52 protein-coding genes and 2 other annotated features (1 of these 54 only partly in view) are annotated in these 43,595 nt (G+C 39.3%); all 52 genes read right to left on the reverse strand.

Annotated elements, in window-relative coordinates; genetic code table 11:
• Positions 1-136 carry the 5' end (the start) of an adenylate kinase gene (locus tag ACFOUV_RS17860; protein ID WP_379498139.1) on the reverse strand. The gene continues 509 nt to the left of window position 1, outside the view, so the window shows 136 of its 645 coding nt (coding positions 1-136); its start codon is at positions 134-136; its stop codon lies off the left edge, out of view.
• A gap of 33 nt (positions 137-169) precedes the next feature.
• Complete coding sequence (gene secY, locus ACFOUV_RS17865; RefSeq protein ID WP_379498140.1) at positions 170-1,462, reverse strand: preprotein translocase subunit SecY; 1,293 nt, start codon at positions 1,460-1,462, stop codon at positions 170-172.
• Positions 1,462-1,902, reverse strand: a complete 441-nt coding sequence (gene rplO, locus ACFOUV_RS17870) for a 50S ribosomal protein L15 (RefSeq protein WP_379498141.1) — start codon at positions 1,900-1,902, stop codon at positions 1,462-1,464. Before rplO ends, secY begins: the two co-directional genes overlap by 1 nt.
• Before the next feature lie 31 nt (positions 1,903-1,933).
• Complete coding sequence (gene rpmD / locus ACFOUV_RS17875; protein ID WP_379498142.1) at positions 1,934-2,116, reverse strand: 50S ribosomal protein L30; 183 nt, start codon at positions 2,114-2,116, stop codon at positions 1,934-1,936.
• A gap of 13 nt (positions 2,117-2,129) precedes the next feature.
• Positions 2,130-2,633, reverse strand: coding sequence for a 30S ribosomal protein S5 (gene rpsE / locus ACFOUV_RS17880; RefSeq protein WP_379498143.1), 504 nt, complete (start codon positions 2,631-2,633; stop codon positions 2,130-2,132).
• Between the two features lie 22 nt (positions 2,634-2,655).
• Positions 2,656-3,018: a 50S ribosomal protein L18 gene (gene rplR, locus ACFOUV_RS17885; RefSeq protein ID WP_379498144.1), complete on the reverse strand. Its 363-nt coding sequence runs from the start codon at positions 3,016-3,018 to the stop codon at positions 2,656-2,658.
• 32 nt (positions 3,019-3,050) lie between these two features.
• Positions 3,051-3,587 carry a 50S ribosomal protein L6 gene (gene rplF / locus ACFOUV_RS17890; RefSeq protein ID WP_379498145.1) on the reverse strand — a complete coding sequence of 179 codons (537 nt, stop codon included), beginning with the start codon at positions 3,585-3,587 and terminating at the stop codon, positions 3,051-3,053.
• 30 nt (positions 3,588-3,617) lie between these two features.
• Positions 3,618-4,016: a 30S ribosomal protein S8 gene (gene rpsH / locus ACFOUV_RS17895; RefSeq protein WP_379498146.1), complete on the reverse strand. Its 399-nt coding sequence runs from the start codon at positions 4,014-4,016 to the stop codon at positions 3,618-3,620.
• Between the two features lie 29 nt (positions 4,017-4,045).
• Positions 4,046-4,231 carry a 30S ribosomal protein S14 gene (gene rpsN, locus ACFOUV_RS17900; protein WP_379498147.1) on the reverse strand — a complete coding sequence of 62 codons (186 nt, stop codon included), beginning with the start codon at positions 4,229-4,231 and terminating at the stop codon, positions 4,046-4,048.
• A 29-nt stretch (positions 4,232-4,260) separates the two neighbouring features.
• Positions 4,261-4,800 (reverse strand): 50S ribosomal protein L5, encoded by a 540-nt coding sequence (gene rplE / locus ACFOUV_RS17905; protein WP_379498148.1) that lies wholly within the window; start codon positions 4,798-4,800, stop codon positions 4,261-4,263.
• A gap of 26 nt (positions 4,801-4,826) precedes the next feature.
• Positions 4,827-5,138 carry a 50S ribosomal protein L24 gene (gene rplX, locus ACFOUV_RS17910; protein WP_379498149.1) on the reverse strand — a complete coding sequence of 104 codons (312 nt, stop codon included), beginning with the start codon at positions 5,136-5,138 and terminating at the stop codon, positions 4,827-4,829.
• A 34-nt stretch (positions 5,139-5,172) separates the two neighbouring features.
• Entirely contained in the window at positions 5,173-5,541 is a 369-nt protein-coding gene (gene rplN / locus ACFOUV_RS17915; protein ID WP_036578659.1) for a 50S ribosomal protein L14, read from the reverse strand.
• Between the two features lie 43 nt (positions 5,542-5,584).
• Entirely contained in the window at positions 5,585-5,848 is a 264-nt protein-coding gene (rpsQ, locus tag ACFOUV_RS17920) for a 30S ribosomal protein S17 (RefSeq protein ID WP_379498150.1), read from the reverse strand.
• Between the two features lie 25 nt (positions 5,849-5,873).
• Positions 5,874-6,074 carry a 50S ribosomal protein L29 gene (gene rpmC, locus ACFOUV_RS17925; protein WP_379498151.1) on the reverse strand — a complete coding sequence of 67 codons (201 nt, stop codon included), beginning with the start codon at positions 6,072-6,074 and terminating at the stop codon, positions 5,874-5,876.
• A complete protein-coding gene (gene rplP / locus ACFOUV_RS17930; RefSeq protein ID WP_036578664.1) occupies positions 6,064-6,498 on the reverse strand; it encodes a 50S ribosomal protein L16 in 435 nt (144 codons plus the stop codon). Before rplP ends, rpmC begins: the two co-directional genes overlap by 11 nt.
• Positions 6,499-6,516: 18 nt before the next feature.
• Positions 6,517-7,158: a 30S ribosomal protein S3 gene (rpsC, locus tag ACFOUV_RS17935; protein WP_379498152.1), complete on the reverse strand. Its 642-nt coding sequence runs from the start codon at positions 7,156-7,158 to the stop codon at positions 6,517-6,519.
• Positions 7,159-7,161: 3 nt separating this feature from the next.
• Complete coding sequence (gene rplV / locus ACFOUV_RS17940; RefSeq protein ID WP_379498153.1) at positions 7,162-7,503, reverse strand: 50S ribosomal protein L22; 342 nt, start codon at positions 7,501-7,503, stop codon at positions 7,162-7,164.
• An 18-nt stretch (positions 7,504-7,521) separates the two neighbouring features.
• Entirely contained in the window at positions 7,522-7,800 is a 279-nt protein-coding gene (gene rpsS / locus ACFOUV_RS17945; protein WP_379498154.1) for a 30S ribosomal protein S19, read from the reverse strand.
• Between the two features lie 57 nt (positions 7,801-7,857).
• Complete coding sequence (rplB, locus tag ACFOUV_RS17950; protein WP_379498155.1) at positions 7,858-8,688, reverse strand: 50S ribosomal protein L2; 831 nt, start codon at positions 8,686-8,688, stop codon at positions 7,858-7,860.
• 29 nt (positions 8,689-8,717) lie between these two features.
• Positions 8,718-9,005: a 50S ribosomal protein L23 gene (gene rplW / locus ACFOUV_RS17955; protein WP_379498156.1), complete on the reverse strand. Its 288-nt coding sequence runs from the start codon at positions 9,003-9,005 to the stop codon at positions 8,718-8,720.
• Positions 9,005-9,628, reverse strand: a complete 624-nt coding sequence (gene rplD / locus ACFOUV_RS17960) for a 50S ribosomal protein L4 (protein ID WP_379498157.1) — start codon at positions 9,626-9,628, stop codon at positions 9,005-9,007. The genes rplW and rplD overlap by 1 nt, the downstream gene beginning before the upstream one ends.
• Before the next feature lie 26 nt (positions 9,629-9,654).
• Complete coding sequence (gene rplC / locus ACFOUV_RS17965) at positions 9,655-10,284, reverse strand: 50S ribosomal protein L3 (RefSeq protein WP_379498158.1); 630 nt, start codon at positions 10,282-10,284, stop codon at positions 9,655-9,657.
• Between the two features lie 30 nt (positions 10,285-10,314).
• Positions 10,315-10,623, reverse strand: coding sequence for a 30S ribosomal protein S10 (gene rpsJ / locus ACFOUV_RS17970; RefSeq protein WP_067729219.1), 309 nt, complete (start codon positions 10,621-10,623; stop codon positions 10,315-10,317).
• Between the two features lie 502 nt (positions 10,624-11,125).
• Positions 11,126-12,316, reverse strand: a complete 1,191-nt coding sequence (gene tuf, locus ACFOUV_RS17975) for an elongation factor Tu (RefSeq protein ID WP_379498159.1) — start codon at positions 12,314-12,316, stop codon at positions 11,126-11,128.
• Between the two features lie 126 nt (positions 12,317-12,442).
• Positions 12,443-14,521 (reverse strand): elongation factor G, encoded by a 2,079-nt coding sequence (gene fusA / locus ACFOUV_RS17980; protein ID WP_379498160.1) that lies wholly within the window; start codon positions 14,519-14,521, stop codon positions 12,443-12,445.
• A 42-nt stretch (positions 14,522-14,563) separates the two neighbouring features.
• Positions 14,564-15,034, reverse strand: a complete 471-nt coding sequence (gene rpsG, locus ACFOUV_RS17985; protein WP_379498161.1) for a 30S ribosomal protein S7 — start codon at positions 15,032-15,034, stop codon at positions 14,564-14,566.
• Between the two features lie 36 nt (positions 15,035-15,070).
• Positions 15,071-15,490 carry a 30S ribosomal protein S12 gene (gene rpsL, locus ACFOUV_RS17990; RefSeq protein ID WP_379498162.1) on the reverse strand — a complete coding sequence of 140 codons (420 nt, stop codon included), beginning with the start codon at positions 15,488-15,490 and terminating at the stop codon, positions 15,071-15,073.
• 146 nt (positions 15,491-15,636) lie between these two features.
• Positions 15,637-15,888, reverse strand: coding sequence for a ribosomal L7Ae/L30e/S12e/Gadd45 family protein (locus ACFOUV_RS17995; protein WP_379498163.1), 252 nt, complete (start codon positions 15,886-15,888; stop codon positions 15,637-15,639).
• A 206-nt stretch (positions 15,889-16,094) separates the two neighbouring features.
• A complete protein-coding gene (gene rpoC / locus ACFOUV_RS18000) occupies positions 16,095-19,703 on the reverse strand; it encodes a DNA-directed RNA polymerase subunit beta' (RefSeq protein ID WP_379498164.1) in 3,609 nt (1,202 codons plus the stop codon).
• A 126-nt stretch (positions 19,704-19,829) separates the two neighbouring features.
• Positions 19,830-23,366, reverse strand: a complete 3,537-nt coding sequence (gene rpoB / locus ACFOUV_RS18005; RefSeq protein WP_379498165.1) for a DNA-directed RNA polymerase subunit beta — start codon at positions 23,364-23,366, stop codon at positions 19,830-19,832.
• A gap of 447 nt (positions 23,367-23,813) precedes the next feature.
• Complete coding sequence (locus tag ACFOUV_RS18010) at positions 23,814-24,416, reverse strand: class I SAM-dependent methyltransferase (protein WP_379498166.1); 603 nt, start codon at positions 24,414-24,416, stop codon at positions 23,814-23,816.
• A gap of 288 nt (positions 24,417-24,704) precedes the next feature.
• Positions 24,705-25,067, reverse strand: a complete 363-nt coding sequence (gene rplL / locus ACFOUV_RS18015) for a 50S ribosomal protein L7/L12 (protein WP_379498167.1) — start codon at positions 25,065-25,067, stop codon at positions 24,705-24,707.
• Between the two features lie 56 nt (positions 25,068-25,123).
• Entirely contained in the window at positions 25,124-25,624 is a 501-nt protein-coding gene (rplJ, locus tag ACFOUV_RS18020; protein ID WP_379498168.1) for a 50S ribosomal protein L10, read from the reverse strand.
• Between the two features lie 63 nt (positions 25,625-25,687).
• Positions 25,688-25,838: a sequence feature (ribosomal protein L10 leader region), on the reverse strand.
• 45 nt (positions 25,839-25,883) lie between these two features.
• A complete protein-coding gene (rplA, locus tag ACFOUV_RS18025; RefSeq protein WP_379498169.1) occupies positions 25,884-26,579 on the reverse strand; it encodes a 50S ribosomal protein L1 in 696 nt (231 codons plus the stop codon).
• 246 nt (positions 26,580-26,825) lie between these two features.
• On the reverse strand, positions 26,826-27,251 hold the full coding sequence (rplK, locus tag ACFOUV_RS18030) for a 50S ribosomal protein L11 (RefSeq protein ID WP_067729195.1): 426 nt from the start codon (positions 27,249-27,251) through the stop codon (positions 26,826-26,828).
• Between the two features lie 159 nt (positions 27,252-27,410).
• On the reverse strand, positions 27,411-27,947 hold the full coding sequence (gene nusG / locus ACFOUV_RS18035; RefSeq protein ID WP_067729193.1) for a transcription termination/antitermination protein NusG: 537 nt from the start codon (positions 27,945-27,947) through the stop codon (positions 27,411-27,413).
• Positions 27,948-28,115: 168 nt separating this feature from the next.
• The gene (gene secE, locus ACFOUV_RS18040) at positions 28,116-28,289 is read right to left on the reverse strand and encodes a preprotein translocase subunit SecE (RefSeq protein WP_379498170.1); all 174 of its coding nucleotides are present in this window, start codon (positions 28,287-28,289) and stop codon (positions 28,116-28,118) included.
• Positions 28,290-28,362: 73 nt separating this feature from the next.
• Positions 28,363-28,512: a 50S ribosomal protein L33 gene (gene rpmG, locus ACFOUV_RS18045; protein WP_249872527.1), complete on the reverse strand. Its 150-nt coding sequence runs from the start codon at positions 28,510-28,512 to the stop codon at positions 28,363-28,365.
• A 116-nt stretch (positions 28,513-28,628) separates the two neighbouring features.
• Positions 28,629-29,264 (reverse strand): RNA polymerase sporulation sigma factor SigH, encoded by a 636-nt coding sequence (gene sigH, locus ACFOUV_RS18050; protein WP_379498186.1) that lies wholly within the window; start codon positions 29,262-29,264, stop codon positions 28,629-28,631.
• Between the two features lie 151 nt (positions 29,265-29,415).
• Complete coding sequence (locus ACFOUV_RS18055; protein WP_379498171.1) at positions 29,416-29,925, reverse strand: NYN domain-containing protein; 510 nt, start codon at positions 29,923-29,925, stop codon at positions 29,416-29,418.
• Positions 29,925-30,671 carry a 23S rRNA (guanosine(2251)-2'-O)-methyltransferase RlmB gene (rlmB, locus tag ACFOUV_RS18060; protein WP_379498172.1) on the reverse strand — a complete coding sequence of 249 codons (747 nt, stop codon included), beginning with the start codon at positions 30,669-30,671 and terminating at the stop codon, positions 29,925-29,927. The genes ACFOUV_RS18055 and rlmB overlap by 1 nt, the downstream gene beginning before the upstream one ends.
• Before the next feature lies 1 nt (position 30,672).
• Entirely contained in the window at positions 30,673-31,074 is a 402-nt protein-coding gene (locus ACFOUV_RS18065; RefSeq protein WP_379498173.1) for a Mini-ribonuclease 3, read from the reverse strand.
• Between the two features lie 2 nt (positions 31,075-31,076).
• Positions 31,077-32,477 (reverse strand): cysteine--tRNA ligase, encoded by a 1,401-nt coding sequence (gene cysS, locus ACFOUV_RS18070; RefSeq protein WP_379498174.1) that lies wholly within the window; start codon positions 32,475-32,477, stop codon positions 31,077-31,079.
• Positions 32,458-33,132, reverse strand: a complete 675-nt coding sequence (cysE, locus tag ACFOUV_RS18075; protein ID WP_379498175.1) for a serine O-acetyltransferase — start codon at positions 33,130-33,132, stop codon at positions 32,458-32,460. The genes cysS and cysE overlap by 20 nt, the downstream gene beginning before the upstream one ends.
• Before the next feature lie 64 nt (positions 33,133-33,196).
• Positions 33,197-33,412, reverse strand: a binding site (T-box leader).
• Between the two features lie 95 nt (positions 33,413-33,507).
• Entirely contained in the window at positions 33,508-34,977 is a 1,470-nt protein-coding gene (gene gltX / locus ACFOUV_RS18080; RefSeq protein ID WP_379498176.1) for a glutamate--tRNA ligase, read from the reverse strand.
• A 106-nt stretch (positions 34,978-35,083) separates the two neighbouring features.
• Positions 35,084-36,175 (reverse strand): PIN/TRAM domain-containing protein, encoded by a 1,092-nt coding sequence (locus tag ACFOUV_RS18085; RefSeq protein ID WP_379498177.1) that lies wholly within the window; start codon positions 36,173-36,175, stop codon positions 35,084-35,086.
• A gap of 128 nt (positions 36,176-36,303) precedes the next feature.
• Entirely contained in the window at positions 36,304-37,677 is a 1,374-nt protein-coding gene (gene radA, locus ACFOUV_RS18090) for a DNA repair protein RadA (RefSeq protein ID WP_379498178.1), read from the reverse strand.
• 233 nt (positions 37,678-37,910) lie between these two features.
• Complete coding sequence (gene clpC / locus ACFOUV_RS18095; RefSeq protein ID WP_379498179.1) at positions 37,911-40,340, reverse strand: ATP-dependent protease ATP-binding subunit ClpC; 2,430 nt, start codon at positions 40,338-40,340, stop codon at positions 37,911-37,913.
• Positions 40,341-40,353: 13 nt separating this feature from the next.
• A complete protein-coding gene (locus ACFOUV_RS18100) occupies positions 40,354-41,418 on the reverse strand; it encodes a protein arginine kinase (protein WP_379498180.1) in 1,065 nt (354 codons plus the stop codon).
• A complete protein-coding gene (locus ACFOUV_RS18105) occupies positions 41,415-41,963 on the reverse strand; it encodes a UvrB/UvrC motif-containing protein (RefSeq protein ID WP_379498181.1) in 549 nt (182 codons plus the stop codon). The genes ACFOUV_RS18100 and ACFOUV_RS18105 overlap by 4 nt, the downstream gene beginning before the upstream one ends.
• Positions 41,964-42,000: 37 nt before the next feature.
• A complete protein-coding gene (locus tag ACFOUV_RS18110; RefSeq protein ID WP_379498182.1) occupies positions 42,001-42,468 on the reverse strand; it encodes a CtsR family transcriptional regulator in 468 nt (155 codons plus the stop codon).
• A 197-nt stretch (positions 42,469-42,665) separates the two neighbouring features.
• A complete protein-coding gene (locus tag ACFOUV_RS18115; RefSeq protein WP_379498183.1) occupies positions 42,666-43,364 on the reverse strand; it encodes an MgtC/SapB family protein in 699 nt (232 codons plus the stop codon).
• Positions 43,365-43,595: the final 231 nt, after the last annotated feature.

Consider the following 43,595-nt stretch of genomic DNA (forward strand, 5'->3'; position numbering starts at 1 on the left):
CAAGGTCAGTACCCTCTTTGATAGCCAGTCGGAACATATCCCCTGTTGAAATATGTGGGATGTTATATTTTCTATTTATTTTCTCAGCCTGCGTACCTTTTCCAGCACCAGGTAACCCCATTAAAATTAAATTCAATATTTTTCCCTCGCTCTCATTGGCAGCAGGAAATTACTTAATAAATCCTTTGTAGTGACGCTTCACTAATTGACTCTCTAGTTGTTTCATTGTTTGTAATGCTACCCCTACAACGATTAGTAAACTTGTGCCACCTATTTGTACTGCTGTTGGCAGATTAGCAAGACCACCTAAAATCATAGGAAATACAGAAACTGCCGCTAGAAATAGTGCACCTACAAATGTTAAGCGATACATAACACGGGTCAGATATTTCTCTGTATTATTCCCAGGTCTTATACCAGGTATATATCCACCTTGTTTTTGCAAGTTTTCAGCCATCTGTTCAGGATTTACCTGAATGAATGTATAGAAATACGTGAAAGCAATAATTAATGCTACATATATTACCATACCAACCGGCTGCGTGTAATCAAATATATATGATATTGTCTGAGCAATTTGATTACCTTCAAAGAAACCAGCAATCGTTGTCGGTGCAATCATAAATGCAATCGCAAAGATTACAGGTATAACACCCGCAGCATTTACTTTTATAGGTAAATGTGTGGATTGACCACCTACTGGAGAACGATTAACTGTCTTTTTTGCATACTGGATTGGAATTTTCCTTAATGCCTGGTTTACAAAAATAACTCCAACTGTTACAGCAACAGCAACTAATACAATCAATAGAACGATAATGATATTTATGAACAACTCATCTCCAGGATTAACAAAATACTGAGTGTAAAGTTGACCAACACCATTAGGTACAGCAGCTACGATACCAGCAAAAATTAAAATAGAGATTCCGTTGCCGACACCATGTGCAGTGATTTGTTCCCCAACCCACATTAAGAATGCAGTTCCAGCTGTTAGTACAATAGCAATGATAAGAAATTTCATAAAGCTAGGATCAGCTATTAACAAGCCACCAGCCATCGCGTTGAATCCAACTGACATTGCAATTGCTTGAACAAAGGCAAGAACAATCGTTCCGTAGCGAGTAACCTGCGCAATTTTTTTACGACCCATTTCACCTTGTTTTTTCCATTCGGTAAATTTAGGTACAACATCCATTTGCAATAACTGCATAATGATGGATGCTGTAATGTACGGCATAATTCCCATCGCAAAGATCGAGAAGTTTTGAAGGGCTCCACCACCAAAGGTGTTCATAAACCCAAATACATTTTGCTGGTTCATAAAATCAATTGCTGCTTTATCAGTAAACGGTACAGGTATAAATGTACCTAGGCGAAATACAATTAACATTAATAATGTAAAAATTATCTTTCGTCTAATATCAGCTACGCGCATAAAATTGGAGATTGTACGAAACATTAAATCACCTCGGTTTGACCGCCCGCTGCCTCAATTGCTTCTTTAGCTGAAGTTGAGAACTTATGAGCTTTTACTTTTAACTTTTTCTCGATAGCGCCTTTACCAAGTATTTTAATACCGGCATTAAGTTTGCTTACGACACCATTTTCAAGTAATAGCTCAGGTGTAATTTCAGTGCCTTCTTCAAAGCGATTTAACGTATCTAAGTTTACGATTGAATATTCTTTGCGATTGATGTTTGTAAATCCGCGTTTAGGTAGACGTTGGAATAAAGGCATTTGTCCACCTTCAAAGCCCGGACGTACACCACCGCCTGAACGTGCTTTTTGTCCTTTGTGTCCACGGCCGGAAGTTTTTCCGTTACCAGAAGACGTACCACGTCCAACACGATTTCTCTCTTTACGAGTTCCTTCTGCTGCCTTCAATTCATGAAGTTTCATGCGAGCACCTCCTCTTTACGCTAATGTATAATTAAATTTCTTTAACTGTCAATAAGTGGGACACTTTATTTACCATACCACGAATGGCTGGAGTATCTTCACGTACAACGGATTGACGAATTTTCTTTAACCCTAATGCTTCTACAGTTCCTTTTTGAACTGCTGAACCACCAATGACACTGCGAGTGAGGGTTATTTCTAATTTTTTAGACATAGTGTTTCCCTCCTTATCCTAACAGTTCTTCTACAGACTTTCCACGTAATTTTGCTACGTCTTCAGCTGTTTTTAAGTTTGTTAAGCCATTTAATGTTGCACGGATCATATTAATTGGTGTGTTAGAACCAAGTGATTTTGTTAAGATATCACCTACACCAGCAAGTTCTAAAATAGCACGAACCGGGCCACCGGAGATAACTCCAGTACCTTCTGAAGCTGGCTTCATCAATACATTACCAGAACCGAAACGTCCATTAATTTGGTGAGGAATTGTAGTTCCAACGATTGGTACAGTAATCAAGTTTTTCTTCGCATCATCAACTGCTTTTTTAATTGCTTCAGGTACTTCTTGTGCTTTACCAGTACCGAAACCTACATGACCGTTTTTATCTCCAACAACTACTAGTGCTGCAAAACGGAAGCGACGTCCACCTTTTACTACTTTAGCTACTCGGTTGATCGTAACAACGCGTTCTTCCAAATCTAGTTTGTTAGCATCGATGTTAGTTTTCATACAATGGTTCCCTCCTTATCGATTAAAATTCAAGACCTGCCTCGCGGGCAGCATCTGCCAATGCTTGAATACGTCCATGATAAAGATATCCTCCACGGTCAAATACAACCGATTTGTAACCATTATCTTTAGCACGTTTAGCAATAGCTTCTCCAACTTGCTTAGCAGCTTCAATATTAGCACCACCGCTAATATTTAGCTCTTTGTCAGCAGTTGAAGCACTTGCTACAGTTACTCCATTAATATCATCTATCAATTGAGCATAAATATTTTTATTGGAACGAAATACGTTTAGACGCGGACGCTCGGCTGTACCAAAAAGGTTTTTACGAACACGGCCATGTCTCTTTTTACGAATAATATTTTTATCAGGTTTTGTGATCATCTAGGTCACTCCTTTCTGCTCCCTAACTAATCTTACTTAGCAGTTTTACCTTCTTTACGACGAACATGTTCATTAGTGTAACGAATACCTTTACCTTTGTAAGGTTCTGGTGGTCTGATTGCTCTAATGTTAGAAGCAATTGCTCCAACAAGTTCTTTATCAATACCTTTTATAATTAATTGCGTGTTTTTAGGAACATCAATTTCGATGCCATCAATTGGATCGATTTCAATTGGATGTGAATAACCAGCGTTAATCACAAGTTTGTTTCCTTGTTTTTGCGCACGATAACCAACACCAATAATTTCAAGTGATTTTTCGAAACCTTTACTTACGCCTTCTACCATGTTGTTAATTAGGCTACGAGTAGTTCCGTGTAAAGCACGATGATCTTTATGGTCACTTGGACGTTCAACTGTAAGCACGTTACCTTCAATATTAACTTTCATATCTTGGTGCAGTTCTCTAGTTAATTCACCTTTTGGTCCTTTAACAGTAACCGTAGTGCCATTAAGTTTAATTTCTACACCTTCTGGAATTTCAACCGGTTTAAGTCCTATACGAGACATTCCATGCACCTCCTTATTAAAAAATGTTAATTACCAAACATACGCTAGAACTTCGCCACCAACAGCTTGTGAACGTGCTTCTTTGTCAGATAACACACCTTTAGATGTTGATACGATAGCTATACCTAAACCATTAAGTACACGTGGTACTTCGTCTGCTTTAGCGTATACGCGCAATCCTGGTTTACTGATACGTTTGATACCTGTAATTACTCTGTCTTCAGTCGTGCTATATTTAAGGAAGATACGCAAAACACCTTGTTTGTTGTCTTCGACTAGTTCATAATCTTTAACAAAACCTTCACGTTTCAGGATATCAGCGATCTCTTTTTTCATGTTAGAAGCAGGAAGCTCTAATTTTTCATGTTTTACCATATTTGCATTACGAATGCGAGTAAGCATATCTGCGATTGGATCTGTCATAACCATTACTAATTACCTCCTTCCCGAATCGGGGTTTACCAGCTTGCTTTTTTGACACCAGGAATTTGACCTTTATAGGCAAGTTCACGGAAACAAATACGGCAAAGTTTAAATTTACGGATTACAGAATGCGGACGACCACAACGCTCACAGCGTGTGTATTCTTGTACTTTATATTTGTGAGTACGTTTTTGTTTCGCAATCATCGATTTTTTAGCCACAATTTTCCCTCCTTGTATTAGCTCTTAGCTTATTTTTGGAAAGGCATGCCTAGCTGAGCTAAAAGTTCACGAGCTTCTTCGTCAGTATTAGATGTTGTTACTATAACGATATCCATACCACGAACTTTGCTTACCTTATCATAGTTAATTTCTGGGAAAATCAGTTGTTCTTTAACACCTAATGTGTAGTTACCACGGCCATCAAAAGCTTTTTTGGAAATACCACGGAAATCACGTACACGTGGAAGTGATACATCAATCAACTTTTGAAGGAAGTCATACATACGCTCACCGCGAAGTGTTACTTTTGCCCCAATCGGCATTCCTTCACGAAGACGGAAACCAGCAATCGATTTCTTTGCACGAGTGATTAATGGTTTCTGACCAGAAATTAAAGAAAGTTCCTCAACAGCACTATCCAATGCTTTTGAATTTTGAACTGCATCACCAACACCCATGTTAATAACAATTTTATCTACTTTTGGTACTTGCATAACAGAATCATAATTGAATTTATTCATTAATGATGTTGAAATTTCATCTTGGTATTTTTGTTTTAATTGGTTCATAGTGGCGCCCTCCTTTCGTCGCTAAATTATTTATCTAATGCTTCACCGGATTTTTTAGCGATGCGGACTTTCTTTCCGTCTCGTACTTCATATCCAACACGAGTTGGCTCACCGGATTTTGGATCGATTGGCATTACATTAGAAACATGAATTGGAGCTTCCATGTTAAGAATTCCGCCTTGGGGATTCTCTTGAGAAGGTTTCGCATGCTTTTGAATCATATTGATTCCTTCTACAAGCACACGCTCTTTTTTCGGAAATGCTTCTAATATAGTGCCTGATTTACCGCGGTCTTTACCGGATAATACTTTTACTTTATCACCTTTTTTTACATGCATTCTTAACGCACCTCCTTGACAAGGTAATTCATTCTTATAATACTTCTGGAGCTAGAGATACGATTTTCATGAACTTAGCATCACGTAATTCTCGTGCAACTGGTCCGAAGATACGAGTTCCTCTTGGACTTTTATCATCACGGATAATTACGGCAGCATTTTCATCAAAACGGATGTATGATCCATCTTTACGGCGTGCACCAGATTTAGTACGTACGATTACTGCTTTAACAACTTCGCCTTTTTTGACAACGCCGCCTGGTGTTGCTTGTTTGACGGTGCAAACAATTACATCACCAATATTAGCAGTCTTACGTCCTGATCCACCCAATACTTTAATGGTCAATACTTCACGAGCACCAGAGTTATCTGCAACTTTTAAACGAGTTTCTTGTTGAATCATAACGCTGTGACCTCCCTTCGGATACCTTCCGAGCGAACTTTAATTATATAATTACCGCTTTTTCGGTTACTTCTAGTAAACGAAAACGCTTCGTAGCTGAAAGTGGACGAGTTTCCATAATGCTTACAACGTCCCCTGTTTTAGCAAGGTTGTTTTCATCATGTGCTTTGAATTTCTTAGAATATTTAACACGTTTGCCATATAGTTTATGGAATTTGTAAGTTTCAATTAAAACTGTAATTGTTTTATCCATTTTATCGGAAACAACACGACCTGTATATACTTTACGATTATTACGTTCAGTCATTGAGGCTAACCTCCTCTCTTTAGAATCAGTTATTTACGCTTAATTCACGTTGACGTACAACTGTTTTCATACGTGCGATTCCTTTACGTACTTCACGGATACGTGCAGTGTTTTCCAACTGACCAGTAGCAAGCTGGAAGCGTAAATTAAATAGTTCTTCTTTTAAACCTTTAACTTTTTGTTCAATTTCGGCAGTGGTTAGATCTCTGATTTCATTAGCCTTCATTGCTTTCACCACCAATTTCTTCACGTTTTACGAATTTAGTTTTAATCGGCAGTTTATGTGATGCAAGTCTTAATGCTTCACGAGCGACTTCTTCTGGAACACCTGCGATTTCAAACATAATTTTTCCTGGTTTAACTACTGCTACCCATCCTTCAGGAGCACCTTTACCGGAACCCATTCGAACTTCTAGAGGTTTTGCAGTATATGGCTTATCTGGGAAAATTTTAATCCAGACTTTACCGCCACGTTTCATGTAACGAGTCATTGCAATACGAGCTGCCTCAATTTGGCGGCTTGTAATCCAAGAAGCTTCTGTAGCTTGTAAACCGTATTCACCAAAAGCGACTGTAGTGCCACCTTTTGCTTGGCCTCTCATTTTACCACGATGTTGTCTACGATATTTAACACGTTTAGGCATTAACATAGTAATGAGCCCCCTCCCTTATTTGTTGGTTTTAGTTGGAAGGACTTCTCCACGATAGATCCACACTTTAACACCTAATTTACCATAAGTAGTATCAGCTTCTGCTGTACCATAGTCAATATCAGCACGTAATGTGTGTAGTGGTACTGTTCCTTCACTATAATGTTCCGCACGAGCGATATCTGCTCCACCAAGACGTCCGGAAACTTGAGTTTTAATTCCTTTAGCTCCCCCACGCATTGCACGTTGGATAGATTGCTTTTGAGCACGACGGAACGAAATACGATTTTCTAATTGACGAGCAATGTTGTCTGCAACCAACTTAGCGTTGAGATCCACTTTTTTGATTTCAACGATATTGATATGAACTCTCTTGCCTGTCAAGCTGTTTAATGATTTACGTAGAGCTTCAACTTCTGAGCCGCCTTTACCAATTACCATTCCTGGTTTCCCAGTGTGAATTGTAATGTTTACACGGTTTGCTGCACGTTCGATTTCGATAGAAGAAACAGCAGCTGTACTTAAGCGGTTTTCAAGATATTCTCTGATTTTAATATCTTCATGCAGTAAGTCTGCATAGTCTTTACCAGCATACCATTTAGACTCCCAGTCTTTAATGACACCTATGCGAAGACCTGTTGGATTCACTTTTTGACCCACTGACTATCCCTCCTTCTTTTCAGTTACCACAACTGTAATGTGGCTTGTGCGTTTGTTAATTTTACTTGCGCGTCCTTGTGCACGTGGACGGAAACGTTTCAATGTAGCACCTTCATTAACGAATGCTTCAGAAATCACTAGATTATCTGTATCCATTTCATAGTTATGTTCTGCATTTGCAACAGCAGAATTCAAAACTTTTTCTACGACTGGAGAAGCACCGCGTTGTGTATGGCGTAAAATGGCAATTGCCTCACCAACATTTTTTCCTCGAATTAGATCTACCACTAAACGAACTTTACGAGGAGCAATACGAACTGATTTCGCAACGGCTTTAGCTTGCATGCCTGATACCTCCTCTCATTAACGTTTTGTTTTCTTATCGTCACCAGCGTGTCCTCTATACGTACGAGTTGGTGCGAATTCACCTAATTTATGTCCGACCATATCTTCTGTAACATATACTGGAACGTGTTTGCGTCCATCATATACAGCTATTGTATGACCAATAAATGTTGGGAAAATTGTTGAGCGACGTGACCAAGTCTTAACAACCTGTTTCTTGTCATCTTCGTTCAATACATCAATTTTCTTTAATAGATGGTCATCTGCAAAAGGTCCTTTTTTCAAGCTACGACCCATGGATAAACCTCCTTCCGCAATTGAGAGACGGGTCTTACTTCCCGTCCATTAATCCGCTTATTTTTTACGTTTACGAACGATATATTTATCAGACGGTTTGTTACGTTTACGCGTTTTGTAACCAAGAGTTGGTTTACCCCATGGTGACATTGGTGATTTACGTCCGATTGGAGCACGACCTTCACCACCACCGTGTGGGTGATCATTAGGGTTCATTACAGAACCACGAACGGTTGGGCGGATACCCTTCCAGCGTGAACGACCAGCTTTACCAACGCGGATAAGTTCATGTTCAATGTTACCAACCTGACCGATTGTAGCACGGCAAGTAGTTAGGATTAAACGAACTTCACCTGAAGACAAACGAACTAGCGTGTATTTATCTTCACGGCCTAGAATTTGTGCTTCTGCACCAGCTGAACGAGCGATTTGTCCACCGCGTCCTGGTTTTAATTCGATGTTGTGAATAACTGTACCTACAGGAATATTTGCAAGTGGAAGTGCATTACCAGATTTGATATCTGCAGCTTCTCCCGACTCAATTACCTGCCCTACTTTTAGTCCTTTAGGAGCTAAAATGTAACGTTTTTCTCCATCAGCATAATTGATTAATGCAATGTTTGCTGAACGATTTGGATCATACTCGACTGTAGCAACGCGTCCTGGTATACCATCTTTATCACGTTTAAAGTCGATAATACGGTATTGACGTTTATGACCGCCACCTTGATGACGAACCGTTAATCTCCCTTGGTTATTACGACCACCATGTTTGTGTAATGGGGCTAAAAGGGATTTCTCAGGAGTATCCGTAGTGATCTCTGCAAAATCTGAAACAGACATATTACGTCTACCGTTTGAGGTTGGTTTGAATTTTTTAATCGCCATCTTTTTCCCTCCTTCACGATATTTTTGGATTAAGCTTCAAAGAAGTCCAGTTCTTTACTGTCTTCTGTAAGCTGTACGATAGCTTTTTTGCGATTTGAGCGATATCCACCGTAACGGCCCATTCGCTTAAATTTACCTTTAATATTCATAGTATTGACTTTTTCTACCTTGACACCAAAAATTAACTCAACTGCATCTTTAATCTCAGTTTTGTTTGCTTTTGTAGATACTTCAAACGTATATTTTTTGTCTGCCATTAAGTCAGCGGAATTCTCTGTAATGACAGGGCGCTTTATCACATCACGTGAATCTTTCATTATGCGAGCACCTCCCCTGCTTTTTCAGCTGCATCTTTAGAAATGATCAGCTTGTCATGCGAAAGCAAGTCTAGTACATTCATTTCTTCCACAGTTAATACTTTAACAGTTTGAAGGTTATTTGCTGAACGAATAACTTTTTCGTCTTTATCAGCAGTCACGATCAATACTTTTGTATCAACTTTAAGAGCATCTAGCATTTTTATAACTTCTTTTGTTTTTGGAACATCGAATCCGATGCTATCTAAAACAAACAAGCTTTCTTCTTTTACTTTAGAAGACAATGCAGATTTAAGCGCTAAACGACGTACTTTCTTCGGTAGTTTATAGCTATAGCTGCGTGGTGTAGGTCCGAAAACAACTCCACCGCCAACCCATTGTGGTGAGCGAATAGAACCTTGACGCGCACGGCCTGTTCCTTTTTGACGCCACGGCTTACGACCACCACCGCGAACATCAGAACGATTTTTCACAGCATGTGTACCCTGCCTTAATGAAGCTCGTTGCATCACTACTGCTTCGTGCAATACATGTGTATTTGGCTCAATACCGAAAACGGAATCGTTTAATTCGATATCTCCTGCATTACTTCCATCTTGTTTTAAAAGTGCTACTTTTGGCATGACATATCCTCCCTTCGTATGTGTGATTAGTTACCTTTTACTGCACTTGATACTTGAACGTAAGATTTTTTAGCACCAGGGACATTACCTTTTACTAGTAGAAGATTCTTTTCAGCATCTACACTTACGATTTCAAGGTTTTGTATAGTTACTTGTTCAGCACCCATGTGTCCTGGTAAGTTTTTACCTTTGAAAACACGCATTGGGTCAACATCCCCCATTGAACCTGGAGATCTATGGAAATGAGAACCGTGGGACATTGGTCCACGTTGTTGTCCGTGACGTTTAATAACACCCTGGAAACCTTTCCCTTTAGAAGTCCCTGTTACATCAACTTTGTCTCCGGCCTGAAAAACTTCAACGCTGATTTCTTGACCAATTTCAAAGCTGTCAAGTTCTGCGTCACGGATTTCACGAACGTAGCGCTTAGGGGCTGTGTTTGCTTTTTCAGCATGACCTTTTTCCGCTTTGTTTGTACGTGATTCCTTTTTATCTGCAAAACCGATTTGCAACGCTTCGTAACCATCATTTTCTAATGTTCTCTTTTGCAAAACTACGTTTGGCTCAGCCTGAATAACTGTTACTGGCACCAATTCTCCATTATCAGAAAAAAGCTGAGTCATGCCGATTTTACGACCTAAGATTCCTTTCGTCATCCGTTACACCTCCTATATTTAACTTAAGTTTTATAGTTTAATTTCAATGTCCACACCAGATGGTAAGTCAAGACGCATTAGCGAATCAACAGTCTTTGGTGTAGGATCAACAATATCGATTAGACGTTTATGAGTACGCATTTCGAATTGTTCGCGAGAATCTTTATACTTATGCACCGCGCGCAGTACTGTATAGATAGATTTCTCAGTTGGCAATGGAATCGGACCAGATACTTTAGCACCGGAACGTTTCGCAGTATCAACAATTTTTTCAGCAGATTGATCTAAAATACGGTGATCATATGCTTTTAAACGGATTCTAATTTTTTCTTTTGCCATTATTTTCCCTCCTTTTCGCCCATATTCATACAGACATTCTCCGTGAAAATTCCTTAGCACCCCGCCATGGCAAAGGGGCCGGGTGTGCCAACAACCTTCCACATCATCGCCTTAAATGACCAACATTAATATTATACTAAAAATGTAGTCTCAATGCAACCCCTATTATTTTAATAGTAATAGACGATTGCGCATTTCTGTATTATACATAGAATTAGCGGTCAATGCAAGTATATATAAAATTCTTTTTAAACTTTTATTAGGAACATCTGATTTACCCGTAGAATCACAATATCTTGCTAAACATACATAATGATATTCCTGAGTTTGATTACATTTAAACTTAGCCATATTTATCTCGTATTCGATAGATATCATGATAAAGAAATTAATCCTTTCAAATGGAACGAATAACCGCAGTAATCTTCACCTAGAGAAAAATGAAAATGAACACAAAAAAACAGACAGCGTCGTCACGCTGTCTGTCTTCCTTGTTATTGAATTATTTTTGGATAGATGATACAACACCAGATCCAACAGTACGTCCACCTTCACGAATTGAGAAACGAGTACCGTCTTCAATAGCGATTGGTGAAATTAATTCAATTGTCATTTCAATGTTATCACCAGGCATTACCATTTCAACGCCTTCTGGAAGTGATACTACACCAGTTACGTCAGTTGTACGGAAGTAGAACTGCGGGCGATAGTTTGTGAAGAATGGAGTATGACGTCCACCTTCTTCTTTTGATAATACATATACTTCAGATTTGAAGTTTGTATGTGGAGTAATCGAACCAGGTTTAGCAAGAACTTGACCACGGTTGATATCTTCACGTGCAACACCACGTAATAGCGCTCCAATGTTATCGCCAGCTTCAGCATAGTCAAGAAGCTTACGGAACATTTCAACACCAGTTACAGTCGTTTTACCAGGTGCTTCGTTAAGACCGATGATTTCAACTTCATCTCCGACTTTAATTTGACCACGTTCAACACGTCCAGTAGCAACTGTTCCACGACCAGTGATTGAGAATACATCCTCAACAGGCATCATGAATGGTTTGTCAGTATCACGTTCTGGAGTTGGAACATACTCATCAACAGCAGCCATCAATTCAACGATTTTTTCTTCGTATTCTTCATCGCCTTCAAGAGCTTTAAGAGCAGAACCGCTAACAACTGGTACATCATCACCAGGGAAATCGTATTCTGTTAATAGATCACGAACTTCCATTTCTACTAATTCTAGTAGCTCGTCGTCATCAACCATATCCTTTTTGTTAAGGAATACTACGATTGTAGGAACCCCAACGTTACGTGAAAGCAAGATATGCTCACGAGTTTGTGGCATTGGGCCATCAGCAGCGGATACTACAAGAATAGCTCCATCCATCTGAGCAGCACCAGTAATCATATTTTTAACGTAGTCAGCGTGACCTGGGCAGTCAACGTGTGCATAGTGACGAGTTGCAGTTTCATATTCTACGTGTGAAGTTGAGATCGTAATTCCACGTTCTTTTTCTTCTGGAGCACCATCAATTTGGTCATACCCCATTGCAGTACCATTACCGTTTCTTTTAGCCATAACAGTTGTAATAGCAGCAGTTAATGTCGTTTTACCATGGTCAACGTGTCCGATTGTACCAACATTCACGTGACTTTTAGAGCGATCAAACTTTTCTTTACCCATTTATAGTTCCTCCTTTAAATAAATAACATTTTATTTAATTATAATTAGCTGACGCTAATGGAATAACTGCAGTTTATACCATTAGCCTTTACTAATTGTTATACGTTAATTGATAGAAAAAATCAATTATTGACCAGCATTTTTCTTGATAATTTCTTCAGTAATGCTCTTAGGTGTTTCTTCATAGTGATCGAATGACATCGTGTAAGTACCGCGACCTTGTGTGTTCGAACGCAATGCTGTTGCGTAACCGAACATTTCAGCAAGTGGCACAAACCCTTTAACAAGTTGTGCATTACCGCGTGCTTCCATACCTTCAATTCGTCCACGGCGTGAAGTAACATCACCCATGATGTCTCCCATATACTCTTCAGGAATAACGATTTCAACTCTCATCATTGGTTCAAGAAGTACAGGATCACATTTTGTTTTCGCTGCTTTCAATGCCATTGAAGCAGCAACTTTAAACGCCATTTCATTCGAGTCAACATCATGATAGCTTCCATCATATAAAGAAGCTTTAATGTCGATCAATGGATATCCAGCTAAGACACCGTTTGCCATTGACTCACGAATACCTTGTTCAACAGCAGGGATATATTCACGTGGAACAACCCCACCAACAATCTTGTTTTCGAATTCAAATCCTGCGCCTTCTTCATTAGGCTCGAATTTAACCCAAACGTGTCCGAACTGTCCACGTCCACCAGATTGACGTACAAATTTACCTTCCACTGATGCGGATCCACGGAATGTTTCACGATAGGAAACCTGAGGTGCACCAACATTAGCTTCAACTTTAAATTCGCGTCTCATACGATCAACAATGATATCAAGGTGAAGTTCACCCATACCAGAAATAATCGTTTGACCAGTTTCTTGATTAGTTTCAGTTCTGAAAGTAGGGTCTTCTTCAGCTAATTTAGCTAATGCAGTACCCATTTTATCTTGGTCAGCTTTTGTTTTTGGTTCAATAGCAACCGAGATAACTGGCTCTGGAAAGTCCATGGATTCTAAGATAACTAGATCTTTTTCATCACAAAGCGTATCACCAGTTGAAGTATCTTTCAGACCTACAGCAGCAGCAATTTCTCCAGAATATGCAACAGCAATCTCTTCACGGGAGTTGGCGTGCATTTGCAGGATACGACCTACACGTTCACGCTTATCCTTCACAGAGTTCCTTACATAAGATCCAGAATTTAAAGTACCAGAGTATACGCGGAAAAATGTTAATTTACCAACATATGGATCTGTCATAACTTTAAATGCTAAAGCTGAGAATGGTGCATCATCAGAAGATGGACGAGTAACTTTTTCTTCAGTTCCAGGAACAATACCTTCAATTGGAGGCACATCAGTTGGAGCTGGAAGATAAGCAAGAACAGCATCCAGCATTAATTGAACACCTTTGTTTTTAAACGCTGACCCACACAAGACTGGGTAGAAATCAACATTTAATGTTGCAATACGAATCGCTTCAATAAGTTCCTCATTTGAGATTTCTTCTCCCTCGAGGTATTTCATCATTAGCTCTTCGTTTGTTTCAGAAACTGCTTCAATTAAGTTTCCACGTAATTCTTCAGCTTGTTCTTTATATTCATCAGGAATTTCACGAGCCTCTTCACGTGTTCCAAGATCATCTAAATAGAAATGAGCTTCCATTTTAATCAAGTCAATAATTCCATTGAATTCATCTTCAGCACCGATAGGCATCTGTATAGGATGCGCATTAGCACCTAAACGATCTCTCAAAGTACCAGTGGAGTATAGAAAGTCAGCACCGGTTTTATCCATTTTATTAATGAAAACTATACGCGGTACACCGTATGTTGTAGCTTGACGCCATACTGTTTCGGTTTGTGGTTCAACACCTGATTGTGCATCCAAAACTGTTACAGCACCATCAAGTACACGTAATGAACGTTCAACTTCAACTGTGAAATCTACGTGACCAGGTGTATCGATAATGTTAATTCGATGACCTTTCCATGAAGCAGTTGTCGCTGCGGAAGTAATTGTAATTCCGCGCTCTTGTTCTTGCTCCATCCAGTCCATTTGTGAAGCACCTTCGTGTGTTTCGCCAATTTTATGAATGCGTCCTGTATAGAAAAGTATACGCTCAGTAGTCGTTGTCTTACCCGCATCAATGTGGGCCATAACACCAATATTACGCGTATTTTCCAAGGAGAACTCTCTAGCCATGTAATCCTCTCCTTCCTTATAAAACCATTTGTTAGATTTATATTACCAACGGTAGTGAGCGAAAGCCTTATTCGCTTCTGCCATTTTATGCAATTCTTCACGTTTCTTAACGGCAGCTCCTATGTTGTTAGAAGCATCAAGAATTTCATTAGCAAGACGTTCTTCCATCGTTTTTTCTCCGCGTAGGCGTGAGTAGTTAACGATATAACGTAATCCTAATGCCTGACGGCGTTCAGGGCGAACCTCAACTGGTACTTGGTAGTTCGAACCACCCACACGGCGGGCACGTACTTCAAGTACAGGCATTACATTTTTCATTGCTTGCTCAAAAACTTCCATAGCGTTTTGGCCACTTCTTTCAGCAACTAGTTCAAACGCATTATAAAGGATTTTTTGTGCTTTCCCACGTTTACCATCAATCATGATTTGATTGATTAAACGAGTTACTAATTTTGAATTATAAAGCGGATCTGGCAATACATCACGTTTTGGTACTGGTCCTTTACGAGGCATATTAGTATCCTCCTTTCCTATCTATGTTATTTAGAATTATTTTTTTGCTTTAGGTTTTTTTGTACCGTATTTGGAACGTCCTTGCATACGACCATCTACTCCGGCAGTATCAAGCGCACCACGAACAATGTGATAACGTACCCCTGGTAAATCTTTTACACGACCACCACGGATTAGTACAACACTGTGCTCTTGCAGGTTATGTCCAATACCAGGAATGTATGCAGTTACTTCCATGTTGTTAGACAAACGAACACGTGCATATTTACGAAGCGCTGAGTTTGGCTTCTTTGGAGTCAACGTACCAACACGAGTACAAACACCACGTTTTTGTGGAGAACTTTGGTCAGTAAGTCTCTTTTTGAAACTATTGTAACCTTTGTTTAGTGCTGGTGAATCAGACTTTCTAGTTTTACTTACGCGACCTTTACGTACTAACTGATTAATTGTAGGCATTATTTATGTCCTCCCTTCTTGTATTATAGCTATTAATTTAAAACAGCAATCAGATTTTCTGAACACCGGTTGTAATACCACACATCCAGGTGGTTCATCTTTAGGTAAAAAATAATGCTTCAGCGTTTAAAGTGACGCTAAAACGTTTATTTCCTAAGTGCAACAGTAGATGCGCCAACCTCTATACCGCAAGCGGCACCAAGTGTTTTCATGGAATCCACATGCTGGTAAGGTATACCTAGTTCATTTGCTAAACTGACTACTTTTTGTGTTATTTGCCTGTTGGCATCTTCGGCAATAATCACTTCAATTATTTCGCCATTATGCATAGCTTTAAGTGCTTGCTTCGTCCCAATAATTATTTGCGACCTATTTTTCGTCACTTTTTCATAAGACATTTGAGTATCCTCCAAAGTAACAAGCATAATTGGAAGCACCTTGGATATAGTATCATCCTATATTTTTTATGTCAATATAAAAATGATTATTTTTTGGTATTTCCGACATTTTTTCTTGTTTAACTACTTTAGTAACAATTAATCCGGTTAGAAGTGGGGGAGATATGAGTCACCCCCGCCCACCTCGATCAACCGGTATTAATTACTTATAGAACAGTTTCTGTTTCTTCTTCTGCTTCTGTAGTTTCCGGCAAATCCATACCTGACTTAATGTCGCGGTATTGTGGCATTCCGGTACCCGCAGGAACAAGTTTCCCGATGATAACATTTTCTTTGAGTCCGAGCAACTCGTCTCGTTTTCCTTTGATGGCTGCATCTGTAAGAACACGTGTCGTTTCTTGGAAAGATGCCGCTGAAAGGAATGAATCTGTTTCAAGGGATGCTTTTGTAATACCCAAGAGTACTGGGCGCCCTGTTGCAGGCTCTCCTCCACTATTAAGGACAGTATGGTTTGCAGCTTTGAATTGGTGTAATTCTAGTAAAGAACCTGGTAATACTTCAGTATTTCCCGCAGAAGTAACACGAATTTTACGTAGCATTTGGCGAACCATTACTTCAACGTGTTTATCACCAATTTCCACCCCTTGCATACGGTAAACGCGTTGAACTTCACGAAGCAGGTAATCCTGCACGCCTTCAACACCTTTAATACGTAGAAGTTCTTTCGGATCCACGGAACCTTCTGTGAGCTCTTGACCAGCAACTACTTCTTCACCGATTGCAACTTTCATCCGAGCATTGTATGGAACAGCGTAGCTACGTTGCTCTACCTCACCCTGAACGACGATTTCTTGTTTGTCTTTAACTTCTTTAACTTCCAAGACGTTACCTGCGATTTCAGTAATGATTGCCTGACCTTTTGGATTACGTGCTTCAAATAGTTCCTGAATACGTGGTAACCCTTGTGTAATATCATCTCCGGCAACCCCACCAGTATGGAATGTACGCATTGTTAACTGTGTACCCGGCTCACCGATTGATTGAGCAGCGATGATACCAACAGCTTCGCCGACTTCAACATCAGCTCCTGTTGCCAGATTGCGACCATAGCATTTTTGGCAGACACCATGTTTGGTATTACATGTAAATGCTGTTCTAATTGTTACCTCTTCTACATTAGATTCCACAATTGTTTTTGCTTGATCTTCAGATATTAATTCGTTTTTAGTTACAATTACTTTGCCTGATTCAGGATGCTTTACAGTAATGAAAGCAGTTCTTCCAATTAACCGATCGATTAATGGTTCAATTACTTCTGAACCATCAACCAAGGCAGATACTGGTAGTCCTCGGTCTGTTCCACAGTCTTCCTCACGAATGATTACATCCTGCGCAACATCTACTAAACGTCTTGTTAAGTAACCAGAATCCGCTGTTTTTAATGCTGTATCGGCAAGTCCTTTACGTGCTCCGTGAGTGGAAATAAAGTATTCCAATACAGTCAGACCTTCACGGAAACTTGATTTAATCGGGATTTCAATGATTTTACCAGATGGGTCAGCCATCAAACCACGCATACCAGCAAGTTGCGTAAAGTTGGATGCATTACCCCTCGCACCAGAGTCACTCATCATAAAGATAGGATTTCGGTTGCTCAAGGAGCCCATCAATTTATTTTGAATAACATCTTTCGCTTGTGTCCAGATAGAAATAACTCTCTCATAACGTTCTTCTTCGGTAATTAAACCGCGACGGAATTGTTTGAGTACGTTATCCACTTTGGATTGCGCTTCATCAAGTATTCCTTGTTTTTCAGCCAACACGACGATGTCTGAAATACCAACAGTCATACCCGCTTTCGTTGAATAGCTAAAACCAAGGTCTTTCATACGGTCAAGCATTTTCGATGTCTCTGTAATCTTGAAACGTTTGAATACTTCAGCAATGATGTCGCCTAGGAAACCTTTTTTGAATGGTTTGACCAATTCACGTTTTTTGATCTCTTCTCTAATATCAGTACCACGTTCTACAAAATAATGTTCCGGCGTTTTCTCCTCCAGATTTATTTTGGATGGTTCATTGATATAAGGGAAAGAGTCAGGCAAGATTTCATTGAAAATCAATTTACCTACAGTTGTAAGTAACATTTGAGAGTTTTGTTTCTCCGTAAATGTTTTGTTGTTAAGGCTTGATGCATGTACCGCAACCCTAGTATGCAAATGTACATAGCCGTTCTGGTAAGCGATCATCGCCTCACTAGTATCTTTGAAAATGCTACCTTCTCCAATTGCTTCTTCACGTTCAAGTGTTAGGTAATAGTTACCTAATACCATATCCTGTGAAGGTGTTACAACTGGTTTACCATCTTTTGGATTCAAGATATTCTGTGCAGCAAGCATTAAAATTCGAGCTTCCGCTTGAGCTTCTGCTCCCAACGGAACGTGAACCGCCATTTGGTCACCATCAAAGTCAGCGTTGTAAGCTGTACATACCAATGGGTGCAATCGAATCGCACGACCATCAACCAATGTTGGTTCAAAAGCCTGAATACCTAATCTATGCAATGTTGGTGCCCGGTTAAGCAGTACCGGGTGTTCTTTAATAACATCTTCAAGCACATCCCAAACATCCGAATGTACGCGCTCAATTTTACGTTTAGCAGACTTAATATTATGTGCTAGGCCTCTGGAAACAAGCTCTTTCATAATAAATGGCTTGAACAGTTCTAAAGCCATTTCTCTTGGAAGTCCACATTGATACATTTTAAGATTTGGACCTACTACGATTACGGAACGACCGGAATAATCCACACGTTTTCCAAGTAGGTTTTGACGGAAACGACCTTGCTTCCCTTTTAGCATATGCGATAAGGATTTCAATGGTCTGTTACCTGGTCCGGTTACTGGACGTCCACGACGGCCATTATCAATTAATGCATCAACCGCTTCTTGAAGCATCCGTTTTTCGTTCTGAACGATGATACTAGGTGCACCCAAATCCAATAAGCGTTTCAAACGATTGTTACGGTTTATAACTCGACGGTATAAATCATTCAAATCAGAAGTGGCGAATCTTCCACCATCAAGCTGTACCATCGGACGGATTTCCGGCGGTATAACAGGAAGAACATCCAATACCATCCAACTTGTATCATTACCTGAATGACGGAAAGCTTCCATTACTTCCAAGCGCTTGATTGCTCTGGTTCTGCGTTGCCCTTGAGCACTTTTTAATTCTTCTCTTAAAGAATCAACTTCTTTATCAAGATCGATATCCTGTAAAAGTTTACGAATAGCTTCGGCACCCATTTGCGCCTTGAACGTATTGCCGTACTTATCATAATACCCACGGAATTCCTTCTCAGATAACAATTGTTTTTTCTCTAAGGGGGTGTTACCCGGATCTGTAACGATATATGCCGCAAAGTAAATTACTTCTTCCAATGCTCGGGGAGACATATCCAAAACAAGACCCATACGGCTTGGAATTCCTTTAAAGTACCAGATATGTGAAACAGGAGCAGCAAGTTCAATATGTCCCATTCTTTCACGACGAACTTTTGATTTTGTTACCTCTACGCCGCAACGATCACAAACAACACCTTTGTAACGAACGCGTTTATATTTTCCACAATGACATTCCCAGTCCTTTTGCGGTCCAAAAATTCTTTCACAGAACAAACCGTCTTTTTCTGGCTTCAATGTACGGTAATTAATTGTTTCTGGCTTTTTCACTTCACCATATGACCAAGAACGAATCTTTTCTGGTGAAGCTAGCCCAATTTTCATATACTCAAACTTATTTACATCCAACAAGGGGCAATCCTCCCTTTATAATGTGCGATTTTACCACTGGATTCATGTGAAATTTTATATACAAGCAGCAGAATGGTTCTTGGTCTCGAAAAAAGACTGCTGAACCAAATCTGCGCTACTTAAAATTTAATTCTCTTCTACATCTATATTAAGCTTCGTTGCTGCCTGAACTTCTTCTTCTTCTAGTTCACGCAAATCAATTTCCGCTTCAGTGCTGTTAAGCATCTTAACGTCCATTCCAAGACTTTGCAATTCTTTGATCAGAACTTTGAATGATTCAGGAACACCTGGTTCAGGTAGGTTATCGCCTTTAACGATTGCTTCGTATGTTTTCACACGTCCAACTGTATCGTCGGATTTCACTGTCAGGATTTCCTGTAGTGTATAAGCTGCTCCATATGCTTCAAGTGCCCAAACTTCCATCTCACCAAAACGTTGTCCACCGAATTGTGCTTTACCACCAAGCGGCTGCTGTGTAACTAATGAATATGGTCCTGTTGAACGGGCGTGAAGTTTATCGTCAACCATGTGAGCAAGTTTAATCATGTACATAATACCTACGGACACACGATTATCAAATGCCTCTCCACTTCTTCCATCATAAAGAACGGTTTTAGCATCCCTAGGCATCCCAGCCTCATCAAGCGTCTCCCAAACATCTTCTTCCGTTGCCCCGTCAAATACAGGACTCGCAACATGGATACCAAGAGTTCTTGCTGCCATTCCCAAATGCAATTCAAACACTTGTCCGATGTTCATTCGTGAAGGTACCCCTAGTGGGTTTAGCATGATGTCGATTGGTGTGCCATCAGGCATGAATGGCATATCTTCTTCAGGTAATATTTTGGAAATAACACCTTTATTACCGTGACGTCCAGCCATTTTGTCCCCTTCATGAATTTTACGTTTTTGGACAATATATGCACGCACCAATTGGTTTACACCTGGTGGCAGTTCGTCTCCATCTTCACGGTTAAAGATTTTAACATCCAGAACAATCCCGCCTCCACCATGTGGCACACGTAATGAAGTGTCTCGTACTTCACGAGCTTTTTCACCAAAGATCGCATGCAATAGTCGTTCTTCTGCAGAGAGTTCAGTAACCCCTTTAGGAGTAACTTTACCAACGAGAATATCTCCGTCTGTCACTTCTGCACCAACACGGATAATTCCTTGTTCGTCAAGGTTCTTCAGCGCGTCTTCTCCGACATTAGGGATATCTCTGGTGATTTCTTCTGGTCCAAGTTTTGTATCACGAGCTTCAGATTCAAATTCTTCAATATGAATAGAAGTATAGACATCATCTTTAACAAGTCTTTCACTCATGATGATGGCATCCTCATAGTTAAAACCTTCCCATGTCATAAAACCAACAAGAACATTTTGCCCTAAAGCCAGTTCTCCATCTTCCATGGAAGGGCCATCTGCAAGTACTTCACCTTTTGTTACTCGATCTCCCTCACTTACGATTGGGCGTTGATTGTAACAAGTTCCTTGATTGGAACGTTTGTATTTTTGCAATTTATAATGCTCTAAATCACCTTGTACCTCTTTTCCGTCAACTTCCGATACACGGCGAACTAGTACTTCTTTTGCTTCTACGCGTTCAACAATGCCGTCATTAAGACAAATAACTGCTGCACCGGAATCTTTTCCGTTGACGTATTCCATTCCAGTCCCAACAATTGGCGCTTGCGGTTTCATCAATGGAACAGCCTGACGTTGCATGTTCGCACCCATCAATGCACGGTTGGAGTCATCGTTTTCCAAGAACGGGATACAAGCTGTCGCAGCAGAAACTACCTGCTTAGGTGATACATCCATATAATCAATTTTGTCACGAGAAACAATAATGTTATCATCTCGGAAACGAGCAATAACTTCTTCGTTAACAAATGTACTATCATCCGTTAAAGGTGCATTCGCTTGCGCAACAATATAATTATCTTGTTCATCCGCTGTTAAATAATCAATTTGGTTAGTAACTTTACCGGTTTCCGGATCAACCCGGCGATACGGCGATTCGATAAAACCAAATTTATTAACTTTGGCATAGCTTGATAGAGAGTTAATCAACCCAATGTTCGGTCCCTCAGGTGTCTCAATCGGACACATACGGCCGTAGTGAGAATAATGAACATCACGTACTTCAAAGCCTGCACGCTCACGCGTTAAACCACCGGGTCCAAGTGCAGACAAACGACGTTTATGCGTCAACTCTCCCAATGGATTGGTTTGATCCATAAATTGAGATAGCTGTGAACTTCCAAAGAATTCTTTAATTGATGCAATAACCGGACGTATATTAATTAATTGCTGTGGTGTTACGCTTGAAGTGTCTTGAATAGACATTCTTTCACGTACAACACGTTCCATACGGGATAATCCAATACGGAATTGGTTCTGCAGCAATTCACCAACAGAGCGTAATCGGCGGTTCCCCAGGTGATCGATATCATCTGTGTCCCCAACTTTGTAAAGCAAATTAAAGAAGTAACTGATCGATGCCATAATATCAGCAGGCGTAATATTTTTGGTATCTTTTGTCGCTCCACCATTTCCGATTACAGTTAATTCACGTTCTCCATTTGGGTCTGTTGGATCTAGGATTTTGACAGACTGAATATAAATTTCGTCTTCTAAAACCCCGTCATGTGGTTCTATTACTCTTTCACCAAATCGGTCTTCTTCCCTTTCCAAATAAGGAAGTATTTTATCGAGCAATTTACGTTCAAGTCGTTCTCCTCTTTCAGCTAGGACTTCACCGGTTTCCGGATCTACTACTGATTCAGCTAACACTTGGTTGAAGAGACGATTTTTTATATGAAGTTTTTTGTTCATTTTATAACGACCTACATGAGCAAGGTCATAACGTTTCGGGTCAAAGAAACGGGAGACGAGCAAACTTTTCGCATTATCTACCGTCGGCGGTTCACCAGGGCGAAGTCGCTCATAAATTTCCAAGAGTGCCTTTTCGGTCGTTTCTGTATTATCTTTTTCTAGTGTATTTCTTAAGTATTCGTTTTCTCCAAGCAAATCGATGATTTCCTGATCTGTACCAAAGCCAAGCGCACGTAACAGCACTGTTATCGGCAATTTACGTGTACGATCAATACGGACATATGCAACATCTTTTGCATCTGTTTCGAATTCCAGCCACGCACCGCGGTTTGGAATTACAGTCGCAGCAATGCCACGTTTTCCGTTTTTATCAATTTTCTCGTTGAAATAGACACTAGGTGAACGCACGAGCTGTGAGACAATAACACGCTCAGCTCCATTAATAATAAATGTACCTGTATCTGTCATAAGTGGGAAGTCTCCCATAAACACTTCTTGTTCTTTCACTTCACCGGTTTCATTATTTATCAAACGAACCTTCACTCGAAGTGGAGCATTGTACGTAACATCTCTTTCTTTTGATTCATCTACAGGATACTTCGGTTCACCTAAACTGTAATCTACAAATTCAAGTGATAGGTTTCCTGTAAAATCCTCAATCGGAGAAATGTCCTTGAACATCTCTTTCAAACCTTCTTCTAAGAACCATTCATAAGAAGCGGTTTGAATCTCGATTAGGTTTGGTAATTCCAACACCTCACTGATACGTGCATAGCTCCTACGCTTTCGGTGCCGTCCATACTGAACTAGTTGACCTGTCAACTGCTTCACCCCTTAAATCATACATTTTAGTAGTTTTTTCCACAAAATGCTTATCATATTTAGAAAAAACAGCACCGGAGAACTTCCTGCCGGGTTGTTTTTTGAAACTAACTTACATAACATTCGGCTGTCTATCGGTATTACAGACAAACCTTTGAAAACAGAACTATTCATAGTTCTAATATCAGAAACGCAGCACCAATTATTACTATCCATTGATAGAGTGCTTTCACATCCTCGACTTCCATATAACAAATTTCCAGTTGTACAGATGGCAATTATTTTGGTAAACTAGAAAAAAGGCTTAATTAAAAACCTTCAATTTCTTCGATTATACCAGTGTTGCCGTTAGCCTTTGAAATATACGTTTCTATTCATGAAAAAATCTCTTGACAAGAGAATCCCCATGTTAGCATCTTCCAATCTTATCATAGTAATTTTCCACGGTCAATTATTTAAGGCTCGCAGAATATAGTAACCTTTACTTTTTGCCACAACTTCAGCATTTCCAAACAACATTTCTATTTTTTCTATTGCAGAAGGGGCTCCTTGTTTCTTTTGGATGACAACCCATAGTTCACCACCTGGCAGCAAAGCTGCAAAGGATTCCTCAAACATTTGATGAACAACTTGTTTGCCTGCTCTAATGGGCGGGTTTGTTAGTATTGCCGCAAATGATCTATCTGCTAAATTGGAAAAGCGATCGCTCTGAACGACATTTGTATTTCTCACCGAATTGGCAGAAGCGTTTTTTTCAGCGAGCGCAAGCGCACGCTCGTTTACATCCGCCATAACTACTTTACGGTCTTCAAAGCTACCCGCTAATGAAATCCCGATTGGTCCGTATCCGCATCCGAGATCCAATAGATCCCCGGAAATACCCGGTTCCCGAAACTGCTCAATTAAAAGCCTGGAACCGAAATCTACTTCATTTTTTGAAAAAACGCCCACATCACTGGTAAACGTATATTCTTTTCCTCTTAATTGATAGGTCCATGTTCTAGGTGAAGTTTTAGATTGAGGTTTATTAGAAAAGTAATGCTCAGACATATGGGCACCTACTTTGACTTAGTATTTAAAATTAGAAGATATCGGAAAGCTATCGCTCCCCATAAATATAATAAAAACTTAACTAGCGAGAGAGAAATCCGCTAATAAAGTTGTGTCGTATGCACAAAAAAACATAATGCCACACCAATCATAAGGAAATTCTATCTCAAATATGTGGTGATTATGTTATGTTAATTTCCCCGTCAGGATAAAAGAGTATGCAGCTGGGCGAAATCGTGATAAAAAGCCCGCCGAAAAACGACGAGCTCCTATTATTGAAATGCTTAATTATTTAACTTCTACTCCAGCGCCAACTTCTTCTAGTTTAGCTTTAAGTTCTTCAGCTTCTTCTTTAGTTACGCCTTCTTTAATTGCTTTTGGTGCGTTATCAACCATGTCTTTTGCGTCTTTAAGACCAAGACCAGTGATTTCACGAACAGCTTTAACAACTTTGATTTTTGATGCTCCAGCACTAGTAAGTACAACATCAAATTCAGTTTGTTCTTCTTCAGCAGCTCCAGCTCCAGCACCTGCAGCAGCTACAGGTGCAGCAGCAGTTACTCCAAATTCTTCTTCAATAGCTTTAACTAAATCGTTTAATTCTAATACGGACATTTCTTTGATTGCGCCAATCATTTCTTCGTTAGTCATGATATATTTCCTCCTAATAATTTTAATTTAATCTTATTTAAAATGCGGGGCATAAATTATGCGCCTTGTTCTTCTTTTTGTTCCGAAATAGCTTTAGTAACATACGCAAAGTTGCGAATAGGTGCTTGAAGTACGCTAAGCAACATTGAAACCATACCTTCGTAGTTCGGAAGTAAAGCAAGCTCTTGAAGTTGTTCAAGTGTTGCAACCTTACCTTCAATAACTCCACCTTTGATTTCCAAAGCTTCATGTTCTTTCATAAAGTTATTTAGAATTCTTGCAGGGGCTACCACGTCGTCATTACTGAAAGCAATAGCAGTCGGTCCTACCAAAATATCGCTCAGGTCTGATAACTCAATAGCATCAACCGCACGACGTGTCATTGTGTTTTTATAAACTTTAAATTCAATTCCTGCGTCGCGAAGCTCTTTACGCAAAGCTGTAACTTCCGCTACATCAAGCCCACGGTAATCAACTACCACAGCAGTTTGACTCGCACGGAATTTTTCAGTGATTTCATCAACCACTTGTTTTTTCTTTTCGATTATTCCAGACATTGTTCCACCTCCTATAGATATTCCCTATCATTACACCGTTCGAAATACGATAACTTAAGGACACGAAGCAAAAAAATAGCTCCCATGCAGACATGGGAGCTTTATATAACAGATGAAGATCTTATCAATCATCTCATCTGTTTATAAACACCTCGGCAGGATTTTTTAAGCGACTCGTCGCCCCTACTGTCTACGGTATAACGTATTCGTTTTATATAACAGGGCTTAGTATACCTAACCTCTGCAGAAAAGTCAATACTTATTTACGGAAACCAGTTGCGTCAACTTTAATTCCAGGTCCCATTGTAGAGGCGATCGAAACATTCTTCATGTAAACGCCTTTAGCTGCCTGTGGTTTAACCTTAACTAGTTGTTCTGTAAGTGCTACAAAGTTTTCAACCAATTTTTCATCTTCAAATGAAATTTTCCCAATAGGAACATGAATATTAGCTGACTTATCTACGCGGTATTCAACTTTACCAGCTTTAATATCATTAACAGCTTTTTCTACTTCGAAAGTAACTGTTCCAGTTTTAGGGTTCGGCATAAGTCCTTTCGGTCCAAGCACTCGACCTAACTTACCAACTTCAGCCATCATGTCAGGAGTTGCTACGATTACGTCGAAATCAAACCAACCTTGGTTGATTTTTTCGATGTATTCAGTTTCTCCTACAAAGTCTGCTCCAGCAGCTTCTGCTTCTTTTGCCTTTTCGCCTTTTGCGAATACAAGGACACGTTGTGTTTTACCAGTACCATGCGGCAAAACAAATGCTCCACGGATTTGCTGGTCTGCCTTCTTCGGATCTACTCCAAGACGAAATGCAGCTTCAACTGTTTCATCAAAATTAGCTTTAGCAGTTTGCTTTGCAAGCGCAACAGCTTCTTTTATTTCATACGTTTTTGTACGGTCAACAAGCTTTGTAGCTTCTTGATATCTCTTACCTGTTTTTGCCATTTTATTTCCTCCTCTATTGTGGTTATAACGGTAATACCTCCCACTTATAAAAGCGCCTGGCTTTTATAAAGCATGTAATGGACCATCACTGGTCCACCACATTCACGAAAAAGGTTGCGGGTGGTTACCCAACCGCAACCTGTACCATGTTTAGTTCATCGAAGTCCCGCTCAAGCAGCTGAGTGACTGACGAGACCGCTCTTACCTGTCCACGCGTCACTTAACGGCTGCTATTGCTTTTGTCCATTAGTCTTCGATTGTAATTCCCATGCTGCGTGCAGTTCCTTCAACCATGCGCATCGCTGCTTCTACATCAGCGGCGTTTAAATCAGGCATTTTAGTTTCTGCAATTTCTTTTACTTTATCGCGTTTTACTGTTGCGACTTTATTCTTGTTCGGTTCACCAGAACCTGACTCAATACCGGCTGCTTTCTTCAAAAGAACAGCTGCTGGCGGAGTTTTAGTAATAAATGTAAATGAACGGTCTTCAAATACCGTAATTTCAACAGGGATAATTAAACCCGCTTGTTCTTGTGTACGAGCATTGAATTCTTTACAGAATCCCATGATATTTACACCTGCTTGACCTAGTGCCGGTCCTACTGGCGGTGCTGGATTAGCTTTACCAGCTGGGATTTGCAATTTAACTAATTTGATTACTTTTTTAGCCACGAGACACACCTCCTTAAAGTCCGTGATGTGGTAATAGGGTCCTATAATTGTTTTGGATACCCTCCCACTCAGATTTATACACGCTCCCGAATTCGGGGCATGAATAACATTAAAATCCTACCATATATTAAATAATATTGCAAGTTGCCTAAGAATCTTTTATGAAAGTTTTTCTACTTGTGAGAAATCCAATTCAACAGGTGTTTCTCTTCCGAACATATTTACATGGACTTTGACTTTCTGTTTGTCGATGTCAATATGTTCTATTGTTCCTGTGAAATCTGTAAACGGACCGTCTGCAACTCGAACATTTTCTTTCATTTCAAAATCAACCTGAACCGTTGGCGCCGCTTCACCCATACGTTTTAATACTACATCAATTTCTCCAGGCATTAACGGTGTTGGTTTTGCTCCATGGCCACTAGAACCGACAAATCCGGTAACGCCAGGTGTATTTCTGACTACATACCAGGAATCATCCGTCATAATCATTTCCGTTAATACATAGCCTGGAAATGACTTCTTTTTTGTTACTTTCTTTTTTCCTTCTTTTATTTCCGTCTCTTCATCTTCTGGGACAATTACCCGAAAGATCTTATCTTCCATCCCCATTGTTTCTACTCTTTTTTCTAAATTCATTTTCACTTTGTTTTCGTATCCGGAATACGTATGAACAACATACCAATTCTTCTCCATTAATTGTCAGGACAATGCCTTGTCCTTCCCTCCCTTGCAGAGTTCATTATTTATTAACACGTTTGCGAACGTTTCCTTAAAAATTCTTTCCCATATTAAAAAACCCGTTTTTCTCCGGGTTTTAAAAAATAAATATCATTTTTTCAGTATAGCTATATTATAGCTCAATTATTCAAAAAATGCATTTAAAATCTGTGTTATCCCAAGATCTATAACAAAAAAGAACAGTGCTACAAAAATAACAGTCGAAATAACAATGATTGTATAATTTCTCAGTTCTTTACCTTTTGGCCAGCTGACTTTTTTCATCTCTTTGGAGACATCCTTCAGAAATTTAAACATGCTCGTACCCCCCGAAGCTACCTAACTCTCATTTTCATCATACACTTTTAGAAGTTCTTGATTTTCTTACATTTTATTTTGTTTCGCGATGCAATGTATGCTTCCCACATGTTTTGCAATATTTGTTTACTTCTAATCTTGTAGATTTTGTAGATACATTTTTATTAGTAGAATAATTTCTGCTTGAACATATCGCACACGATAAAGTTATTTTATTACTCATTCTTTCACCCCATACGTAGGGTATTTTTCACTCTTATAAATGTAGCATGCTTGACATATTGTGTCAATGTCTCGGCAGATTCTGCAATTAATTAAAACGAGAGGTCAATTTGTTCGTCAATACGTCACACCGTTTGCCTCCATCAATTGCTCCAGCTTCCGTTTCACCCGTTGCAGAGCGTTATCAATGGATTTAACATGTCTCTTTAAACTAACAGAAATTTCCTGATAGGTTCTACCATCCAAATATAAGTGAAGGACTTGTTTCTCTAAATCACTCAATAATTCAGATAGTTTAAACTCCATATTCCCGTAGTCTTCTTGATTGACTAACATTTCCTGTGGGTCAATTTCCTTCGATCCTCCGATGATATCCAATAAAGTGCGATCGGATTCTTCATCATAGATTGGTTTGTCCAGTGAGACATAGGAATTAAGCGGAATGTGTTTTTGTCTCGTTGCCGTTTTGATAGCTGTAATAATTTGACGCGTTACGCAAAGCTCAGCGAATGCCTTAAATGAAGAAAGCTTGTCTACATCATAATCACGAATGGCTTTATAAAGACCTATCATCCCTTCTTGAATGATATCCTCTTTATCAGCTCCAACTAAAAAGTATGTTCGTGCTTTTGCTCTGACAAAATTTATGTATCTATGTATCAATACATCCAAAGCATGACTGTTTGCTTGACGGACCAATTGCAGCAAATCATTATCGCCCAGCTTGTCTAAACTTATGTCGCTTATTTCCATTTGCTCAACATTCACCAAAATCGACCCCCCCCGACTACCCAATATCGCTTTAGAGAGTATTATACAGCAAGGATTTCTATACAGTCAACACACTATATAAGCGGTTACAAGACGAAAAATGTCGAAATAGCATAAAAGTCAGACTTCTATGCTATTTCTCTCCTCTTCTCATTTTCTCAAATCTCTCCCGAATTTCCTGATTCAATTCAATCTTTGATAGAGGCTGATCCCTCTTGTGAACCTCAATGCTGGCTTCGATCTCACGCTCCATATCCGACATTTCAATTAGCAATTCACGAGCAGATTTCCGTAGTGCCCCTTGCCCAAATATTGTGCGTTGTTCTGCATAATCCGAAGTTGCAACATAAACTTGAGTTTTGATATTTTTTATTTTTTTTACAAGCTTTTCTATACATTCATCTGCTGTTTCCTTTTCCTTCGTATAGATAACATCGACTTTATATTGCTTTAACTTGCTGGCAATACCTTTCACATAGTAGGCATCAAAAACAATAATGACTCGGTGACCGGAGTAAGCCTGGTATTCCGCCATAAGCTCAATTAAACGATCACGGGCCTGTCCAATTTCTTTTTCCTTTAGTCGTTGTAGCTCGTCCCAGGCTCCAATAATGTTGTAACCATCGACAACGAGTATAACCATTACACATCACCCATTGGATACCTTTTACGATATACTTCATACAACAACAGACTGCAAGCTACAGAAGCATTTAAGGAAGAAACCTCACCTTTCATCGGGAGGCTTACTGTCCAGTCGCATTTCTTACGGACTAATCTGCTTATGCCTTTTCCTTCATTCCCTATAACTAAAGCGATTGGTAGATGACCATCAAGTTTACGGAAATCCTCTGTTGCTTGCGCTTCCGTTCCAACCACCCATACATTCCGTTCTTTTAATTCATCAATTGTATTTGCGATATTTGTAACCCTCGCAACAGGTATATGTTCCATAGCACCAGCAGCCGTTTTAGCAACTGTGGCAGTCAGTCCAACGGAACGCCTTTTAGGAATAATTACTCCATGTGCGCCAGTAGCATCTGCCGTTCTCAAAATAGACCCAAGGTTATGCGGATCCTCCAATTCATCTAAGATAATAAAAAAAGGATCTTCTTTTCTTTCCTCTGCAAGCTGAAATAAATCCTCAATGGATGCATATTGATACGATGCCACATAGGCAATAACACCTTGATGATTACCTGAATCCATTTGATCCAATTTATTTTTTGGTACCTTCTGCACAATTGTTCCCGCTTCTCTGGCCAATTGATTTAATTTTTTTTGCATATTCGAGTTCAATTGTTCTGAAACAAAAACTTTATTTACCGAACGTCCGGATTGCAATGCCTCTATGACCGGATTCTTTCCAATAATCATTTCCTGTTCCATCTTATTCACTCCTTTCTTCAACAAATTGAATAGCTCTATCCATTAGTTCTAACAACCGCTCTTCGTTTTTCATTAGATAATGATAACCGATTAATGCTTCAAATGCCGTACTGTAACGATATGTCTGAACACTGATATTTTTTGGCGTAGTTCCGGATTTAGCATTTCTCCCACGGGATGCAATTCTTGCTTCTTCCTCACTAAGAAAACCTACCTCATTCATCCATTGAAGAATAACAGCAGCCTGCGATTTCCCTGAAACAAAGGTGACCGCCTCCCGGTGCAGCTGATTAGGCTTGACCTTTCCCTTTAGAAGTAAATATTCCCGGACATGAACCTCATAAACAGCATCTCCCATATACGCCAAGGCTAAGCTTTTTACTTGCTTTACATCCATTTCCATTATTAGCCTCTTTTCCAACGAATCCCTTGTGGTGTATCTTCTAAAATGATGTCTTTCTCCTTTAGCAAATCTCTGATTTCGTCAGCTCGGGGGAAATTTCGATTTTTTCTTGCTTCATTTCTCTCTTCAATGAGTGCATCAATTGTTTCATCCAATAACTCATCCGTTTCTGTTATATCTATTCCTAGCACCTGTAGCAGTGATTTCATTGTTTCTTGAAAATAGGCAATAACAGTTGCACATGTTTGCTTTGACTGTAAATAGACATTTGCTTCCTTTGACAAGTCAAATAGTACGGAAATAGCATTCGCCGTGTTAAAGTCATCATCCATTTCAGACTCAAATCGAGCTTTCATTTCATCAATTTTTGCTACCCACGAATCAGTATCATTTACAAGGTTCATACTTGATTGTTTACGGTGTTCCAAGTTGTGATACGCCGTCTTAATTCGATCATAACTATTTTTTGCACTTTCCAGTAATTCTTCCGTAAAATTAATTGGATTTCGATAATGCACACTAAGCATAAAAAACCTTAACACTTGTGGGTCGTGATGAGCTATTAATTCTCTTGTTAAAACGAAATTACCAAGAGATTTAGACATTTTTTCATTATCAATATTAATATACCCATTATGCATCCAATAGTTTGCAAACGTGTTACCTGTCATAGCTTCCGATTGGGCTATTTCATTTTCATGATGCGGAAATGTAAGATCTTGCCCTCCAGCATGAATATCAATTGTATCTCCAAGATATTTTTTTACCATCGCCGAGCATTCAATATGCCAACCTGGGCGACCATTTCCCCATGGTGAATCCCATGAAATCTCTTCATCTTTCGCTTTTTTCCAAAGAGCAAAATCGAGGGGGTCATCTTTCTTTTCACCAATTTGAATTCTTGCACCAGACCTTAATTCATCAATGGATTGATGAGATAGTTTACCGTATCCTTCAAAAGCACGTGGTTTGAAATAAACATCGCCATCCGCTGCATAGGCATACTCTTTCTGAATAAGTACATCGATAAATGAAATAATATCATCCATCGTATCCATCACACGTGGGTTATGGGTAGCTTTTTTCACACCTAACGCGCCGACATCTTCCAAATATGCTTCGATAAATTTATCAGCAATCTCCGGCACCTCTTCTCCGAGTTGCTTTGCTGTTTTAATAATTTTGTCATCCACGTCGGTAAAGTTGAGAACGTAGTCTACGTTGAAACCTTTGTATTCAAAATATCTTCTCACCGTATCAAACACGATTGCCGGTCGTGCATTCCCTATATGAATATAGTTATATACCGTTGGACCGCATACATACATACTTACTTTGCCTTCTACAAGAGGTTTAAAATCTTCTTTTGTTCGTGTCAGCGTATTATAGACTTTTATTGACATGCTCTTTTGTGCTCCCTTCTTTCAATAACGCAATTTCAGTTTTCAGTGAATTGATTTGCTCCTGTAAATACTCACATCGATCATATACAGGGTCCGGTATTTTGTGATGGTCAAGGTCTCTTCTCACTCTTTCACCATTCTGAATAACCACTCTTCCAGGAACCCCTACGACCGTTGAATTGTCTGGTACATCCTTCAATACGACAGAACCGCCACCCACTTTAGAGTTTTCACCAATCGTGATTGCTCCAAGAACTTTGGCGCCTGTGGAAATAAGTGCATTATCTTTCACAGTAGGATGCCGCTTCCCTTTCTCTTTTCCGGTACCGCCAAGTGTAACCCCTTGGAAAATGGTAACATTGTCACCAATCTCACACGTTTCTCCAACAACCACTCCCATGCCATGATCAATAAATAGACGACGGCCGATTTTGGCACCTGGATGAATTTCAATTCCGGTAAAGAATCGGCTGATTTGCGAGATGGAGCGTGCAATAAAATACAATTTTCGATTATAAAACCAATGTGCAAACCGGTGGGCCCAAACCGCATGCAAGCCAGCATAGGTTAACATCACTTCAAAATAGGTCCTTGCAGCTGGGTCCTGTTCAAATACTACATCCATATCATCTTTCATCGTTTTAAATATCCCCATTTGTTTGCCCCTTTACCATATTTATAAAGAAAAAAATAAAAAAAACGGCCCTGTGCAATATATACACAGAGACGCTTCAAACGCGGTTCCACTCTGTTTGAAGATTTGAAATCTCCCAACTTGTGCTCTCATAACGGGAGAGTTCCGCTGTTATGTACTTTAATTTCCATACCAGACTCCAAGGGGCACTTCAGAACAGGTGCTTAAAATCACTCCCAGCCACTGGTGATTCTCTCTGGATAAGCATTCTGCCCTTACTTTCCCTTTTCTACGTTCATTGCATATTTTTATATTATCTTATAATTAGTCATTTTACCGAACTTTTTGAACATCCTTTTTTAATACTATATTATACTACCGTCTAAATGTGAACTACTAAGCTCCCAATTGTTTAAGTACTTTATCAAGTCTTGCAAGAATAACTTCTTTCCCTAAAAGTTCGATTGCAAAAGGAAGTTCTGGTCCATGCATTTGACCTGTAGTTGCAATGCGAATTGGCATAAATAATTTCTTTCCTCGATGCCCTGTTTCTTTTTGGGTCGCTTTAATTTGTGCCTTGATGGAATCCTTTGTAAAGTCATCCAAATGTATCAACTTATCTGTAAACACCTGAAGTACTTCCGGTACCTGTTCCTGGTTTAGTATTTCCATGGCTTCATCGTCATAAGAAATATCGGCATTGAAGAAAAGATCTGTCAACTCAACGATTTCTGCTCCGTAGCGCAATTGCTCACGATAAAGCGTAATTACATTTTCCGCCCATTCTCTCTTATCGTTGTCCATATCATGCGGTAATTTACCCGCTTCAATTAGATGCGGCATTGCAAGCTTAATTACCGTGTCCAATTCAGCTGCTTTAATGTACTCGTTATTCATCCATTTCAGTTTTTGCTGATCAAAGATAGCAGCAGATGTGGATAGTCGTTCCGGATCAAAAATTTCAATCAGTGTTTGTTGGGAGAAAATTTCTTCCTCACCTACAGGAGACCATCCCAATAGACTAATGAAGTTAAACATTGCTTCCGGCAAATAACCAAGATTACGATATTGCTCTATAAATTGTAAAATATGTTCGTCACGCTTGCTCAATTTCTTTCGTTCTTCATTTAGTATCAGTGTCATGTGACCATAACGCGGTGCTTCCCAGCCAAATGCCTCAAAGACCATCATTTGTTTAGGGGTATTGGAAATATGTTCTTCCCCACGGAGTACGTGTGAAATCTTCATCAAATGATCATCAATTGCTACTGCAAAATTATAGGTCGGCATTCCATTTTTCTTCACAATGACCCAATCACCGAAATCTCCAGATTCAAACGTTATATCGCCACGAACAAGATCACCAAATTTATAGGTTGTATTTTCTGGAACGCGGAATCGAATACTCGGCTGACGGCCTTCTGCTTCAAAGGCAGCAATTTGTTCTGCTGATAGATTGCAATGTGCACCTGAGTATTTAGGAACTTGTCCCTTTGCACGTTGTTCTTCACGTTCTACCTCAAGTTCTTCTTCAGTCATATAACATTTATAAGCCAGATTTTTCTCAAGCAGTTCATTTACATACGACGTATAGAGATCCAAACGTTCTGTTTGGCGATATGGGCCATAATCTCCACCAATATCTGCCCCTTCATCCCATTCCAGTCCTAACCATTTCAGGAACTTAAGCTGGCTTTCTTCTCCACCTTCAACATTACGTTTTTCATCCGTATCTTCCGTACGAATAATAAATTTTCCATTAAAATGTTTTGCATATAGATAATTAAATAATGCTGTACGCGCATTCCCAATGTGTAAGTGACCTGTTGGACTTGGTGCATAACGCACACGAACTTCGTTACTCATGGTGTTGCCCCTCTCAAATAATTTATTTATATAACCGTTTATATGAAAAAGTGATAACATATAATATGTTATCACTTTATTACATCCTCTATAAGTTATACCCTTTTTACAACGCTTTTTCAAGTAATTTCGGTTTTGCAAATATCATCCGACCCGCAGATGTTTGCAACACACTCGTAATGATTACTTCAATGGTTCTACCAATATAATCGCGTCCTTCTTCGACTACGATCATCGTGCCGTCATCCAAATATGCAACACCTTGATTATGCTCTTTACCATCTTTTATTACCTGTACGACTAACTCTTCCCCAGGCAATACGACTGGTTTAACCGCATTCGCAAGATCATTAATATTTAATACATTAACACCTTGTAGATCACACACTTTGTTTAAATTGAAATCATTTGTTACAACAATACCATTGATGACTTTAGCAAGTTTAATTAACTTACTGTCCACCTCAGGTATTTCCTCAAAGTCACCTTCGTAAATTTCTACTTTTACAGGTAGTTCTTTTTGAATCCGATTTAATACATCCAACCCACGGCGCCCTCTATTTCTTTTTAGCGTGTCGGAGGAATCTGCGATATGCTGTAATTCTCCTAGTACAAATTGCGGGATAATAATTGTTCCTTCAAGAAAATTCGTTTGACAAATATCTGCAATTCTACCATCGATAATCACACTCGTATCCAGAATTTTTCCCTTAGGCATCAGTAATTCAGCATCTTCGCCCTCCAATGGACGACGTCGTTCTTTCTTGTTTGTTTTCAGTAAATTAACAAACTCTTCTCTCCGTCTGAAACCAACCTGGAACCCCAAATAACCAAGTACAATCATAATAAATAATGGCAGCACCTGTGAAACTACTTGGATGTTTATATCCTGCAGAGGCATGTTGATAAAATAAGCAATTACCAAACCTACAATTAGACCGACACTACCGAAGAACAAATCCATTGCCGGGAGTTTAATAAGTGCATCTTCAATCCACCTTAATAAATCCAAGATATAATCTGCCAGCCAGTATGAAAGTATAAAAAATATAATTGCACCGATAATCATGCCTAAATATGGAGAACTCACCCATTCAGAATCTGTGAAGTTCAATATCCTGATTAATTCCGGTACATATAAATACCCGACGCTACCACCCAGGATAATAAAAAACAAATGCACAACTTTATTGAGCACTATCGTCACCTCCTAACAATTATTATTACCTATATTTTTAAAATGTAACCTTAAAATCAAATTAAAAGCCTGTCATATCAAGTAAATCTTAATATAGCTAAAAAAAGGCGCATTTTTGTAAGAATATACTATCTAATAATTCCTATATCTAGTGCTTCCTGAACTGTGCTAACACCGACAATCTCAATACCTTTAGGAAATGTCCAGCCATCTAAATTGTTTTTCGGGCATATAACACGTTTAAATCCTAGTTTAGCCGCTTCCTGCACACGCTGTTCAATACGGGATACTCTTCTGATTTCTCCAGTTAAGCCAACTTCACCTATAAAAATATCATTCGGATTTGTAGGGTGATCACGAAAACTGGAAGCTATGCTGACTGCAAGCGCTAAGTCGATTGCAGGTTCATCGAGTTTAACACCACCCGCTACTTTAATATAGGCATCCTGATTTTGTAGCATCAAACCCACCCGCTTCTCAAGGACAGCCATAAGTAACGGTACACGGTTATGGTCAATACCGGTTGCGGTTCTTCGTGGGTTACCAAAACTGGTTGGTGAAATTAAAGCTTGTATTTCAACAAGTACAGGCCTTGTCCCTTCCATCGAAGCTACCACTGTAGATCCAGCTGTCCCCTCAGATCGTTCTTCCAGAAATATTTCGGAGGGATTCAACACTTCACGAAGCCCCTCTTCTTTCATTTCGAAAATTCCCATCTCATTGGTACTTCCGAATCTATTTTTTACCCCACGCAATATTCGGTAAGTATGGTGCCTTTCCCCCTCGAAGTACAGTACAGCATCCACCATATGTTCCAACAATCTTGGACCAGCAATGGCACCTTCTTTTGTTACATGACCAACAATAAATATTGGAATGCCATTTGTCTTAGCAATCTTCATTAATTCAACTGTACACTCACGAACCTGCGAGACACTTCCTGGAGCACTGGTTACTTCTTCCTTAAAAATCGTCTGAATGGAATCAATCACCACAAATGAGGGTCGTAATTCTTCTATTTGCTTACCAATATCAAACAAATTTGTTTCAGAGAGAACATATAGTAAGTCTGATTTTATCCCCAAACGATCCGCTCGAAGTTTTGTTTGACGTGTTGATTCCTCTCCAGATACATAAAGTACTGGCAATTGCTTATCTGCCAATTGTGAAGATATTTGCAACAGTAATGTGGACTTCCCAATACCTGGATCTCCACCAATCAATACTAAAGAACCTAAAACGATTCCTCCACCTAGGACACGGTTAAATTCCATCATGGAAGTTGTTACTCTCGGTTCCTTCTCAGATTCAATTGCCGTGATACTTTCCGGCTTGCTAACTGACTGGGTTCCACTCGAAAACGAGGTTCTCCCTCTGACATCCGATGCCTCAATCTCTTCAACCATTGAATTCCAATTATTGCAACTGGGACATTTACCCATCCATTTTGCCGATTCATATCCACATTCCTGGCAAGTATACTTCGTTTTTCGTTTAGCCAAATCACTATCCCCTTTTTCTATTGTAAAACATTTTTGAATCTGGTAGGTTACAGATTCCTATCATTTCATAAAAATTCTTACCATAATTATGCCACAACTGAGTAGTTGATAGCTTCTTAACGTTTAAATGGAAGGAAAAGCTAGAAGATATTACTCTTCTAGCTTTTATGTTCATCAGTTATATAGTGCCACATTTACTGCTAGTATGACTTATTTTTAAATAAAGTAACACGCTATGCGAGAACAGTAAAATCACCTTTGTTGTTTAACCCTATTTTAACACTTTCCCCTTTTGTAATGCTTTCTTTCAACAGTTCTTCAGACAACAGATCTTCAATATTTTTTTGAATTGCTCTGCGTAATGGTCTCGCACCATATTCAGGGTCAAATCCATCATTGGCAATTTTTTCAACTGCCTTTTCTGTTAGAGATAAATGTATATCCTGACCTTTTAGACGACGTTGCAGTTGGTCCAACATAAGCGTTACGATATCCTTCATATGCTTTTTCTCCAAGGAATGGAATACGATCGTTTCATCGATACGGTTCAAGAACTCAGGGCGGAAAGCCTTTTTTAATTCTTCCATTACTTTGGATTTCATATCACTATATTCCTGTTTTTCATCACCCATATTAAACCCAACATACTTGTTTCGCTTTAACTCACTTGCGCCAACGTTAGAAGTCATAATGATTACTGTGTTACGAAAATCAACGAGTCGACCTTTTGAATCGGTTAAACGTCCATCTTCAAGAACTTGCAGTAAAATATTAAATACTTCCGGGTGAGCCTTTTCTATTTCATCCAGCAATACAACGGAATATGGTTTACGACGGACTTTTTCTGTAAGCTGTCCGCCTTCTTCGTATCCAACATATCCTGGAGGAGAACCGACCAAACGAGATGTCGCATGTCTTTCCATGTATTCAGACATATCAATTCGTATCATTGCATCCTCATCGGCGAACATTACTTCTGCTAGTGCACGTGCAAGCTCCGTTTTCCCAACTCCTGTTGGTCCGAGGAAGATAAATGAACCAATCGGACGTTTCGGATCCTTTAATCCAGCACGTGCTCTGCGAATCGCCTTGGATACAGCGTCAACAGCCTCTGATTGACCAATTACACGATTATGCAAAATCTCTTCCATATTCAATAGACGTTGGCTCTCATCTTTAGTCAATTTAGATACAGGAACACCCGTCCATATAGAAACAACACTTGCAATGTCTTCAACGGTTACTTCAGAGTCGGTCTGACCCTGTTTTTCTTTCCATTCATCTTTGGTCTTTTCCAGTTCCTCACGATAACGTTGTTCCGAGTCACGTAAAGAAGCAGCTTTTTCAAATTCCTGACTTTGAACAGCAGCATCTTTTTCTTTACGGACTTCTTCAAGCTTCTGCTCCAACTCTTTTAGATTAGGTGGAATCGTGTACGAACGAAGACGCACCTTTGAACCTGCCTCATCAATTAGATCAATTGCTTTATCCGGCAAAAAGCGATCGGTAATATATCGATCAGAAAGTGTTGCAGCCGCTTCAATAGCTTCATCTGTAATCGTCACACGGTGATGTGCCTCGTAACGGTCACGGAGGCCTCTTAAAATCTGAATGGTTTCATCCATTGTTGGTTCATCTACTTGAATCGGCTGGAATCTACGTTCAAGTGCTGCGTCTTTTTCAATATATTTACGATATTCATCCAATGTGGTTGCCCCGATACATTGCAATTCACCACGGGCAAGTGATGGTTTCAAAATATTAGAAGCATCTATGGCACCTTCTGCCCCACCAGCTCCGATTAGAGTATGAAGTTCATCGATGAATAAAATAATATTACCTGCTTGACGGATTTCTTCCATTACTTTTTTCAGGCGATCTTCGAATTCACCGCGGTATTTTGTTCCAGCAACTACCGTACCCATATCTAATGTCATTACGCGCTTTTCTCTTAACGTTTCCGGTACTTCATTATCAATGATTTGCTGTGCTAGTCCTTCAGCAACAGCCGTTTTACCAACACCTGGTTCACCAATCAGTACTGGATTATTTTTCGTCCGGCGGCTCAATACTTGAATGACACGTTCAATCTCTTTCGCACGTCCAATGACAGGGTCAATTTTACCTTCCTTGGCGCTGACAGTTAAGTCTCTGGCTAAGGAATCGAGTGTAGGTGTACTTGCATTCGATTGCTGCCCTGCACGTCCTTGACGACCTGCCTGTGATTCATTGCTGCCGAGCAGCTGTAAAACCTGCTGTCTTGCTTTATTTAGACTTACTCCAAGATTGTTTAATACTCGTGCAGCAACACCTTCGCCTTCACGAATTAAACCAAGTAAAATATGCTCTGTTCCCACGTAGGAATGACCAAGTTTCCTCGCCTCATCTTGAGACAATTCAACCACTTTCTTAGCACGTGGAGTATAATGAATCGACTGCATTGGCTGTTTGCCAACCCCGATTAATTTTTCAACTTCTTCCTGAATCTTTGTTACTTCTAAACCAAGGGACTGCAAAGCCTTAGCGGCAATTCCTTCCCCTTCGCGAACAAGGCCTAATAAAATATGTTCTGTACCAATATTATTATGACCAAGTCGTACCGCTTCCTCCTGTGATAACGCCAATACTTTTTGTGCTCTTTCTGTAAATCGTCCAAACATCATCTGGATTTCCCTCCTATTTTTCCAATTTTAATCTTTCACGAATGAGCGATGCACGCAGTACGTCACGTTCACCCGCTTTTAAAGTTCTATTTGCATATTGTTGAAGAAAACCCGGTTGTGTAAGAACCATTAACTCATTTAGGATATTTCCTGATGTATTCTTTATAATACCTAAATCTATACCTAATCGCACGTCTGAAATACATCTGGATGCTTCCTTTGAATCTATTATCCGACTGTATTGCAGCACACCGTAGGAACGAAAAATACGATCCTGAAGCTTCATTTCCGATCGTTCTACGATATGCGTACGTGCCGTTCTTTCATGTTCAATCAATTGATTCACTACACTTCCCAGATCCTCAATAATGTCATACTCAGACTTTCCAAGTGTAATTTGATTTGATATTTGGAATATGTTGCCAAGAGCTTCACTACCCTCACCATATATCCCCCTGACTACAAGCCCGAGTTGACTAATTGCAGGAATCATTCGATTAATTTGATTCGACATGGCCAACGCTGGAAGATGCATCATCACAGAGGCCCGCATACCTGTACCCACATTCGTTGGGCAACTAGTTAAGTAGCCTTTCGTCTCATCAAATGCATAATTCACCTTTTCCTCGAGCCAGTCATCAAAGTTAAAAGCATGCTCCAGTGCTTTTTTTAACTGCAAGCCAGGGAAGTATACCTGGATACGAATATGATCTTCTTCATTAATCATTACAGAAACCTGTTCATTCTGCGATATCAATGCGGCTCCTTGCTGTGTAAATTTAACAAGATGCGGACTAATTAGATGCTTTTCGACCAGTACACTTTTTTCAACTGGGGTCAACTCTGGGATAGAAACAAACTCAAGATTTTCGTAAGACTGAAATGATTGATGTGCATACTCCTCCTCAAAAAAACTACGGATTTCCTCCAGTTTCTCCTGATCAGCAAGAATGGGATAGGATACATTGGCAAAGTTTCTGGCTAATCGAATCCTGCTGCTCATCACGATATCTTTATCAGGTCCATCATCAAGCATCCATGGACTGATCGCTTCATTAATAAAGTGCTCTAAGGTCATAAGTCCTCACCTGCTTCCGGCTCTCGATGTCCTATCTCCAATGCCTTGATCTTGTCCCTAACTTTTGCTGCTTCTTCAAAAGCCTCTGTTTCAATGAGATGATGCAATTCCTCTTTATAGCTTTGCAGCTGCCTTTTTACATGTAAATCACTGCCAGCACGTTTTGGTATTTTACCAAAATGCTTTGTATTACCTGCGTGTACTCTACGGAAAATCGGTTCTAGTCTGGAAGTAAACGATTCATAGCATTGCGCACAGCCAAATTTTCCAATCTTCTTAAACTCAGAAAATGTCATCCCGCAAGAGGAACACTGCAGATCCTTCATTTGATTTATCTGGTTGCCACTAGGATTTGCCATTTTCAAATTATCAAAATTAAATAACCCTGTAAGCAAATCATGAAGAGAATAACCATCTTCGGGATAGGATACATACCCTTTCTTCTTGGCACATTCTTCACACAATTGCACGATTGTTTCTTCCCCATTAATAATCTTTTTAAATTGTAGTGTAGCAGGCCTTTCATGGCATTCATGACATTCCAAAGTTATTCCCCCTTACCCGAAAATAATAGTACCTTATTTATTCATTTAAATACTTAAGTGTAGAGAGCATTGCGGCCAGTACACGAGCGCGAACCTCATCCCGTAATGGCAAATTAAAAGCCAATGTAGTTCGATCAATGGCACTTAGCATAATTTTAGCTTCTCGCTTTGAAATAAGTTTTTCTTCTAATAAGCGTTCAAGTACATCAATCGAAGAACGTTGTGAAATAGCTGTCCCAATCATTTGTATAATTTCATCAATTAAATCAGATTTATCTTCATGCTTTACACGCATGATACGGATATACCCACCGCCACCGCGCTTGCTCTCTACTATATACCCTTTTTCCATTGTAAAACGCGTGTTAATGACGTAATTTATTTGTGAAGGGACACACTGAAATTGATCTGCAATTTCGCTACGTTTTATTTCAATCGTGTTTTGGCCTTTCGTCTGAAGCACATTCTTCAAATATTGTTCAATAATATCCGAAATGTTGCTCATTTTGTGTTGCACCTCTTATCTGTATGATTTATCTCAGTTTATAATGTTATTTTGACTTTGACTATCTTTGACTTTACCATTATTATACGCCAAAATGAAGGAGATGCAAACATCTTACTTTATATATATTAGCCAAAATTTAAGGAAACGAAACAAAAGCCTTACACATATTATATGTGTAAGGCTTTTGAAACAGTTTAACTATTTAACTTAGAAATGTTTTTGACATAATCAATTTTAGATATTTCTTCGAATAATCCTACAAGATCCTGTTTTTCTTTTACGTCTGTTTTTATATAAATTTTCCTTAAATTACTTTCCATCCGAAAGATTTCAACATTTTTAATCGACAAATTATACTTCTCAATAAGCTCAACTACATAATGAATTTGAAAATATTCTTCTACTACGATTTCTATAAAATTACTAGTTTTCGATTTTGGAAAGAAACTTTCAATATGATTGAGGAAGACCAAACTAATTAATATAATCAGTGTTGTCACTATCGCAACACTGTACATACCAGCTCCAACTACCAGTCCTATACCTGCAACAGCCCAGATAGAAGCAGCCGTAGTTAATCCCCGAACCGTTCCTCCATACACTATAATCGTTCCTGCCCCAAGAAAGCCTATCCCACTAATTACATAAGATGGTATACGTGCTGGGTCAAATTGAACATTGTCATATGTTTCCATAAATGAAATAAAACCGAATAAGGATAAAATCATCATTAAACATGAACCCACACCAACTAAAATATGTGTACGAAAACCCGCTGAATGATTATTTATTTCCCTTTCAAATCCAATTAAGCCTGATAATAACAGGGCAACAAATAGACGAAGGACAATTAAAAGAAAATCATCCCCAAATATTTGATCTATATAATTCAATTTTTTGTCCTCCTCAAAATAAAATTTATTTATTCAATATACTTTAAATTTTAAAATAGAATAGCATATTTTTCTTCATCTGCATAATCATTCTTTTATTACTATGACTATTTTTGTATAAACGAAAAAAGAGTTAAGATACAAAAATGTACCTTAGCTCTTTTATTTTGCCTGGCGGCGTCCTACTCTTGCAGGGGCAAGGCCCCAACTACCATCGGCGCTGAAGAGCTT

The sequence above is a fragment of the Oceanobacillus longus genome (genome assembly GCF_042650085.1).
In the GTDB taxonomy this organism is placed as follows: domain Bacteria; phylum Bacillota; class Bacilli; order Bacillales; family Amphibacillaceae; genus Oceanobacillus; species Oceanobacillus longus.

Coding starts and splice junctions, on each gene's coding strand:
- secY (WP_379498140.1), bottom strand. CDS start 1,462: ATGTTTCGTACAATCTCCAATTTTATGCGCGTAGCTGATATTAGACGA.
- rplO (WP_379498141.1), bottom strand. CDS start 1,902: ATGAAACTTCATGAATTGAAGGCAGCAGAAGGAACTCGTAAAGAGAGA.
- rpmD (WP_379498142.1), bottom strand. CDS start 2,116: ATGTCTAAAAAATTAGAAATAACCCTCACTCGCAGTGTCATTGGTGGT.
- rpsE (WP_379498143.1), bottom strand. CDS start 2,633: ATGAAAACTAACATCGATGCTAACAAACTAGATTTGGAAGAACGCGTT.
- rplR (WP_379498144.1), bottom strand. CDS start 3,018: ATGATCACAAAACCTGATAAAAATATTATTCGTAAAAAGAGACATGGC.
- rplF (WP_379498145.1), bottom strand. CDS start 3,587: ATGTCTCGTATAGGACTTAAACCGGTTGAAATTCCAGAAGGTGTAGAA.
- rpsH (WP_379498146.1), bottom strand. CDS start 4,016: ATGGTTATGACAGATCCAATCGCAGATATGCTTACTCGCATTCGTAAT.
- rplE (WP_379498148.1), bottom strand. CDS start 4,800: ATGAACCAATTAAAACAAAAATACCAAGATGAAATTTCAACATCATTA.
- rplX (WP_379498149.1), bottom strand. CDS start 5,138: ATGCATGTAAAAAAAGGTGATAAAGTAAAAGTATTATCCGGTAAAGAC.
- rplN (WP_036578659.1), bottom strand. CDS start 5,541: ATGATTCAACAAGAAACTCGTTTAAAAGTTGCAGATAACTCTGGTGCT.
- rpsQ (WP_379498150.1), bottom strand. CDS start 5,848: ATGACTGAACGTAATAATCGTAAAGTATATACAGGTCGTGTTGTTTCC.
- rpmC (WP_379498151.1), bottom strand. CDS start 6,074: ATGAAGGCTAATGAAATCAGAGATCTAACCACTGCCGAAATTGAACAA.
- rplP (WP_036578664.1), bottom strand. CDS start 6,498: ATGTTAATGCCTAAACGTGTTAAATATCGTAGACAACATCGTGGTAAA.
- rplV (WP_379498153.1), bottom strand. CDS start 7,503: ATGCAAGCTAAAGCCGTTGCGAAATCAGTTCGTATTGCTCCTCGTAAA.
- rpsS (WP_379498154.1), bottom strand. CDS start 7,800: ATGGGTCGTAGCTTGAAAAAAGGACCTTTTGCAGATGACCATCTATTA.
- rplB (WP_379498155.1), bottom strand. CDS start 8,688: ATGGCGATTAAAAAATTCAAACCAACCTCAAACGGTAGACGTAATATG.
- rplW (WP_379498156.1), bottom strand. CDS start 9,005: ATGAAAGATTCACGTGATGTGATAAAGCGCCCTGTCATTACAGAGAAT.
- rplD (WP_379498157.1), bottom strand. CDS start 9,628: ATGCCAAAAGTAGCACTTTTAAAACAAGATGGAAGTAATGCAGGAGAT.
- rplC (WP_379498158.1), bottom strand. CDS start 10,284: ATGACGAAAGGAATCTTAGGTCGTAAAATCGGCATGACTCAGCTTTTT.
- rpsJ (WP_067729219.1), bottom strand. CDS start 10,623: ATGGCAAAAGAAAAAATTAGAATCCGTTTAAAAGCATATGATCACCGT.
- tuf (WP_379498159.1), bottom strand. CDS start 12,316: ATGGGTAAAGAAAAGTTTGATCGCTCTAAAAGTCACGTGAATGTTGGT.
- fusA (WP_379498160.1), bottom strand. CDS start 14,521: ATGGCTAGAGAGTTCTCCTTGGAAAATACGCGTAATATTGGTGTTATG.
- rpsG (WP_379498161.1), bottom strand. CDS start 15,034: ATGCCTCGTAAAGGACCAGTACCAAAACGTGATGTATTGCCAGATCCG.
- rpsL (WP_379498162.1), bottom strand. CDS start 15,490: ATGCCTACAATTAATCAGTTAGTACGTAAAGGTCGCGTAAGTAAAACT.
- ACFOUV_RS17995 (WP_379498163.1), bottom strand. CDS start 15,888: ATGTCTTATGAAAAAGTGACGAAAAATAGGTCGCAAATAATTATTGGG.
- ACFOUV_RS18010 (WP_379498166.1), bottom strand. CDS start 24,416: ATGTCTGAGCATTACTTTTCTAATAAACCTCAATCTAAAACTTCACCT.
- rplL (WP_379498167.1), bottom strand. CDS start 25,067: ATGACTAACGAAGAAATGATTGGCGCAATCAAAGAAATGTCCGTATTA.
- rplJ (WP_379498168.1), bottom strand. CDS start 25,624: ATGTCTGGAATAATCGAAAAGAAAAAACAAGTGGTTGATGAAATCACT.
- rplA (WP_379498169.1), bottom strand. CDS start 26,579: ATGGCAAAAACAGGTAAGAGATATCAAGAAGCTACAAAGCTTGTTGAC.
- nusG (WP_067729193.1), bottom strand. CDS start 27,947: ATGGAGAAGAATTGGTATGTTGTTCATACGTATTCCGGATACGAAAAC.
- secE (WP_379498170.1), bottom strand. CDS start 28,289: ATGTTTAAATTTCTGAAGGATGTCTCCAAAGAGATGAAAAAAGTCAGC.
- rpmG (WP_249872527.1), bottom strand. CDS start 28,512: ATGAGTAATAAAATAACTTTATCGTGTGCGATATGTTCAAGCAGAAAT.
- sigH (WP_379498186.1), bottom strand. CDS start 29,264: ATGGAAATAAGCGACATAAGTTTAGACAAGCTGGGCGATAATGATTTG.
- ACFOUV_RS18055 (WP_379498171.1), bottom strand. CDS start 29,925: ATGGTTATACTCGTTGTCGATGGTTACAACATTATTGGAGCCTGGGAC.
- rlmB (WP_379498172.1), bottom strand. CDS start 30,671: ATGGAACAGGAAATGATTATTGGAAAGAATCCGGTCATAGAGGCATTG.
- ACFOUV_RS18065 (WP_379498173.1), bottom strand. CDS start 31,074: ATGGAAATGGATGTAAAGCAAGTAAAAAGCTTAGCCTTGGCGTATATG.
- cysS (WP_379498174.1), bottom strand. CDS start 32,477: ATGTCAATAAAAGTCTATAATACGCTGACACGAACAAAAGAAGATTTT.
- cysE (WP_379498175.1), bottom strand. CDS start 33,132: ATGGGGATATTTAAAACGATGAAAGATGATATGGATGTAGTATTTGAA.
- gltX (WP_379498176.1), bottom strand. CDS start 34,977: ATGAGTAACGAAGTTCGTGTGCGTTATGCACCAAGTCCAACAGGTCAC.
- clpC (WP_379498179.1), bottom strand. CDS start 40,340: ATGATGTTTGGACGATTTACAGAAAGAGCACAAAAAGTATTGGCGTTA.
- ACFOUV_RS18100 (WP_379498180.1), bottom strand. CDS start 41,418: ATGACCTTAGAGCACTTTATTAATGAAGCGATCAGTCCATGGATGCTT.
- ACFOUV_RS18110 (WP_379498182.1), bottom strand. CDS start 42,468: ATGAGCAACATTTCGGATATTATTGAACAATATTTGAAGAATGTGCTT.